At 39.3% G+C, this 57,671-nt stretch carries 55 protein-coding genes and 2 tRNA genes (2 of these 57 cut by a window edge); 47 read left to right on the forward strand and 10 right to left on the reverse strand.

The window, feature by feature from the left end; genetic code table 11:
• The 4 genes in view from PLZ15_08815 to ndhC are tightly spaced (at most 2 nt apart) and all read right to left on the reverse strand, a layout consistent with a single transcriptional unit that may run on beyond the window.
• Nucleotides 1–415, reverse strand: the 5' portion of a protein-coding gene (locus tag PLZ15_08815; protein HOI29844.1) for an NADH-quinone oxidoreductase subunit D. The gene continues 701 nt to the left of window position 1, outside the view; only the first 415 of its 1,116 coding nucleotides appear in the window; its start codon is at nucleotides 413–415; its stop codon lies beyond the left edge, outside the window.
• A gap of 1 nt (nucleotide 416) precedes the next feature.
• The gene (locus PLZ15_08820; GenBank protein HOI29845.1) at nucleotides 417–965 is read right to left on the reverse strand and encodes an NADH-quinone oxidoreductase subunit C; all 549 of its coding nucleotides are present in this window, start codon (nucleotides 963–965) and stop codon (nucleotides 417–419) included.
• Nucleotides 962–1,453 (reverse strand): NADH-quinone oxidoreductase subunit NuoB, encoded by a 492-nt coding sequence (gene nuoB, locus PLZ15_08825; protein HOI29846.1) that lies wholly within the window; start codon nucleotides 1,451–1,453, stop codon nucleotides 962–964. Before nuoB ends, PLZ15_08820 begins: the two co-directional genes overlap by 4 nt.
• 2 nt (nucleotides 1,454–1,455) lie before the next feature.
• Nucleotides 1,456–1,881, reverse strand: a complete 426-nt coding sequence (gene ndhC, locus PLZ15_08830) for an NADH-quinone oxidoreductase subunit A (protein ID HOI29847.1) — start codon at nucleotides 1,879–1,881, stop codon at nucleotides 1,456–1,458.
• A gap of 170 nt (nucleotides 1,882–2,051) precedes the next feature.
• On the opposite strand from ndhC, the gene PLZ15_08835 reads away from it, so the two are divergent.
• The 3 genes from PLZ15_08835 to PLZ15_08845 are packed head-to-tail and all read left to right on the forward strand — an operon-like array spanning nucleotide 2,052 to nucleotide 4,474.
• Complete coding sequence (locus tag PLZ15_08835; GenBank protein ID HOI29848.1) at nucleotides 2,052–2,993, forward strand: SPOR domain-containing protein; 942 nt, start codon at nucleotides 2,052–2,054, stop codon at nucleotides 2,991–2,993.
• A gap of 37 nt (nucleotides 2,994–3,030) precedes the next feature.
• Entirely contained in the window at nucleotides 3,031–3,561 is a 531-nt protein-coding gene (gene msrB / locus PLZ15_08840; GenBank protein HOI29849.1) for a peptide-methionine (R)-S-oxide reductase MsrB, read from the forward strand.
• Nucleotides 3,551–4,474, forward strand: a complete 924-nt coding sequence (locus PLZ15_08845) for a nuclear transport factor 2 family protein (protein ID HOI29850.1) — start codon at nucleotides 3,551–3,553, stop codon at nucleotides 4,472–4,474. Before msrB ends, PLZ15_08845 begins: the two co-directional genes overlap by 11 nt.
• A 38-nt stretch (nucleotides 4,475–4,512) precedes the next feature.
• Here PLZ15_08845 and PLZ15_08850 read toward each other — a convergent pair whose 3' ends face one another.
• Nucleotides 4,513–5,403: an EamA family transporter gene (locus PLZ15_08850; protein ID HOI29851.1), complete on the reverse strand. Its 891-nt coding sequence runs from the start codon at nucleotides 5,401–5,403 to the stop codon at nucleotides 4,513–4,515.
• A 50-nt stretch (nucleotides 5,404–5,453) separates the two neighbouring features.
• Nucleotides 5,454–6,770, reverse strand: a complete 1,317-nt coding sequence (locus tag PLZ15_08855; protein ID HOI29852.1) for an MATE family efflux transporter — start codon at nucleotides 6,768–6,770, stop codon at nucleotides 5,454–5,456.
• 99 nt (nucleotides 6,771–6,869) lie between these two features.
• Between PLZ15_08855 and PLZ15_08860 the strand changes: the two genes are divergently transcribed.
• The 39 genes from PLZ15_08860 to PLZ15_09050 all read left to right on the forward strand — a co-directional run bounded on the left by PLZ15_08860 (nucleotide 6,870) and on the right by PLZ15_09050 (nucleotide 49,366).
• On the forward strand, nucleotides 6,870–8,870 hold the full coding sequence (locus PLZ15_08860; protein HOI29853.1) for a hypothetical protein: 2,001 nt from the start codon (nucleotides 6,870–6,872) through the stop codon (nucleotides 8,868–8,870).
• 58 nt (nucleotides 8,871–8,928) lie between these two features.
• Nucleotides 8,929–9,096, forward strand: a complete 168-nt coding sequence (locus PLZ15_08865; GenBank protein HOI29854.1) for a twin-arginine translocase TatA/TatE family subunit — start codon at nucleotides 8,929–8,931, stop codon at nucleotides 9,094–9,096.
• A 122-nt stretch (nucleotides 9,097–9,218) separates the two neighbouring features.
• Complete coding sequence (locus PLZ15_08870; protein HOI29855.1) at nucleotides 9,219–10,970, forward strand: glycoside hydrolase family 2 TIM barrel-domain containing protein; 1,752 nt, start codon at nucleotides 9,219–9,221, stop codon at nucleotides 10,968–10,970.
• A gap of 54 nt (nucleotides 10,971–11,024) precedes the next feature.
• Nucleotides 11,025–12,932, forward strand: coding sequence for a molecular chaperone HtpG (htpG, locus tag PLZ15_08875; protein HOI29856.1), 1,908 nt, complete (start codon nucleotides 11,025–11,027; stop codon nucleotides 12,930–12,932).
• A gap of 16 nt (nucleotides 12,933–12,948) precedes the next feature.
• A complete protein-coding gene (locus PLZ15_08880; protein ID HOI29857.1) occupies nucleotides 12,949–14,049 on the forward strand; it encodes a galactokinase family protein in 1,101 nt (366 codons plus the stop codon).
• Entirely contained in the window at nucleotides 14,050–14,922 is an 873-nt protein-coding gene (locus PLZ15_08885) for a sugar phosphate nucleotidyltransferase (GenBank protein ID HOI29858.1), read from the forward strand.
• A 23-nt stretch (nucleotides 14,923–14,945) separates the two neighbouring features.
• Nucleotides 14,946–17,330, forward strand: coding sequence for a glucosamine-6-phosphate deaminase (locus PLZ15_08890; GenBank protein HOI29859.1), 2,385 nt, complete (start codon nucleotides 14,946–14,948; stop codon nucleotides 17,328–17,330).
• Entirely contained in the window at nucleotides 17,323–18,264 is a 942-nt protein-coding gene (locus tag PLZ15_08895) for an NAD-dependent epimerase/dehydratase family protein (GenBank protein HOI29860.1), read from the forward strand. The genes PLZ15_08890 and PLZ15_08895 overlap by 8 nt, the downstream gene beginning before the upstream one ends.
• A 53-nt stretch (nucleotides 18,265–18,317) precedes the next feature.
• Complete coding sequence (locus PLZ15_08900) at nucleotides 18,318–20,300, forward strand: M1 family metallopeptidase (protein ID HOI29861.1); 1,983 nt, start codon at nucleotides 18,318–18,320, stop codon at nucleotides 20,298–20,300.
• Nucleotides 20,297–21,190, forward strand: coding sequence for a hypothetical protein (locus PLZ15_08905; protein ID HOI29862.1), 894 nt, complete (start codon nucleotides 20,297–20,299; stop codon nucleotides 21,188–21,190). The genes PLZ15_08900 and PLZ15_08905 overlap by 4 nt, the downstream gene beginning before the upstream one ends.
• An 11-nt stretch (nucleotides 21,191–21,201) precedes the next feature.
• Nucleotides 21,202–21,747: a peptide deformylase gene (gene def / locus PLZ15_08910; GenBank protein HOI29863.1), complete on the forward strand. Its 546-nt coding sequence runs from the start codon at nucleotides 21,202–21,204 to the stop codon at nucleotides 21,745–21,747.
• A 39-nt stretch (nucleotides 21,748–21,786) separates the two neighbouring features.
• Nucleotides 21,787–22,758, forward strand: a complete 972-nt coding sequence (fmt, locus tag PLZ15_08915) for a methionyl-tRNA formyltransferase (protein HOI29864.1) — start codon at nucleotides 21,787–21,789, stop codon at nucleotides 22,756–22,758.
• A 9-nt stretch (nucleotides 22,759–22,767) separates the two neighbouring features.
• On the forward strand, nucleotides 22,768–23,745 hold the full coding sequence (locus tag PLZ15_08920) for a cysteine synthase family protein (protein HOI29865.1): 978 nt from the start codon (nucleotides 22,768–22,770) through the stop codon (nucleotides 23,743–23,745).
• 49 nt (nucleotides 23,746–23,794) lie between these two features.
• Entirely contained in the window at nucleotides 23,795–24,928 is a 1,134-nt protein-coding gene (locus PLZ15_08925; GenBank protein HOI29866.1) for a PLP-dependent aspartate aminotransferase family protein, read from the forward strand.
• A 126-nt stretch (nucleotides 24,929–25,054) separates the two neighbouring features.
• Entirely contained in the window at nucleotides 25,055–26,380 is a 1,326-nt protein-coding gene (locus PLZ15_08930; GenBank protein ID HOI29867.1) for an aminotransferase class I/II-fold pyridoxal phosphate-dependent enzyme, read from the forward strand.
• Between the two features lie 53 nt (nucleotides 26,381–26,433).
• On the forward strand, nucleotides 26,434–27,171 hold the full coding sequence (gene pgeF, locus PLZ15_08935; GenBank protein ID HOI29868.1) for a peptidoglycan editing factor PgeF: 738 nt from the start codon (nucleotides 26,434–26,436) through the stop codon (nucleotides 27,169–27,171).
• Nucleotides 27,168–28,091: an EamA family transporter gene (locus PLZ15_08940; protein ID HOI29869.1), complete on the forward strand. Its 924-nt coding sequence runs from the start codon at nucleotides 27,168–27,170 to the stop codon at nucleotides 28,089–28,091. Before pgeF ends, PLZ15_08940 begins: the two co-directional genes overlap by 4 nt.
• Nucleotides 28,088–28,456, forward strand: coding sequence for a dihydroneopterin aldolase (gene folB / locus PLZ15_08945; protein HOI29870.1), 369 nt, complete (start codon nucleotides 28,088–28,090; stop codon nucleotides 28,454–28,456). Before PLZ15_08940 ends, folB begins: the two co-directional genes overlap by 4 nt.
• Complete coding sequence (folK, locus tag PLZ15_08950) at nucleotides 28,446–28,949, forward strand: 2-amino-4-hydroxy-6-hydroxymethyldihydropteridine diphosphokinase (GenBank protein HOI29871.1); 504 nt, start codon at nucleotides 28,446–28,448, stop codon at nucleotides 28,947–28,949. The genes folB and folK overlap by 11 nt, the downstream gene beginning before the upstream one ends.
• Before the next feature lie 7 nt (nucleotides 28,950–28,956).
• Nucleotides 28,957–29,601, forward strand: coding sequence for a deoxynucleoside kinase (locus PLZ15_08955; protein ID HOI29872.1), 645 nt, complete (start codon nucleotides 28,957–28,959; stop codon nucleotides 29,599–29,601).
• Nucleotides 29,602–29,826, forward strand: a complete 225-nt coding sequence (locus PLZ15_08960) for a hypothetical protein (protein ID HOI29873.1) — start codon at nucleotides 29,602–29,604, stop codon at nucleotides 29,824–29,826. It begins immediately after the preceding gene.
• Complete coding sequence (locus PLZ15_08965) at nucleotides 29,826–30,905, forward strand: glycosyltransferase family 9 protein (protein ID HOI29874.1); 1,080 nt, start codon at nucleotides 29,826–29,828, stop codon at nucleotides 30,903–30,905. The genes PLZ15_08960 and PLZ15_08965 overlap by 1 nt, the downstream gene beginning before the upstream one ends.
• Entirely contained in the window at nucleotides 30,905–32,479 is a 1,575-nt protein-coding gene (locus PLZ15_08970) for a Ppx/GppA phosphatase family protein (protein ID HOI29875.1), read from the forward strand. The genes PLZ15_08965 and PLZ15_08970 overlap by 1 nt, the downstream gene beginning before the upstream one ends.
• 195 nt (nucleotides 32,480–32,674) lie before the next feature.
• Complete coding sequence (gene asnS / locus PLZ15_08975; protein ID HOI29876.1) at nucleotides 32,675–33,973, forward strand: asparagine--tRNA ligase; 1,299 nt, start codon at nucleotides 32,675–32,677, stop codon at nucleotides 33,971–33,973.
• Nucleotides 33,974–34,489 (forward strand): NADH-quinone oxidoreductase subunit J, encoded by a 516-nt coding sequence (locus PLZ15_08980; protein ID HOI29877.1) that lies wholly within the window; start codon nucleotides 33,974–33,976, stop codon nucleotides 34,487–34,489.
• Nucleotides 34,490–34,533: 44 nt separating this feature from the next.
• Complete coding sequence (nuoK, locus tag PLZ15_08985) at nucleotides 34,534–34,842, forward strand: NADH-quinone oxidoreductase subunit NuoK (GenBank protein HOI29878.1); 309 nt, start codon at nucleotides 34,534–34,536, stop codon at nucleotides 34,840–34,842.
• A 7-nt stretch (nucleotides 34,843–34,849) separates the two neighbouring features.
• A complete protein-coding gene (nuoL, locus tag PLZ15_08990) occupies nucleotides 34,850–36,790 on the forward strand; it encodes an NADH-quinone oxidoreductase subunit L (GenBank protein ID HOI29879.1) in 1,941 nt (646 codons plus the stop codon).
• Nucleotides 36,791–36,860: 70 nt separating this feature from the next.
• Nucleotides 36,861–38,387, forward strand: a complete 1,527-nt coding sequence (locus PLZ15_08995) for an NADH-quinone oxidoreductase subunit M (protein ID HOI29880.1) — start codon at nucleotides 36,861–36,863, stop codon at nucleotides 38,385–38,387.
• A gap of 11 nt (nucleotides 38,388–38,398) precedes the next feature.
• Nucleotides 38,399–39,787, forward strand: a complete 1,389-nt coding sequence (locus PLZ15_09000; GenBank protein HOI29881.1) for a sodium:proton antiporter — start codon at nucleotides 38,399–38,401, stop codon at nucleotides 39,785–39,787.
• Nucleotide 39,788: 1 nt separating this feature from the next.
• Nucleotides 39,789–40,154, forward strand: coding sequence for a hypothetical protein (locus tag PLZ15_09005; protein ID HOI29882.1), 366 nt, complete (start codon nucleotides 39,789–39,791; stop codon nucleotides 40,152–40,154).
• 2 nt (nucleotides 40,155–40,156) lie between these two features.
• Nucleotides 40,157–41,590 (forward strand): NADH-quinone oxidoreductase subunit N, encoded by a 1,434-nt coding sequence (locus PLZ15_09010; protein ID HOI29883.1) that lies wholly within the window; start codon nucleotides 40,157–40,159, stop codon nucleotides 41,588–41,590.
• A gap of 59 nt (nucleotides 41,591–41,649) precedes the next feature.
• Complete coding sequence (locus tag PLZ15_09015; protein HOI29884.1) at nucleotides 41,650–43,218, forward strand: NAD(P)H-hydrate dehydratase; 1,569 nt, start codon at nucleotides 41,650–41,652, stop codon at nucleotides 43,216–43,218.
• Nucleotides 43,181–43,606 (forward strand): VanZ family protein, encoded by a 426-nt coding sequence (locus PLZ15_09020; protein HOI29885.1) that lies wholly within the window; start codon nucleotides 43,181–43,183, stop codon nucleotides 43,604–43,606. Before PLZ15_09015 ends, PLZ15_09020 begins: the two co-directional genes overlap by 38 nt.
• Before the next feature lie 125 nt (nucleotides 43,607–43,731).
• Nucleotides 43,732–44,391, forward strand: coding sequence for an energy transducer TonB (locus PLZ15_09025; GenBank protein ID HOI29886.1), 660 nt, complete (start codon nucleotides 43,732–43,734; stop codon nucleotides 44,389–44,391).
• 109 nt (nucleotides 44,392–44,500) lie between these two features.
• Entirely contained in the window at nucleotides 44,501–45,310 is an 810-nt protein-coding gene (locus PLZ15_09030) for an ABC transporter ATP-binding protein (GenBank protein HOI29887.1), read from the forward strand.
• On the forward strand, nucleotides 45,307–46,335 hold the full coding sequence (locus PLZ15_09035; protein HOI29888.1) for a YdcF family protein: 1,029 nt from the start codon (nucleotides 45,307–45,309) through the stop codon (nucleotides 46,333–46,335). The genes PLZ15_09030 and PLZ15_09035 overlap by 4 nt, the downstream gene beginning before the upstream one ends.
• A 32-nt stretch (nucleotides 46,336–46,367) precedes the next feature.
• Nucleotides 46,368–47,480: a Glu/Leu/Phe/Val dehydrogenase gene (locus PLZ15_09040; GenBank protein HOI29889.1), complete on the forward strand. Its 1,113-nt coding sequence runs from the start codon at nucleotides 46,368–46,370 to the stop codon at nucleotides 47,478–47,480.
• A 124-nt stretch (nucleotides 47,481–47,604) separates the two neighbouring features.
• The gene (gene nusB, locus PLZ15_09045) at nucleotides 47,605–48,081 is read left to right on the forward strand and encodes a transcription antitermination factor NusB (protein HOI29890.1); all 477 of its coding nucleotides are present in this window, start codon (nucleotides 47,605–47,607) and stop codon (nucleotides 48,079–48,081) included.
• Nucleotides 48,050–49,366: an MFS transporter gene (locus PLZ15_09050; protein ID HOI29891.1), complete on the forward strand. Its 1,317-nt coding sequence runs from the start codon at nucleotides 48,050–48,052 to the stop codon at nucleotides 49,364–49,366. Before nusB ends, PLZ15_09050 begins: the two co-directional genes overlap by 32 nt.
• Here the strand turns inward: PLZ15_09050 and PLZ15_09055 are convergent, their stop codons facing one another.
• Nucleotides 49,367–50,047 (reverse strand): M50 family metallopeptidase, encoded by a 681-nt coding sequence (locus PLZ15_09055; protein HOI29892.1) that lies wholly within the window; start codon nucleotides 50,045–50,047, stop codon nucleotides 49,367–49,369.
• Nucleotides 50,048–50,167: 120 nt separating this feature from the next.
• Here PLZ15_09055 and PLZ15_09060 point away from each other — a divergent pair.
• Both PLZ15_09060 and PLZ15_09065 read left to right on the forward strand, forming a co-directional pair.
• Nucleotides 50,168–50,243 (forward strand) — tRNA-Gly (locus tag PLZ15_09060).
• A 77-nt stretch (nucleotides 50,244–50,320) separates the two neighbouring features.
• Nucleotides 50,321–50,395: transfer RNA gene (locus PLZ15_09065), tRNA-Val, on the forward strand.
• Between the two features lie 464 nt (nucleotides 50,396–50,859).
• On the opposite strand, the gene PLZ15_09070 is transcribed toward PLZ15_09065, so the two are convergent.
• Together PLZ15_09070 and dinB are read right to left on the reverse strand one after the other, a co-directional pair.
• Nucleotides 50,860–52,515 carry a PHP domain-containing protein gene (locus PLZ15_09070; GenBank protein ID HOI29893.1) on the reverse strand — a complete coding sequence of 552 codons (1,656 nt, stop codon included), beginning with the start codon at nucleotides 52,513–52,515 and terminating at the stop codon, nucleotides 50,860–50,862.
• Nucleotides 52,516–52,518: 3 nt separating this feature from the next.
• Nucleotides 52,519–53,670 (reverse strand): DNA polymerase IV, encoded by a 1,152-nt coding sequence (dinB, locus tag PLZ15_09075; protein HOI29894.1) that lies wholly within the window; start codon nucleotides 53,668–53,670, stop codon nucleotides 52,519–52,521.
• Between the two features lie 67 nt (nucleotides 53,671–53,737).
• Here dinB and PLZ15_09080 point away from each other — a divergent pair, with 67 nt between their 5' ends.
• Nucleotides 53,738–55,435 carry a hypothetical protein gene (locus tag PLZ15_09080; GenBank protein HOI29895.1) on the forward strand — a complete coding sequence of 566 codons (1,698 nt, stop codon included), beginning with the start codon at nucleotides 53,738–53,740 and terminating at the stop codon, nucleotides 55,433–55,435.
• Here PLZ15_09080 and PLZ15_09085 read toward each other — a convergent pair.
• Nucleotides 55,415–56,299: a DUF72 domain-containing protein gene (locus PLZ15_09085; GenBank protein ID HOI29896.1), complete on the reverse strand. Its 885-nt coding sequence runs from the start codon at nucleotides 56,297–56,299 to the stop codon at nucleotides 55,415–55,417. The genes PLZ15_09080 and PLZ15_09085 overlap by 21 nt on opposite strands.
• A 69-nt stretch (nucleotides 56,300–56,368) precedes the next feature.
• Here PLZ15_09085 and PLZ15_09090 point away from each other — a divergent pair, with 69 nt between their 5' ends.
• Both PLZ15_09090 and PLZ15_09095 read left to right on the forward strand, forming a co-directional pair.
• On the forward strand, nucleotides 56,369–56,971 hold the full coding sequence (locus tag PLZ15_09090) for an SOS response-associated peptidase (GenBank protein ID HOI29897.1): 603 nt from the start codon (nucleotides 56,369–56,371) through the stop codon (nucleotides 56,969–56,971).
• A 119-nt stretch (nucleotides 56,972–57,090) separates the two neighbouring features.
• Nucleotides 57,091–57,671, forward strand: the 5' end (the start) of a protein-coding gene (locus PLZ15_09095) for a PAS domain S-box protein (protein HOI29898.1). The gene runs 3,991 nt beyond the window's last position; the window shows 581 of its 4,572 coding nt (coding positions 1–581); its start codon is at nucleotides 57,091–57,093; the stop codon falls past the right edge of the window.

Below are 57,671 nucleotides of genomic sequence, written 5' to 3' on the forward strand. Positions count from 1 at the left end.
GAATATGTTCCCGGTCTCTGAATAAATAAAGGAATGGTGTTAAAGCTCCGATGTCGGCTCCGTTGGATCCGATTGCGACCAGATGAGATGCGATTCTCTGCAGCTCTGCCATTATAACCCTGATATATTCAACCCTCTCAGGAACCTGTATTCCCATCAGTTTTTCAACAGCGAGAGCATAACCGAAATTATTTCCGATTGCAGCAAGATAATCGAGCCGGTCTGTATATGGAACCACCTGGTTATATTGCATCGCCTCGGCGTGTTTTTCAAAACAGCGGTGTAGATATCCGAGGTGAGGGGTTACCTTTTTAACCAATTCACCTTCAATTTCCAATTCGAGCCGCAGTACTCCATGTGTAGAGGGGTGTTGCGGGCCCATATTGAGAACCATATGTTCGGTTTTAAGAGCCATTCTAATAAGGTACCTTCATTCCCTGATAAAATTCAGGATTCTTATAATCTTTTCTTAATGGATGTCTGCTGATTTCTTCAGTGAATTGATCCCAATCATAGGGCATCAGTATTCTTCTTAGATCAGGATGATTAAGGAATTTTATTCCGAGCAGGTCGAATGCTTCTCTTTCGTGCCAGTTCGCACTTTTCCAGACGTTTTCAACCGATTCAATCTCGGGATTATTTCGTTGTGTAACAGTTTTTAATGTAATCTTATGTTTATGCAATACCGAATGAAGATGATAATAAACGCTCATTGTTCCGCCTTCAAGTATTTCAGTACCTTCGGCATCTTTTACTTTAGTGCCATTTGCGTCGTCAACTCCGGAAAGGCACATTAAGCTATCGAAACTTAATTCAGGATTTTCGCGCAGGAATTTACCGACAATCTGAATTTTGAAAGGATCTACCGTTATTACCGGGTCAACAGGAGTCTCCTTATCCAAAGAAAGTACAGAATCACTGAATTCCTGTTTTAAGAGATTAAATATTTCGTCTGGAGATTTCATGCTGATTTTTTTCTTAATGATTCGTTTCTAATTTTTTCCTGGAGTTTAAGAAGACCTTCGAGTAATGCTTCCGGTCTTGGAGGGCAGCCCGGTACATAAACATCAACCGGGATCACGCGATCAATCCCCTTTAGAACGTGATATCCATGCTCCCAGTAAGGGCCGCCGCAATTGGCGCAGCTTCCCATTGAAATAATATACTTTGGATCGGGCATCTGTTCATATAGTCTTTTAATACGGAGGGCCATCTTTAAAGTCACTGTACCCGAAATAATAATTGCATCGGCCTGACGCGGTGTATTTCTTGGAATCACTCCGAATCGGTCGAAATCGTAATGGGACATAGAGGTTGCCATCATTTCAATAGCGCAGCATGCGAGGCCGAATCCTAACTGCCAGACTGAGGAAAGGCGTGCCCAATTAAACAAATCATCTACTTTTGCTATTACTATGTTACCGTCGGAGAATTCTTTATCGAGTAAACCCATATTTAATTCTGGTTTTGGTTATCGGATTTGGATTTTAATAATTCGTCTAGCTGAGGTGCTTTTGGTTCGGGACGTGCCCATTCGAGGTCACCCTTTCTCCATTCGTAAGCCATTCCAAGACCAAGAATTAAAAGGAAAATCAGACCGACAATAAATCCGTAAACACCGAATTCTTTATATGTTAGAGCCCATGGAAAGAGGAGTACGACTTCAACGTCGAATATCAGGAAGATGAGTGCAACAACATAAAACCGGATATTGAATTTTACCCATGGAGAGCCTTCAGGATTCTCGCCGCATTCATAGACTTTCTGTTTTTCGTATGTAGGCCTGTTTGGTCTTACAAGTTTGTTGATAAAAAGGGTAATAATTACAAATACTATTGCTAGTATTATAAATATTAGAATTTTTCCGAATTCTGTAAGCATGACCTTTCAAAAAAGTTGCGGTCAAAATAATACTTCCAAGTACGATTGTCAAGAATTCTTCTTTTAACCGGCTAATTTTTTCGACTACTTTTAAAAAAATCGAATGATAAAAATTTTTTTAATGCATTTAAGAATTCAATCCCTTTTAGTAAATTGTTTTCAGGAAAAAAATGCTAAAAATGAATCTTAAATATTTGATAATCATTTTATTAATTGTCCCGATTGCTACTTACAGCCAGGCGCCAAATAATAACTGGGAAAAGGTCCTCGAATTGCCGGAACAGTTTGTATTTGTCGATACATCCAACATAAAGCAGATTGAAAAGCAGATCTCCGCACTCGGCTTGTCTATCTACAAATCTCCTCAATATTTTGAACAGCTTAAAAAGGAAGCATCCTCCGTCAAGACTCAGTTGGTTTTTGATGCAGAGACCAGAAAGTATACCGTTATAGGAACTTTATACTATGATAAGCAATGGAAAATTCTGGGAGAATCTTCGTCACCCGGCCGCTCAATCAATACAGCCCTTTTTGGGATGCCGATTGATTCAAGTAATGTGATTAGTTCGATTTTTAATAAGTGTACAGAAGTTGTATCAAGAAAGCAGGTAGCCGCGGCAGCTGAAAATGCTTCGAACAAAAAAGAAAAACCCTATTCAAAAACAAAATCAGATCAGTCCGAAAAACCTAAAACACCTGAAGTTAAAAATGAATCTGAGAACGATAACAGGCCGCAAAGAGAGATTCTCACAGACAAATTCATTGATAAGAAATTGTCCGAAGAATCCAATCCTGCCGGAGTAACAAAAGCAAATCAAACAGTAAGACAGAAAGAACCCGAACCGAAAAATGATGGGACTTATAATCCTGCTAACGAAAAAGTTTATCGCGGTACAATATTTACTGACGGGTCAAAATACTGTTTCCAGGTTTCATCGTGGAGGAATAAGCAGCAAGCGGAAACTGAAGTTAAGCGTCTCTCGAATGCCGGCCATAATGCTTTCATTGCAGAAGCCTATATTGCCAACCGGGGCGGTACATGGTACCGGGTCCGAATCGGCTATTTTTCTTCGGCTGAGGAAGCTGAAAAATATCAGAGAAGCTTGAGATAAGTTCAAAATCGGAAAATTTATTTCAGATATTCCCATTATGAAAAAAATAATTGACACGCAAAAATTCATTTTATTCGTTCTCATTGTTTCGTTTTTTATGTATGAAATTCAGGCTGCTCAATCTATTAAAAATCAACAAAGTCATAAGAAGGGAAGTGATAAAAAAGTGAAGATTAATAAATCGGAAAAAGATTGGAAAGATTCTCTTACACGTGAGGAATTCCATGTATTAAGAGAAAAAGGAACCGAGAGGCCCTTCACTGGTAAATACTGGGATTTTAATGGAAAGGGAAAATACAGCTGTGCCGGATGCGGTCAGGAACTTTTCAGCTCGGAGACCAAGTTCGATGCCGGGTGCGGATGGCCGAGTTTTAATGATGTTGTAAATAATGAAAATATTATTCTTAAAGACGATTTCAGTTTTGCCATGCACCGGACCGAAGTAATGTGCAGTAAATGCGGAGGTCATCTCGGTCATCTTTTTGATGACGGTCCAAGGCCCACAGGACAACGTTATTGTATTAATTCAGTTTCTATAAAGTTCGAAAAAAGTGCTGATGATAAATAATAATGGTGTTTACAAAAATTTGAAAACATTAATTAACTGTTTGAAGATGAATTTGCTGGCTCTTTTTATAATGATATTTGCAATATCAGAAATCGAGGCTCAAAAAAAATACGCAGACAGGTTGAGTCAGATGATCAGAACGGAATATGAATTTGCATCCACGGCTGCAGAATCCGGTACACGGGATGCATTTTTATCGTTCATTGCAGATGACGGGATTTTATTCCGTCCAGCGCCGGTAAACGGTAAGAGATTTCTGCTTAATCAGAAAAAGAGTGAAGGATTATTAAGCTGGTATCCTTCTTATGCATTCATTTCGAAATCCGGTGATATCGGTTGCACTACCGGTCCGGCAGATTTCAGACGGGATAAGAATTCTGAACCTGTCTGGTACGGAAATTTTGCGACTGTCTGGAAATTACAGGATGACGGGAAATGGAGATTCCTGATTGATGCCGGTAATTCAAACGGTAAACCGGAAAGCATCGAAAACAAACTGGAACCCGTAAAAAGTGAATTTACCGGAGCTGACACCCTGAGCACAGGTGTAACTGTTAAAGAGGTCATTTTCGGAATTGATAGGGAGTTTAATTTTATTCTGCAGAATTCAGAAGCAATAGAAGTATACCGAGATTATGTTGATGACGATACTCGGCTCTTAAGAGATGGTATTATTCCTGTGATCGGATTAAAGAATATTACTGATTATCTGAAAAACGAAAACGAAAAATTCTCTTTTGAGCAAAATGATGGTAATATTTCTTCCGCAGGCGATTTTGGCTATGTTTATGGATTAATGCAAACTGCTGAGACTGCCGGCGAGAAAATAAAAAAATACAATTACTTTAGAATCTGGAGGAATACTTCCGGTAAATGGAAAATTTTAATTGAGGTTATCAGCCCCTTGCCTTAATCTCTTCTCAGCTATTTAAAACATTCAGATATTCAAAATTATTTTATGGATGAGACTTTTATAATACTAAAAATCAGAATTACAACACCTAACCACTGAACAGGGTCCAGTATATTCCCGTAAATAAAATATTCCAGAATCACGGCTGTTAATGGGAATGCAAGTTCGCATATCGTTGCTACCGAAGCAGTCACTTTTTTCAGGCCGTAATAGTAGAGAAAGATGGCAGCGCCTCCTGTGGTAAATGCGATAAGTAAAAAGATAAGCCATTGCGAACCTGATATGGTAGTAATCTCTGAAATTCCGCCGAATAGTGAAGCAACAACAAGCATTATTATTGCTGAAAAAAGAAATCTGAGATATGTCCCCAGTTCAAATCCGACATTCCTGAGGGCTCTCTTGCTGAATACGGTAGATGAACCGAAACTGAATGCAGCTATTAATGAAAGTCCGGCAGCAATTACTGTTTTATCCCCTGTGCTAAGATTCGGCACTGTTAATCCGAAAGTCATTAAATACGCTCCTCCTATTGCAAATCCGGCCCATATAAAAAATTCTTTCGGCAGCTTTTCTCTTAAAATTATGGAAGCAAGTATTAGGGCAAATACCGGCTGGAGTTTCTGAATCAAAATCACTACTGAGAGGTTCACAAAATTTACATAGAAGAGGGCTTTTGTTATAGACATTGTTCCTATAGCTCCGCCAAACAGAGCAACAAGAAAAAATGAAAAGAGATCCTTCCTGTCGAGTAAGCCGATTTTTGAAAATTGATTTTTGAATACCGGTGTAAGCAGAAGTGCGACAATTGCGCTCTCAACCAGAACTACCAGCGGAACGGGCAGGTTATATAGAGAAGGACGTAAAACAATTCCGTCTACACCCCACAAGCTTGCTGCAATAATAATGAATAACGGTGCTAATCTTCCCATAAAGTTTCTTTCATAAAATAATTTTAAGAGCGACCTAAAATAATCGTTTTCTAATTTAATTTATCGGACAAATTAATTTTTCTCGTTTTAAAATTGAATCTGAATAATAAAAACAGCCCGAGACACGTAAGCCCGGTGAATGATCCGATCCAGACACCGATTGCACCGTATCCCAATACAAATCCGAACAGGTACCCTGTCGGAATCCCGAGAAGCCAGTAAGATGCGAAGCTTACATAGAGAGGTACTTTTACGTCTGTTATTCCGCGTAAAACACCTATGCCTGTGGCCTGCAATCCATCCGAAACCTGGAAAAGCGCTGCAATGATTAATAACCCCGATGCTATTTCTATAACCTCTTTCTCTTTTATATAAAGTTGCGGAATGAGTCCTCTGAATAGTATAAAGATCACTCCGGATGTGAACATTATTGCGGAAGCAAATCCGATTGCCGAGAATCCGGCTCTCCGTACTCCTTCGCTGCTTCGCGCTCCGAATTCTTCTCCTACTCTTACAGTCCCGGCGAATGAAATGCCCAGGATGACCATATAAGAAATTGACGCCAGGTTCAAAGCAATCTGGTTGGCAGCTAAAGGAATTTTACCGAGCCATCCGACCATAATAGTTGCGAATGAAAATGCTGCAACCTCAAGAAAATACTGAAGCCCGCTCGGCAGACCGATGCTCATTATCTTCCTGATCAGTTTATCATCAAGATTCCTGAAATCCGGGACGGGATTATAAATTTTTAACCGGCTGCTTTTTATTACGACAAAAAAGAGGGCCACCGTCATTACCCATCTCGTAAGTGTTGTTGCGTATCCGGCACCGTCTAGCCCCATAGATGTAAAACCGAGATTGCCGTAAATAAAAACCCAGTTCAAAAATGCATTTAATATGTTAGCAGCAATGGCAATTATCATTGGCGGATTAGGAATTGATAACCCTTCTAAAAACTGTCTGTAGCATGCAAAAAGTACGAAGGGAATTATTGATAATGAAAGTATCTGTAAATAGGACTTTGCCAGAACCGTTACATCATCAGGCTGATTCAATACGGGGATTAAATAACTCAATAGAAAAACAAGTATCATCAGAATTATTGAAAAAATCGAATTCACAAATAGGCCGTGATTCAGAATTACACCGCAACGAGCGAGATTCTTTTCGCCTTTCGAAATAGCTATAAGAGGCGCTATTGCAAAAGTCATCCCGAATCCCAGTACCAGAATTAAAAAGAAGAGTCCGTTTACAAGAGATGCGGCCGCTAATGGCGCAGAACCGATTTTACCCACCATTAGACTGTCGACTACTCCCATCATAATATGGCCAAGCTGCCCCAATGAAATTGGAAGAGCAAGCTTCATGGTTTCTTTTATATGCCGGCCGTAGGTTTTCACAAAAAATAAATATATTGAATAATCAATTGGCAAAATTTACACTACTGTAAACGAAATTCATAATTAATGAATACCAAATGGACTAAAATATTTTCTCTTCTTCTGCTTCTGCTGATCACAATTCTATTTTATTCAAGAATGAGCAATACAGAATTCATTCAGGATGATGCATTTATTACGCTTAGATATGTAGAAAATTTTCTGGACGGAAAGGGATTGGTTTTTAATGATGGTGAAAAGGTTGAGGGCTATACAAATTTTTTATGGCTGTTGTTAATTGCAAAACTGAAGTATATCTCTAACCTCGTTTCTTTTGAAGTAACCCTGGTCACACTTACTCAGTTACTTTCAATTATTTTCTCATTTATTGTCCTGATCTATACCTTCTTATTCACAAAATCACTGATGAAAAGATATTTACCGGAAAGCGGCAACTCTATATATAGAAACATTTATTCTCTCATTCCTGCTTTTTTACTTTCTCAATCAACTCCAATGATCTATTGGGGTGTAAGCGGAATGGAAACTTCTTTGTTCGTTCTTCTAACGATGGTTTCTTTGCATCGTTTCCTTACGGGTAATAATGAAACAGCCGATCCTGTCTTTGTAATCGTATCTGTGCTGAATTCTCTAACACGTCCGGAAGGATTCCTGATTTTTTTACTGATCATGTCTTTTTCTGTAATGAGGAAAATTCCTTATAGTCCAACCGATAAAAAATTGTTGTCCCGTCTTATAAACTCCAAGTCCGGTAAGGTGATACTTCTTTATTCTTTCCCGGTACTTATCTATTTGATTTTCAGGATCACTTATTACGGCTATCTTTTCCCGAATACTTTTTACGCCAAAACAGGTTTTACTGGAGAATATTTAAGCAGGGGAGTAGACTATGTTGTATCGGGTATTGGCAATACTTTTTTCTACGGGATACTTTTAATCCTTCCCGCACTTAACTTTTTGAAACAAAATCTTTCGTCGGTTACAAAATTCTATCTCTACTTTATATTTATGCATTTCGTTTTTATTGCACTAATAGGTGGTGATGTATTGCCGGTTGACAGATTCATACTGCCAGTCATTCCGGTTGTGTTTATTTTCGCAACTATTACATTATACCGAATCGGCGGAACGATCAGAAACGGATTTCTTAAGAATACCCTGATGATTCTCTTTATTATGTTTTTATTATTGACCGGTATTCTGAACTTTAAAAGAAACAAAACAGAAATGGAGACAAAGCGTTCGTATGAAGTAGGCCTGGTAAGGAAAATGAGTGTTTATGCTGAATGGTTGAAAAAAGTTGAATATGAAAGGGGGACAAAACCCGGCGGTATTGCAGTTGCACTTTCTACTATCGGTGCTTTATCATTCTATTCGGGGGCAACTATTATTGATATTGTCGGCCTAACCGATCGGTATATTGCACATAATCCACTGGAAGTAAAAGGTATTGATGACGAGCTGCCGGTACTCTGGAAAGAAAGAAGATACAATGCAGAATACGTTTTAAAACGGAAACCCGACTACATAATTTTCCCTGCAGGTGCCAAGCCGACAGCATTTGCCGAGTGTGCGCTTTTTGTACAGCCCGGGTTTTATACCAATTATTATGTGCAGCTTTTTTACTCAGGTGAAATGAATCAGCTCCTGCCGGTTTTTACACGGAGAGATACACCTTTACTGATCGATAATTCCGTGTGCAATGTGAAATTTGTAAAACCTTACATCGAGGCATATACACTATTTCTTGAAATGGTTGAAAACAGAAATTTCGAACTTGCAAAACAGGTACTGGATAAATGCGATGAAGCCGAGTTGCTTTGTCCGGTGCGTATTTCTGACCTGGATGCTGTTAGAGGATTAACTTTTTATCATTCGGGTGACCTGGGAAATAGTCTGCGTTTATTTGAATCTTCAGTCTCTAAGGATCCATTGAATATCATCGCCCGTTTTTATATGATGAGGATATACGGCATTAGAGGTAATGAAAAATTATTCCTCGAGCAGAAAAGGATTATCAATAAATACTCAAAAGATGCGGTGCCGGCATCATATATTGATAATTAAAATGGAATCCGATTAACCGGAAATTTGTATATTTGTGCAACAAAAAAGGAATTAATCTGTGGGAAACTTTGGCGCAACTGAAATAATTTTAATAGTACTTGTTTTAATTCTCCTCTTCGGCGGTAAAAAAATTCCTGAATTGATGAAAGGTATTGGTCAGGGAGTAAAACAATTCAAGAAAGGATTGCGCGGCGAAGATAATAATGAGGAGAAAGAGAAAGAATAAATTAAGTTTTTGTCCCGGCTTTCAATATCTGCATTAATAAATTTCCGCCTGAGGCAGTCATGCAACCTTTTTATAAAACTGGTTTAGTATTTTTTTTTATTGTTCTTTTTTTCTCACCGTTAATGAGTCAGAATTGGAAACCGGCAAAGAATCCGATCATCACACAATGGGGAGAAAAATTAAATCCTGAATCACCGCTGCCCGAATATCCGCGCCCGCAAATGGAAAGAAGCGAATGGAAAAATCTAAACGGTCTGTGGGATTATACCATCCGCTCAAAACATCTTATTTTACCTGAATTATTTGATTCGAAAATTCTTGTACCGTTCCCGATTGAATCAGCTTTGTCAGGCGTAAAAAAAACTGTCGGTAAGGAGAATCTACTCTGGTACAGAAAAATTTTCGATATTCCTGATAGCTGGAAGGGGAAACGGATTATTCTTCACTTCGGCGCTGTCGATTGGGAAACAGAAATCTATATAAATAAAAAGTTTGTAGGCTCTCATCGCGGTGGATACGATTCATTCAGTTTCGACATTACTGATTTTCTAACCGGAAACAGCGGACAGGAGATAATTCTTTCAGTCTGGGATCCATCTAACGACGGATTTCAACCGAGAGGCAAACAGGTAAACAAACCGGGTGGAATCTGGTATACTTCGGTTACCGGGATCTGGCAGACAGTTTGGATTGAACCGGTTAACACCACATATATAAGAAGCCTGAAACTGATTCCTGATATCGATGAAAAAATTCTCTGGGTAAATTTAATTTATGAAGGGATTCAGGATAATGACGAGGTTGAACTTATAGCCGTTAACGGCGCAAAGGAGATCTTCCGCGAGAAATTCTATTTCAGCGATTTGATGACCCTGCAAATTGAAAATCCAAAACTCTGGTCGCCGGATAATCCGTTTCTCTATAAACTAAAAATCAGTCTTATGAGGAATGGGAATACAATCGATCAGGTCGATTCTTATTTCGCTATGAGGAAAATATCTGTAACAAAAGATCCGCAGGGAATTCCCCGTCTCTATCTTAACAATAAATTTTTATTTCAGTTCGGTACTCTTGATCAGGGATGGTGGCCGGACGGGCTCTATACAGCTCCTACCGACGAGGCTCTTTTTTACGACATTGAAAAGCTTAAGCAATACGGATTCAATCTGATCCGTAAACATGTTAAGGTTGAACCTGAAAGATATTATTATCATTGCGACCGGCTTGGAATGCTGGTTTGGCAGGATATGCCAAGCGGTGATTCTTATGCTTCTTCCGGTGATAATAATGAGATCAAACGTATCGCTCAATCTGAATACCAGTTTGAAAAAGAATTGAAATCAATGATCGACCAATTATACAATTATCCATCAATTATTGTCTGGGTTCCTTTCAATGAGGGGTGGGGACAATTCAATACAATTTCGGTAATCAACTGGATAAAGCACTTCGATCCTTACCGATTATTGGACGGACCGAGCGGGTGGAGCGATTTCTACGGTGCAGGCGATATTCAGGATAAGCACGATTATCCAGGGCCATCAATGCCGGAAGATAAAAAAGATAACAGAGCGCTTGCCCTTGGAGAATTCGGCGGGCTTGGCCTTCCGGTAGAAAATCATACTTGGAGGGATAAGGATAATTGGGGTTACAGAAGTTTTAATAATAGTGATGATTTAAGAAATTCTTTCATTTCTCTTATCGATCGGTTCCCTGAATTAATCAGGAAGGGATTATCCGCTGCAATTTATACTCAGACCACCGACGTAGAGATTGAAGTGAACGGACTTCTTACTTACGATCGCAAAGTAGATAAAATGGGTGCCGGAACTGTAAGAGATGCAATCCGGAAACTTTATGAAGTTGTCAAATAACATTTTCTTTTTTTAACTCTTTGATGAATATCATAAATGATCAATGGAGGCAATATGTCGGATAACATTCACTCAACAAAATATGAATTCAAAGCGGAAGTAAAAAAGCTTTTAGATATACTCGTTCATTCACTTTATACCAGCCGGGAAATATTTCTGCGCGAATTGATCTCGAACGGATCAGACGCACTCGATAAACTCAGGTTCGAATCGAACAGGGGTACTCAGATTATCGATAGCGATCTTCCAATGGAAATCAGAATCGATTTCGATGAGAAGAATAAAAAGATTATTATTTCCGATACAGGTATCGGAATGACAAGAGACGAAGTAATCGCAAACATCGGAACGATTGCTAAATCGGGAACCGAGGAATTTATTCGTCTCGTCGCGGAAACCAAAACTGATGCGAACAATATTATCGGGAAATTCGGAGTCGGCTTCTATTCAGTTTTTATGGTTGCAAAAGAAGTTGTTCTTAAAACAAAATCATTTAAAAATGACGAACCCGCTGTTATATGGAAGTCGGATGGACTCGGCGATTATGAAATCTCCGGAACTGATGAAACCGTTAAGAGGGGGACACAAATTGAGATTGAATTAAAAGAGGATGCCGCCGAATATGCAGGTAAATGGAAACTGGAACAGATAATAAAAAAACATTCTAGTTTTATTTCTTTCCCGGTATTTCTGGGCGGTGAAAAAATAAATACCATTTCTGCGCTCTGGCGTGAACCGAAATCCTCTGTTACCAAAGATCAATACAAGGAATTCTATAAATTCCTAACTTATGATAACGAAGAACCGATGGATACAATCCACAAATCGGTTGATGCGCCCATTCAGTTCAACGCTCTCTTGTTTATTCCTTCTAAAAGCTTTGAATTCTTCTGGATGGACCGGGAGAATTACGGACTCGATCTCTATGTCCGGCGAGTTCTTATTCAGCATAAGAATAAGGATCTTCTTCCGGAGTATTTAAGTTTTATAAAAGGTGTTGTCGATTCCGAGGATCTTCCGCTGAATATATCAAGGGAAACTTTACAGGAGAATATTGTCTTCTCAAAAATCTCTTCGAGTGTAACATCAACCGTGCTAGGTTTCCTCATCGACAAAGCTAAAAACGACAGGGAAGGATACATCAAATTCTGGAAAGAACATGGCAGGATTTTTAAACTCGGTTATACAGACTTTGCAAATCACGAAAAGTATAATGAGCTGATCCGTTTCAATTCGTCTTCGTCTGCCGGCAAAGAGGATTTAACTTCGCTAGAAGAGTATGTCTCAAGGATGAAACAGGATCAGAAGGAAATTTATTATATAAGTGGTACTAACCGCGAGGCTATCTTAATTGATCCCCATTTCGAAATATTCAAGAAGAAAGGTCTGGAGGTTCTTTTTATGTTCGATCCTGTTGACGAGTTTGTTGTCTCATCGATAAGGAAGTATAAAGAATATGATTTTAAATCAGTCGTTAATGCAGACCTTCAAAAACTTGAAAAGTTCGAGAATAAAACCGGGGATGCTGATAATTTCGAAAAATTGTCCGGCGATGACACAAAACATTTCAGCAGTCTCTTATCAAAAATGAAATTGATTCTCGGTGATAAAGTGGTTGAAGTAAGAGAATCCAAACGACTTGTCGATAGCGCCGCATGTTTGATATCGGGTGAGGACGACATTTCAGCAGCAATGCACAAGATAATGAAAATGGCAAATCAGAATGTTGGTTCACAGAAAAAAATAATGGAAATAAATCCCAATCATAAACTCGTGCGGAATCTTCTTAAAGTGTATAAAACAAGCGCTGATGATGAATATTTGAATAAGGTAACAGAACATCTTTACGAATCATCTCTTCTGCAGGAAGGGAATCTGGATGATCCTCATGAACTTATACGTAGAATGAATCTTCTGCTCGAAGAATCGAGCGAATGGTATTGTAAAGTAAAAAATATTTGATGAGGCACCGATAATTTTGGAAGGTCCCGACAGCATAATAAAAATCTCGACTCCCGGTAGGATCTGCCTGTTCGGAGAACACCAGGATTATCTAAAGCTTCCTGTAATTGCTGCTGCGATCTCAAAGAGAGTTGCAGTCGAAGGCAAACGCATTAATGAAGACCTGGTCCGCATCCAACTGCCCGATATTAATGAAGAGGACCGGTTTCAAATTATTCCGGAAATTCCCTACTTAAAAGAAAGAGATTACCTTCGGAGTGCTCTGAATATTCTGCAACGTGCAGGTTTTACTTTCACCGGCGGAATTAATTGCACGGTTAAAGGGGAAATCCCTATTAATACCGGTACATCTAGTTCCTCTGCTCTGATTGTCGCCTGGATAAATTTTCTTTCTCGAATAAGCGATCAGAAACAGATTCTTCCGGCCGAAAAAATTGCTGAGCTGGCATACAAATCGGAAGTGCTCGAATTCTCTGAACCGGGCGGAATGATGGATCACTATTCAACCGCCATAGGCGGGATAATCCATTTAAGTTCAGACCCCTTTATCAGGATTGAAAAAATTAAACCTCTTGATAGCGCGTTTATACTTGGGAATTCTGAAGAACCGAAAGACACTACCGGAATTCTTGCCCGTGTTAAACAGGGTGTAATTAGAATTATTTCCGGTCTGAAAGAAAGGTATCCTGAATTTGACCTAAGGAATATCAGCCCGGAGGATTTGAGTATATACGAAAAAGATCTTACTCACGATGAAATGAATCTTCTTAATGGGACGATTACTAACAGAGTTATTACAGAACAGGCATTTAAGGTTCTTAAATCAGAGAGTATCGATCATTCGCTTCTCGGAAAATTGTTAAACAGGCATCAGGCAGTCTTAAGAAACGATTTAAAAATTTCTACTGAAAAAATTGACAGAATGATAAACACCGCACTGGACGCCGGTGCTTTAGGATGTAAGATAAACGGATCGGGCGGAGGCGGATGTATGTTTGCTTATGCGCCTTTTAATCCTGAAAAGGTTTTAGAAGCTGTTAGAATAATAGCGCCTGATTCTTATATTGTTTATGTTGATGAAGGAACGCGTTCAGAAAATATTACAGGAATTTTGTAAATGCCAAGAATTGTGATACTTGCAGGCGGAATTTCCTCCCGGATGAAAAATCCTCCCTCCGGAGTATTGGATATTGATAAAAATCTTCTCAGTGATTCCGACAATAAGTCAAAATCGATGATCAGGTTAGGTTCGGGTAATAAACCGTTTCTCGACTTTTTACTAATGAATATCTCCAGATCAGGTTACAATGATGTTGTTATAGTTGTTAATGAGAAGGATACATCGATCATTAATTATTACAAGGATCCAGAATCCCGTTATGAATTTCCGGAAATAAATATCAGTTTTGCTTATCAGCCAATTCCTCCGGGTAGGGAGAAGCCGATGGGAACAGCCGATGCACTCTATCATGCATGCTTGTCAAGACCCGACTGGAAAGGGAAAAAATTTACAATGTGCAACAGCGACAATCTTTATTCGGTTGAGTCGTTCAAAATACTTCTAAATTCTCCATATACGAATTCAATGATCGATTATGAAAGTGAAGGACTTGGTTTCGATAAAGAACGAATCGGGAAGTTTGCAATTACATTGAAGGACGATGATAATTTCCTTACCGGGATAATTGAAAAACCACCGGCAGATTTGTTTGAATCGGTTTTAAGAAAGGACGGGTTTGTAGGCGTTAGCATGAATATTTTCCGATTCGACTATGATATGATTCTTCCGTTCTTAATTAATACGCCGGTCAATCCGGAAAGAAATGAAAAAGAGATCCCAACGGCTATCAGATTGCTCATAGAAAAATTCCCCGGATCGTTTTATGCTTACAGGAGAAGGGAGTATGTGCCGGATCTCTCAAGCAAGAATGATATACCGGTTGTCAAGAAATTTTTAGAAGATCAATTCGGAAAAAATCTAACTAAATAAAAACTATTTCCTCCGGTTTAACTATGTATCATAAACTTAACATTGATTACATCTCTCCCGTAGAAAATTATTTTCTTAAACTTTCTGGTAAGGAATTTATCTACGAACCGACCGAAAAAATCCCGGTAATCCAGACACAGAACTTTTACGAACTTGGAAGATTAACGGCATTACGTTTTATTGAATGGATTCAGAAGAATCCCGGCGGAGTAATTTCGCTCCCTACCGGTAAAACGCCAGAGCATTTCATCTCGATGGTCGGTTATTATCTGAAGAACTGGGATCAGCCGGGTGTAAAAGCCGAATTGAAAAAATCCGGAGTAGATACTTCCGTGAGACCCGACATGAAGGGTCTTCATTTTGTTCAGATAGATGAATTCTACCCGATCGATTCGCATCAGCATAACAGCTTCTATTTTTTCCTTCAGAAATTTTATTTCGAGAATCTCGGACTCGATCAATCCAAAGCACTCCTGATAAATGTGAATGAAATCGGGACTGCTGATAATCTTCCTCTTGATAAAATATTCCCCGATAAAAAAGTAGACCTCGGACTCCGCACAAGATGGGCCAGTTCACGTCAGGAGAGACTTCAAAAAAGAACAATTGAGATAGTGGACGAATTCTGCACGGATTATGAGCGGCGGATTAGAGAACTTGGGGGCATCGGATTCTTCCTGGGTGGTATCGGCCCCGACGGGCATATCGGTTTTAATATTCAGGGGAGCGATCATTTCTCTACTACGCGATTTACACAAACAAATTACGAAACACAGGCTGCTTCTTCCGTAGATCTAGGCGGTATGGAGATTGCCCGGTCAATTCATACAATTACCATCGGACTCGATACAATTACTTACAATGAAGAAGCTACAGCCATAATAATCGCTGCGGGTGAAGCGAAATCCAATATTGTAAGAGACTCTGTAGAAAATTCATTTACTAACAAATATCCGGCAACTGTTTTACAAAAATTAAAGAATGCCCGTTTTTACATAACAAACGGAGCTGCCCTCCGTTTGCGTGAAAGAAGGTTTGCAGATTTTGCCAAAGAATCTCCTCTTTCAAATCGCTCGATTGAAAGGGCGGTTATTAATCTCGCAGTTGATAAACAGAAAGAAGTGAAAGACCTTTCGGATGAAGATTACAGGAACGATAAATTCGGCGGATTGATTCTGAACAGCAGATACAAAAATTCTGAAGAAACTAACAGAATGATATTTGAAAATTCGCTCGAGAAATTTAATAAGGGAATCTCGGGTATTGAAAATGAAACTATTCTTCATACGGCGCCCCATCACGATGATATAATGCTTGGATATCTGCCTTATATAATTCATCTTGTAAGAAATGCATCGAACCGTCATCACTTTACAACTCTAACCAGCGGTTTTACGGCGGTTACTAATTCATACATGTTAAAAATGGTTGAGGCCCTTAAGGAATACGTTGACAGCGATGGTATTGAGAAATTATTTAATATGAATTATTTCGATCCGGCAAACAGATACGGCTCGGACAAGGATGTTAATCTCTATCTCGACGGACTTGCGGCTCACAGCAGAACTATGAAGACAGAGGCATCCAGCAGAAGATTGTTAAGAAATGTTATTGAAGTATACGGTCAGGCTAACCTGAATGTAATTAAAGTAAGAATTGATGAACTGATCGATTATTTTAGAACTCAATATCCTGGTAAAAAAGATATTCCGGCCGTACAGAAATTAAAAGGAATGCTGCGCGAGTTTGAAGAGGAAATTGTATGGGCTTATTTCGGTTTCAGCAGCGAGAGCGTATCGCATCTGCGCCTTGGATTTTATCAGGGTGAAATATTTACCGAGAATCCTGAAATAGAACGGGATATTATGCCTTTCGTAAATCTTTTAAGAAAAGTAAAACCGACAATATTGACAGTTGCCCTCGATCCTGAAGGAAGCGGCCCCGATACTCACTACAAAGTACTTCAGACTATTACTGAAGCTTTAAAAGTTTATGGGAATGAAACCGATATTTCACAACTTAAAATCTGGTGCTACAGAAATGTATGGAACCGGTTCCATCCGGCAGAAGCTAATATGTTTATACCAGTTAGTCTCAATTCTTTCGCAATTCTTGAAAATATTTTTATGAACAGTTACGGCTCTCAACGCGATGCAAGCTTCCCGAGTTTTGAATACGACGGACCTTTCAGCCGGCTCGTTCAAAAAATTCAGTCGGAACAGTATCAGACTGTCCGGCTCTGTCTTGGAAAGGATTTCTTTATGAATCATCCGGTTCCAAGAGTTCGTGCTGCCCACGGAATGATCTATCTCCTGGAGCTTCCCTTAAACGAGTTCTATACAAAATCGATAGAACTGAAAAAACTTACCGAGATCAATAATTACAAACGGGATCTGATAGATGGCTGATACTAAAGTTGTTGTTACAGGCGGCGCGGGATTTATTGGAAGTCATATAGTCGAATACTGGCTCGGTGCGGGCGCGGAGGTTCATATTATAGATAATTTAAGAACCGGATTCCTTTCGAATGTTCAACTATTCCCCGATGCCGTTTTTCATAAAGGAAGTATTACGGACCGGAAGCTTGTCTTTGATGTATTAAGGAATGCGGATTATGTTCATCATCTGGCCGCTTTCGTTTCCGTTCCTGAATCGATCGAAAAACCGGAGGAATGCTACGACATAAATATTAACGGCCTTTTGAATGTACTCGACGGATCCAAGGAATTTGGTATTAAGAAAATTGTTTTCAGCAGTTCAGCTGCAGTTTACGGTGATAATCCTGAATCTCCAAAAAGAATCTCAACTAAAACCGGACCTAAGTCTCCATACGGTTCAACAAAACTGGAAGGGGAAGAGCATCTTAAAAGTTTCCACGACCTTCATGGACTCGGTGCAGTTTCACTCAGGTATTTTAACGTATTCGGTCCGAGGCAGGATCCTAAAAGTCAGTATGCGGCAGCGGTTCCGATCTTTATAAGCCGGGCATTAAAAAATGAACCGGTAATTATTTACGGCGACGGAACCCAGACCCGGGATTTTATTTTTGTGAAGGATGTTGTTAACGCTAATGTAATTGCAGCAACTAATAAGAATGTGAACGGTGTTTTCAACGTTGCGTCCGGTTGTGCTGTTTCAATTCTTCAAATTGCCGATACAATAATTAGAATCACAGGAAGCAGTAGCGAAATTGAATTCCGGGATGAAAGAGCCGGAGATATAAAACACAGTCTTGCTTCGATTGATGAGACTAAAATGGACTTAGGTTTCTCTCCGCAATCTGATCTTGCAGATGGATTAGGAAAAACTATTGAATATTATATTAATAAAAGGGGGCAGTAATCAGATCGCTTCGAGAAATTGCGATATGCTTTCATATTTCATAACTTAAAATCATGAAAAAGCTCTTAATCGTTTCTCTGCTAATTCTACTTTCACTTTTTATTTACATCTCGCAGGGTGAAAGTGTCCTAGTATCTACATCATTAACCGACCAGAAAAATTTATATAAAAACGGACTGTTAAACTCACAAGCCTCTTTTATTAATTCAGTTGCCGATTACGATTTTGATATTGTTTATGACGAGATTAATAAGAAGATACATGTTAAAGAAAAAATAATCTGGAGAAATAACACTCAAACTCCTGCGGGGGAAATTCAATTCCATCTCTATCCCAACGCTTATAAAAGTGAAGGGACTCATTTTGCCGGTGGATATAATTTAAGTTCACCTGATTCCAGAACTGAAATTGCAATAGATCTTTTTACAATTAACGATTCAAAAGCTGATCTGGAATTCATTCATCCGGAAATTGAAAATAAAAACGACAGTACTGTAGCCAGAACAATTCTAAAAGACCCTGTTCAACCGGGGGATTCATGCCTCATCTATTTCGAATATTCGCTTAAGATTCCGCATGCTGTTAAAAGATTCGGATATGCCCGTGGAAGAAATTTCTCTTTTGTCTCTCAATGGTTTCCTAAAGTCGGAGTCTTCGAAAAAGGGAAATGGGTCTGTAGCCCTTATTATCCTTACCTTAATTTCTATTCGGATTTCGGAAATTATTCGGCCAGAATCAATGTGCCTGCTTCTTATAAAGTAGCATCCACGGGTGTCGAGACTGGAAAGACTGACAAGAACGGAAGGATAGAATATAAATTTGTTCAGAATGGGGTTCACGACTTTGTATGGCTTGCAACAGACGACATACTTCAGCGGAATTCAATCTATGTTAGAAAAGACGGATCGGAATTACTAGTTCAGGCGTTTGTTCAACCTGAGAGGGAAAAATATTTTGAGCGATATATTGACGCCGTTAAGAACTGTTTGTCATTCTTTGAGGAGAATATTGGACCATATCCTTATAAGAATATCACACTTGTTGATGTTCCCAGATCCGGGAACTCCGGCGGAATGGAGTACCCAACGCTCTTTACAGTTAGTGCCGAATTATTTTCTCCGCGTGCTACCGGATGGCCGGAATACCTCGTAGCTCATGAATTCTCTCATCAGTACTTTCAAGGTATATTAGCTAATAACGAAGTCTATGAGGCCTGGCTGGATGAAGGATTCGCTTCCTACTTTGCTACCAAAATCATATTTAAATTTTATCCGGAAATTTTAAATACTTTCAAATTAGCATCTTACATACCCGTGTACGGAATTGAATTCTTTGCATACAAAGAAATACCGATCATTTATACTCTTGCTGAAATCCCGGTACCCGAAGGGACTCAAAGTCTTATCTCTTACTATAGAAATCTTACTCTCGGTGCAATAACCGATACTTCCTACAAGCAGCCTTCGCGCATTTCATATGCGGTTAATTCTTACAGCAAGCCGGAACTGGTTCTTCATACTCTCGAAAGGTATCTCGGTTACGACAGGATGATGAAAATTATTAGACATTATTATGAACGTTTTAAGTTCCGTCATCCTGCTACAAATGATTTTTTTAACTCGGTACGTGAGATTTCCGGCGAAGAGATCGAATGGTTTTTTGATGAACTTTTTAATTCGTCGAAAGTTTTCGATTACCGTGTGACATCGGTTGAAAAAAAATCTGATAACGAATATGATGTGCTTGTAGAGAGATTGTGCGACGGAGTATTTAAAAACGATATCTACGTATATACCGATAAAGAAACACTAAAAGTTAAATGGGACGGCCGCGAACGCTGGAAAGTATTCCGGTTTAAGACAAATCATAATGTGATTGCCGCAGAAATCGATCCGCTAAGAAAAAACCTGCTCGATATAAACTTTGCAAATAATTCATATACGGTTGATTCCCGTGTATGGGCTTCTTGGTCGCTTGCTTTAAGAGTCTTTTTCTGGGTGCAGAATGCTCTAATGATTCTCGGAAGTATAGGATGATTGGGTATATAAAAAATATTATAGTGCTCGGCTCCAGGTCCGTATTTCATAATTCGGTTCTGGTGCTGCTTATCTGGGTCTTCAATGCTTTGTCCGCTATTGTTCTTACCGTACCGATATTGAATATTCTGATGGATAATCTGGGCAGGTCGCTTCTGAGCGATAAACTCGCCCTTCAATTCGATTATATGTGGTTTATTCAGTTCCAGAATATTTACAGAATAAATTTTGACCAGCTTCCTTTAAGCATCTATACAGTAGTCGGAATCTATACGATGCTTCAGACTTTCTTTCTAGGCGGAATGATTTCCATATTTCATATCCCCGAAAAAAATCATATCGTCGATTTCTTCTACGGCGGCGTTAAGTATTTTTTCAGATTCTTAAAAGTTACACTCGTTTCCTTAGCTTTCTATGTCTTTGCATTTGTTGCAATCGATTACCTCGGACAATTGATTCATCTTGTCTTCAGGAATTCGGAGAATATTCGTCTTGAATTCGTCTTCTTCGGATTAAGATATGTTCTGCTGGTATTTTTTATAGGAGTTGTTGCAATAATCTCGGATTATTCTAAAGTAGCGCTGGCGGTTAACGACAGGACAAAAATACTGATGGAAATGTATAACGCAATTAAATTTATTAAAAAGAATTTTACAGTAGTTTTTATATCGTTTTTAATTGTTTCGGTTATTGGTGCCGTCGGTGTTGCTGTTTATAACATTCTCGGAAAGGCAATACCGAGAACTCCTTATTATATGCTTCTGCTTTCCTTTCTTCTTCAGCAAATGTTGATTATTTTTCGGTTGCTTGTTAGAATGCTCTTCTCTGCAACAGAAGTTTATCTTTTTAAAGATCTTAGTGCAGTTATAATTGACGCTGAAACTCATTAAGGAATTAATTGATGGCAATACTACCTATTACAGTATACGGAGACAAAATATTAAAACAGAAAACTCAGCCTGTTCGTGCGGTAACTGATGATCTGATTGTCCAGATAAAAAATATGCTGGAAACTATGAAGAATGCAAGGGGAGTGGGACTCGCAGCCAATCAGGTTGGAATTAATAATTCTGTCTTCATAGTCGATTTAAAAGGTGTTGAAGGGTATGAAAAATTCAAGCCGGTCGTTTTTATAAATCCTGAAATTCTTCTCTATTCGGATGAAAAAGTTGTTATTGAAGAGGGATGCCTCAGTCTGCCGAACTTGAGAGCGGATGTTGAAAGACCCGAAAAGATTAAAGTCCGATATCTGAATACGGATGAAGAGGAAGTTGAAATTGAGGCCGATGATTTCTTTGCCCGTGTTATACTTCACGAGTATGACCACCTGATAGGTAAGATGATACCCGACCGTGTTTCAGAAGAAATAAAATCCCGGCTTCAGGATGAGCTGAAACTAATAAAGAGCAGGGAAGTGGAAATTGATTACCCGATCACCCGACTTTAATAAGCACGTCATTCCCTTTTTAAAAGGTCCGGAGTAATTGTGAAAATTATTTTTATGGGTACGCCGGATTTTGCTATCCCCTCGCTTCAGATATTGTTAGAAAGCAATCATTCTGTCCTTGCTGTTGTCTCTGCACCTGATAAAGAGCGCGGAAGAGGAAGAGATATCTCTTCAACTCCGCTGAAAAAATTTGCTCTGTCCAGTAATTTGAAAGTTTATACGCCCGTTCGCCTTAATGACGAGGATTTCCTGACCGAAATGAGAAATCTTAAACCCGACCTCTTTGTGGTTGTTGCGTTTAGGATTCTTCCCAAAGAACTTTATACAATTCCGGAATACGGTTCGATAAATCTGCACGGATCATTGCTGCCGAAATACCGTGGCGCTGCGCCTATTCAGTGGTCTATTATTCAGGGTGATAAAGAAACCGGACTTACAACTTTTTTTCTTGAGGACAAAGTTGATACCGGAAATATTCTTCTTCAGAAATCGGTACCGATTGAAGACAATGACGATTTCGGAACTCTCCACGATAAAATGATGATTACCGGCGCCGACCTGTTGCTTAAAACTGTAAATCTGATTGAATCCGGAGAAGTTGTAACCAGAAAGCAGGAGAACGAAATTTCAACTCCTGCACCTAAAATTGTAAAGGAGACTTGCGAAATCCAATGGAATAAAAGCGGAATTGAAATTCATAATCTTGTTAGAGGATTATCTCCTTTACCCGGTGCGTTTTTTATTCATAACGGTTCGATCATTAAAATATTTAAAACCGGACTGGTTGCTGATACTTCCGGAATCGAAAAAGAAAATACTATTTCTATAAGTGTAAGCAGCCTTCAGGGTGATAATTCGGAGATCATAGTATATCAGACAAAAAAAGAAATTTATTTTGAAACGGGCAGTGGAATTATTCAGGTACTCGAACTTCAGCCGGAAGGACGTAAACGGATGACCGCAGAAGAATTCCTGAGAGGATACCGATTCCCGCTGCCGATAAAAACATAAGGATATAAAATGAGAAAAATCCGTTACGACAGTATTGTTGATGCGATCGGCCAAACACCTCTTGTTAAACTGGGTAATATTTCCAAAGGTCTTAAAGCAACTATCTGGGCCAAAATGGAATTTATGAATCCAGGCGGAAGTATCAAGGACCGTATTGCAAGGTATATGATTGAAAAAGGGGAACGGGAAGGGAAACTTAAACCCGGCGATACGATACTTGAGAATTCTTCAGGTAATACTGCAATGGGTCTGGCGATTGTCTGCCGTCAGAAAGGATACAAATTGAAAATTGTTATAAGAGATTCTACAAGCAAAGAGAAAATTAAAATGCTGGAAGTCCTCGGTGTCGATGTTATTAAAGTTGATTCAACTCTTCCACCTGAACATCCGGATTCTTATAACAATTATGCGGAAAATCTTGCTAAGAGCGATCCCAAACTCTACTATATAGATCAGCATAATAATCTAGACAACAACGAATCCCATTACATGACAACCGGGCCGGAAATATGGGAACAGATGGATGGCAAAATCGATTATTTTGTGGTTGGTGTTGGTACTGGCGGAACCCTTTTCGGTGCCGGTAAATATCTGAAAGAGAAAGACCCTCGGATAAAATTGATTGGTGTTGATCCGGTTGGTTCAGTTTTTTACGATTGGTTCAAACATAAGAAAATGGTAAAAGCTTCACGCTATCTTATTGAAGGGATCGGCGATGAGTTCCTGATCAAAACCGCTCAACTCGCCCTGATGGATGATATGCTGAAAGTAACTGATAAAAAAGCAATTGGATGGACAAAGAAACTCGCGTTCGAAGAAGGCATTTTAGCTGGCGGCTCGAGCGGCGCTAATATCTGGGCTTCGATGCAGATTGCCAAAGAAATTGACAGGGAAGCAAACATTGTAACTTTAATCTGCGATTCGGGTTATAAATACTTTTCAACAATTTATAACGACGAGTGGATTATGAAAAATGATCTTTTGTAAGACAGTATTCTGTTCCCAAAAAATATTTTAATTAAATAGAGGTTGTTATATGGGTTTTAAAACTGACGCTATTCACGCAGGACAAATTCCTGATCCGACTACTGGAGCTGTCTCAACTCCTATTTATCAGACTTCAACATATGCTCAGGAAGCTTTGGGACAGAATAAAGGATTTACATACGGCAGGACACACAACTTTACCCGTCAGGCCCTTGAGAAAAATATTGCGGCATTGGAGAAAGGGAAACATGGAGTTGCTTTTTCATCTGGTTTAGCTTCTGTTCAGGCAATTCTCGGACTTGTAAAATCTGGTGATCATCTGATTGTGTCGCATAATGTGTATGGCGGAGTCTACAGAATGATGGAATTGATCATGAAAGATTTCGGACTCGAGTTCTCGTGGGTAGATACTGCTGATGTTTCTAATATTGAGAAGGCGATTAAAAAGAATACAAAAATTGTCTATATAGAGACTCCAACAAATCCGATGCTTAATCTTACCGATATTGAGGCTACTTCCAAAATTTGCAGGTCGCACAACCTGATTCTTGTCGTCGATAATACGTTTATGACTCCATACTTCCAGAACCCTCTTTTGATTGGAGCCGATGTAGTATTGCACAGTACAACAAAATATCTTAACGGCCATTGCGATGTGGTCGGTGGAATCCTGTTAACAAACAGCGATAAGCTTCACGAACGTTTCCGTTATCTTCAGAATTCTTTCGGTGCAATACCATCTCCATTCGATTGCTGGCTTACATTACGTTCCACTAAGACACTTGCACTCCGTATGGAACAGCACAATTCAAACGCGATAGAGATTGCACGGTATCTTGCAGGTAAAACATACGCAAAAAGAGTAATCTATCCCGGTCTTACGGATCATCCGCAGCATAAGCTTGCCGTTAAGCAGGCAAGAGGATTTGGCGGAATGATATCAGTCGATTTCGGCGATTTCCGAATTGCCGAAAAAGTCCTTAATAATGTTAAGATATTTGCTCTCGCCGAAAGTCTGGGAGGGGTGGAGAGTCTGATCTGTCATCCTGCTACTATGACTCATGGCGCAGTTCCAAAGGAGGAGAGGGAAAAGTTCGGTTTGACCGATAGCCTTGTAAGGTTTTCGATCGGAATTGAAGATGTTGAGGATTTAATTGCCGATATTGAACAGGCGCTCAAATAATTCATTCAGTCCTTTTTCTGTTTGACCATTCTATCAGATTCAATTTTTATTCTTCGTACGAAGTTTTCCATTTTCTACGTTCCAATTAATCTGTAATTTTCATATGCAAAATTCGGGAGGTATACTATGTCAGAAAAAAAGAATGAAAAATCACCGGTGAATATGGTTGATGATACCAGGTATTCGATGGATACTCACCTAATCTACGGAAAGAATGTGAGTGACAAATGGGATTATTCGCATCACGTTACTGCACCTATTTCTTCTTCAACAACATTCAGACTCGATTCTGTTGATAGAGGAGCGCAGGGATTTATTCAATTTGCCAACGTTGAAAAGTTCGGCGGTGCTGCTCCGATTTTCATATACGACCGGCTCGGAGAACCGAATAAGGATATGCTCGAGGAGAATCTTGCATACATCGAAAAAGGCGAGATGGCAGTCAGTTTTGCCAGCGGAATGGGAGCTATTTCTGCTGCGCTTGGTGTTCTCACAATCTCTGGTGATGAAATAATTACGCATAAAACTCTTTACGGCTGCACATTCTCTCTTCTAAAAAACTGGTATCCGAGATATAATATCAAATGGAGTCCGATCGATTTAACCGATATTAATCTAGTCCGGAATTCAATTACTGAGAAGACAAAAGTTATTTATTTCGAAACACCGGCAAATCCAAACATGGGTATTATCGATATTAATGCTGTTCGAACGGTTGTTGATCAATTTAATAAGAACAGAAAAGAAAATGATCAGATCTATATTGTAATCGATAATACTTTTGCCACGCCTTTCTGTCAGCGGCCGATTGAATTTGGAGCTGACTTTGTTATTCACTCTCTTACAAAAGGGATCGGCGGTTTCGGAACCGATATGGGTGGAATAGTAATCGGGAAGAAAAAATTCCAGGACATGATTCAGCTTTACAGAAAAGATTTCGGTGCGGTTCTCAGCGCAAAAAATGCCTGGTCCATTTTAACTTACGGTTTGCCGAGCCTTGCAGTTAGACAGCGTCATCAGATTAATAGCGCAACACGTATTGCTGAATTTTTAAATTCACATCCTAAAGTTGATTTTGTTAATTATCCCGGCCTGCCCGGCTTTAAATATCATGAAATCGCAAAGAAGCAGATGATCGATTTCAACGGGAATTTTGCACCAGGAAGTATGATCTATTTTGTTCTAAAAGGAAATAATCCGATCGAAACAAGAGAGATTGGAAAAAGATTTATGGATTATGTGGCGGATAAGGCATACACGATGACTCTTGCTGTTTCTCTCGGGCACACAAGAACATTAATTGAACATCCTGCATCAATGACACATTCGGTCGTTCCGCCTGAAGAACTGGAAATTCGCGGAATCGATCCGGGAGGAATAAGACTTGCTATCGGCCTCGAAAATCCCGATGATATTCTGTTCGATCTAGACGAATCTCTTAAAAACATCTGATATATTCTAATCCCTCCCAATTCGGGAGGGAATTTTTTTTAGAAAGTATTTCAATGAAAATAATTGTCAGTAATCTCTTTAAACAATTCAAAGAAATTATTTTTGGTTTCTCAACTAAAATTGGCCCCGATTCAGTTCCACCGTTTTTTTTCAACCTCTCTTTAACGGTTGGAGATGATCCAGAAAAAGTAAAACAAAACCGTGAATATTTTTTCAACCGGCTCGGACTTTCAACATCTCAAATAGCTTTCCAGCGGCAGGTTCACAGCGATATTATCAAATTTGTTGAGAAACCCGGATTGCTTGGCGAAAGCGATGCACTTATAACTCGTTATTACGGAATAGGACTTGCAATCTCTGCCGCAGACTGTACCCCAATTTTCATTTATGATAAGGAGAATAAGATAATTGCCGGTGTTCATTCAGGTTGGAAGGGAACTCAAAAAAGAATCTTAAAAAAAGTTTTGAGTAACCTCAGTTTTCACTTTAAAAGTAAACCGAAAAATCTCTATGTATTTTTAGGGCCATCAATTTCTCAGGAGAATTATGAAGTAGGTAAAGATGTTGCACTTCTCTTCGATCAGAAATATCTTCTATTTAAGGATGGCAGGATTTACCTGGATGTCCCGCTGGCAAACTTTGATATGTTATTGACTCATGGCATACCTCCTGAAAATATTGAAATGTCCCGGCTTTGTACTTTTAAGGAAAAAGTTCTTTTGCATTCCTACAGAAGAGATGGAAATAATTCGGGAAGAATGTTTGGTGTTATTGCATTGAAGGAGAAATGATTTTGTCAGAAAAATATAAAATTGCTTCCGGTTTTATTCTCATATGTTTGCTCTGGGGCTCTACATGGTTAGCAATTCGGATAGGACTGGAATCTCTTACTCCTGTAATTTCAGCCGGAATACGATTTCTAATTGCTTCCTTTTTAGTATTTGTACTTATGAAATTCAGAAATGCAGAATTGCAGAAGGATAAACGATCGGTTGTTCTTTACTTAGTAATGGGCTTCTTTTCGTTCATTATTCCATTCGGACTTGTATATTGGGCAGAGCAGTTTATTCCATCGGGATTAGCGTCAATAATATTTGCGGTAATGCCGTTTGGTGTATTAATCTTTTCCAGAATTGCCATTCCTGATAATAAAATAACCTTTAACCAGATTGCTGGGGTTCTTCTCGGTTTCGGCGGAATTATTGTAATCTTCTCGGAAGGATTAAATATAGATCTTTCCAATAATTTTCTTGGTATGCTCGCTGTTCTGATAAGCGCAACTATGCAGGCCGGAATTGCGGTTACAATAAAAAAATGGGGAAGCCACTTAAATCCGCTGTCGATGAATTTCGTGCCGCTCCTTATTGCAGGAATTATTATGATCTTCACGGCTTTTCTATTCGAGGATATCTCCACCTGGAGATTCGACCGGATGGCGATCGGTTCAGTCCTCTATCTCGCGTTTTTCGGAACCCTTCTTACATTTACAACATATTACTGGCTGCTTAAGAGAATGAACCTGGTAATTTTATCCTTGTCTACATTTATTACTCCGATTGTAGCAGTTATTCTTGGCTGGCTCGTACTCAATGAAAAATTTACGCTTCAGACACTTGCCGGAAGCACAATGGTGCTTATCGGAATTTTATTTGCTAATTTACACGGGCTTATTAATTTTTTTAAATCAGGAAAGAGATTGTTTAAGTCATGATAAACATCATCAGAATAAAAAATGCGACTTTTTATGCATATCACGGTGCTCTCGAGGAGGAACAGACAATCGGCGGCGTTTTCGAAGCGGATTTAGATATTTATACAGACTTTTCAAAAGCAGCTGAAAAGGACGACCTCAAACTGACTATAAACTATGATGAAGTGTATAAATACATAAATAAAATAGTTCATGGGAAAAAATATTATCTGATTGAGACACTTGCTACTGTAATTGCGGACGGATTACTTGGTAAGTATAAAACAATTTCTAAAATTGCCGTTCGAGTACGTAAACATCATGTACCTGTGGGTGGTGTACTGGATTATGTTGAAGCAGAAGTTGTAAAAGAAAATGGAAAATAGGATCTATCTCGGTCTTGGTTCCAATAAAGGTGACCGTCTCGGTTTTCTTATAAAGGCAATTGATAAGATTAACGACTCACCTAATTGTAATGTTATTAAAGTGTCGGCTGTATATGAATCGAGTCCGTTGGGAAATGTTGAGCAGCCGGATTTTCTTAACGCGGCTATTGAGATTAGCACCGGGTACAGTCCGGAGGAATTATTCGGATTTCTTAAAATGATCGAGACCGGACTTGGCAGGAAGGTGGCCGATAAAAAATGGGGGCCTCGCGAGATTGATATTGATATTCTTTTCTATAATCAGTTAATTTATGATAAAAAGAATCTGGTTATTCCGCATACTGAAATATTAAAAAGAGATTTTGTTATTCTCCCGTTAATTGAGATTGCACCCGGTTTTAGTCACCCGGTGATTAATAAGAGATTAATGGAAATTAATCTTGAGCAGATTGAAAAACACGTTTTCGCAAAATTCGATTTCAAATTAATTTAATAAAAGAATGCCGGAAATAAGATATATAGCAATTGAAGGGGTTATCGGGGCGGGAAAAACAACACTAGCCCAAAAACTTTCTGATAAACTCGGGTCAAACCTTATCCTTGAAGAGTTTGAAGAGAATCCGTTCCTGGAAAAATTTTATGACGACAGGAAGCGCTATGCATTCCAAACTCAGATGTTCTTCCTTATCAACAGATACAAACAGCAGCAGCAGCTGAATCAGCAGGAACTCTTCTCAAAGTATATTGTTTCCGATTATATTTTCGAAAAGGATAAGATCTTCGCATACCTTAACCTTTCTGGTGAGGAAATAAAACTCTATGAAAGTATTTTCCCTCTTCTCGAACGCGATATTCCTAAACCCGATCTTGTGATTTTTCTTCAATCTAGTATCGACAGACTGGTTTCCAATGTTAAGAGCAGAGGCAGGAAGATAGAAAAAAATCTTACCAGGGGTTACCTGGCAGAGCTTTCGGAGTCGTATAATAATTTCTTCTTTAAGTACAATAACACTCCGCTTCTTATTGTAAATACAACTGAGATCGATTTTGTAAACCGCGAGGAGGATTTCGAGGAATTGTATATGCAGATTTTCAGGGAGGACAGGGGATTTATTGAGTATTTCAACCCGGAGGTAAAAGTTTAGATGGGATTGCTAAGGATAATATTATGGGGACTTCTTTTTTATCTTGTAATCCGTACGGCAAAGAATATTCTGAGTCTGGTTACCGGAAGCAAGACAAAGGAGAAACCGCGCTCAACATTTAAAGCATACAAATCGAAGTATAATATTAAAAAAGAAGATGTAATCGATGCCGAGTACGAAGACATAACAAATTCCGAGGCGGATAATTTTAAGAATAGATCCTGATGTCATTTCAAAAGAAAATCAAAAACAGAATCAGTTCATTCCTAGAGAAATTATTATCAGCCGAAGAACTTCACTATTGGCAGCAGGAATCACCCGCAAAATTTCTTGTAGTAAGACAGCATAATCAGTTTGGTGATATGCTCGCAAGTGTCTCGCTATTCAGAGCAATAAAAGAGACTTACCCTTCAAGTACAATTACACTTATTGCCAGCCCTGAAAACTATTTTGCACTCACAAAAAATCCTCTGATTGATGATCTCTTTGTCTATAATAAAAGTAAACTCTATAATCCGTTTTACCTATTTCAGCTCTATAAAAAATTACGCAATAGTTACGACCTGGCTATTGTTCCTGCTACTGTAGCAATTTCTACAACAAGTTGCCTTCTGGCAGGACTCTCCAGATCAAGGATAAAAGTTGGACCCAGGTCGCTCGACGGCGCTATGAACCAGATGAGTTATGTTTTTAATTACAGAATTGATCTTAACTGGAAAAAAAATCCCGATGCTCACGTATCGGATTTTATACTTGATATTATACGTCCTGCCGGAATAAGGACCAGGAATTATCAGTCTCAAATCTCGTTTGATGAAAAGGATAAATATTTTGCAGCGGATTTCATCAAAAAAATCGGGGGTGAAGGAAAAATCCTGATCGGAATTCATCCGGGTGCGGGTAAACCTCAGAACAGATGGCCTCTTGAAAATTTCATTGAATTAATAAAGAGGGGAACGTCAGAATTGAATTCTGTATTTTATATTACAGGAAGCAGGGCTGATAAAGAAATTCTGGAATATTTTCGTATAAACCTTCCCAAAACTAATTTTTTTACAGACAGGCCAATTTCACAACTTGCTGCGCTGGTTGCCTCAAGCACATTATTCATTACTAACGATACAGGTGTTATGCATGTAGCAGGTGCTACCGCTACTCCTCAGATCTCTCTTTTCGGACCAACGAATCCATTCAACTGGGCTCCTTTCGGCAACAATAAATTCTTTATCAGAAAGTCCGAACTTATGAATGATATTTCAGTTGATGAAGTTTTTCAGATGACAAAAAATATACTCGGGAAATAATGGTCTTGCAGAAGAATTATCCTAATATGGCAGCAATAGATGTTGGTACGAATTCCTTCCATCTGATTGTTGTAAAAGTTAAGGACGATGGGAATTTCGAGATAATAGATCGTGAAAAGGAGATGATCCGGTTAGGTGAAGGAAGCATTGGGGATATAAAGCTGATTAAACCGGAAGCGTTGGATAGGGCAATCACAACACTAAAACGATTTAAAGGAATTGCCGATTCTCACAATGCTCCTGTACGTGCTGTTGCAACAAGTGCTGTCCGGGAGTCACATAATAAAAATGAGTTTCTCAGCAGAATATATAAAGAAACAAATATTGAAATCGAAGTAATAAGCGGATATGAAGAGGCCCGGTTGATCTATCTTGGTATCCTGAAGGCAGTTCCGTTATTTAATAAGAAGGCAATGGTCTTTGATATCGGCGGAGGCAGTACTGAGTTCGTAGTCGGTTTCAGAGGTAAAACAATTGAGACTGTAAGCCTTAAAATCGGTGCTGTCAGACTGGCTCAGAAATTCTTTCCTGATTATGAACTGACAAATAAAGGAATTAAGAATTGCAGAAAGTGGGTGGAAGGGGAGATTTACCACGTGTCCGAATTAATTAAGAAGGAAGGATTCAATATTTGTGCTGGTTCTTCCGGAACGATAATGGCGGCAGGTCTGATGATTCAGGCTATGAGAAAGGGTTCGGCTTCGTCCCAGGTAATACTGAATAATTTTGAGTTCAGTGCAGCTGAATTGAAAGAGATTGAGAGGAAAATTCTTTCCAGTAAATCGGTTGAAAGCAGAAAGAAAATTCCAGGGCTTGATGAAAAACGGGCCGATATAATACCCGCGGGAATTATTATTCTCTCAACTATCTTCGATCTATTCGAAATAAAAAAAATGACAATTTCCGGTTATGCGCTCCGCGAAGGAATAATTATCGATTCGCTACAGAAAAAACATATTAACGGATCTACAAAACCTAACCTGGCCGATATCCGGAGAGAGAGTGTTAAGCAGATTGCGGAATCGTGCCGGTATGATGTGGACCATTGCAGGTATATCTCAAAATTTGCTTTAAAAATTTTTGACGCATTAAAATCGGTGCACGGACTTGAAGATTATTGCCGAGAATATCTTGAAGCCTCATCAATTCTGCACGATATCGGTTATCATATTGCCCATACTAATCATCATCATCACAGCTACTATATTATTCGCAACAGCGAGCTTCTTGGCTTCAATGATAATGAAATCAGTATTATAGCTCATACTTCCAGATATCATCGTAAAAGTCATCCTAAGAAGAGTCACGATGAATTTGCTTCGCTTCCGGAGCGGACTCAGACAATAATCAGGAAACTTTCGGCAATCCTAAGAGTCGCCGATTCATTCGACCGGACTCATAATAGAATTGTTAGGGATATTAAATGCATTGTAAAAGGTAATAGAGTTGAAATGAATCTGAAAGTCGAAAAGAATAAAAATCCTGAAATTGAATTGTGGAGCCTCGAGAGAAGAAAGGGACTTTTTGAGGAAGTTTTCGGTAAACGACTTCTGATTAATACCTCCGGATTTTAATGCTTTCACACCTAGTCTGAACCAACCTTTTTTTAATAATAAAATCAGATCAGAACTTTTCATTAGTAGTCTTGCTCTTTAATTATTAATTGAATCTGACCGGCATTGGTTAAAAGAGGAATCAATCTGCTTCTTTGCATTTATAACCTGCTGATAACTATATTTGCCCTACATTTTTCACAAAAAAATCAGATCATGAAACCTACAGTTTATATCAAAGATCTCTCCAAACATGTTGGAGAAGAAGTAACTCTAAAAGGATGGCTTTACAATAAAAGGTCGAGCGGGAAAATCAAATTTTTAATTCTCCGCGACGGTACCGGTTATGTACAATCTGTTGTTTTTAAAGGGAATGTAAGCGACGAAATATTCGATTCCGCAGATAAAATCACGCAGGAATCGAGTTTCGAGGTTACAGGTAAAATTCGTGAAGAGAAGCGTGCCGTCGGCGGATTTGAACTCGATGCTACTGATCTTAAGATTATCGGACTTGCTCATGAATACCCGATAACACCAAAAGAACATGGAATCGAATTCCTGATCGATAACCGTCATCTCTGGGTTAGATCCAAACGCCAGGTGGCTGTACTTAAGATACGTGCACGTGTTGTAAAAGCGATCCGCGACTTTTTTGATGAAAGAGGATTCACACTTTTCGATCCGCCTATCATTACACCAAGTGCATGTGAAGGGACTTCAACTCTTTTCGAGATGGAATATTTCGATTTAGGAAAAGCTTATTTAACACAGAGCGGACAACTCTATGCCGAAAGCGGCGCAATGGCGCTCGGTAAAGTATATACATTCGGACCGACTTTCAGGGCGGAAAAATCTAAGACACGCAGACATCTTACAGAATTCTGGATGGTTGAACCTGAAATGGCTTTTTATGATTTGAACGACAATATGGATCTTGCAGAAGAATTTATTGAATATATAGTTCAGACAGTACTTAAGGAAAGAGCTGAAGAATTGAAAGATCTTGAACGAGATACGACTAAACTCGAAAAAGTCCTGAGGCCGTTCCCAAGAATTTCATATGATGAAGCAGTTGAAATTCTGAGAAGAAAAGGAGTTGATTTCCAGTGGGGGAACGATCTCGGCGGAACCGATGAAACTCTGATAGGAGAGGATTTCGACCGCCCGGTAATGATTCACAGATATCCTTCGGAAGTAAAAGCTTTTTATATGAAACGTGATCCTGAAAATCCCAAGGTTGCACTTGCAGTTGATGTAATTGCACCGGAAGGATACGGTGAAATTATCGGCGGCAGCCAGAGGGAGGATAATCTAGATTACCTTCTTGAGAGAATTAAAGAACATGATCTGCCTCAGCAGTTTTTTGAATGGTACCTTGATCTCAGACGATATGGTACTGTCCCGCATTCCGGATTCGGATTGGGGCTGGAAAGAACAGTCAGCTGGATTTGCGGACTTGAGCATTTGCGTGAGGCGATCCCGTTCCCAAGAATGATTTACAGGAATACACCTTAAATGAATGTTGAAATAATTCTTTTTGCCGTCTTGGCGCTGATAGCAGCAGTTTCATCAGTTATGATGATTACTCGGTCCAATCCGGTAATTAGTGCTGTATTTCTTGTCCTGAATTTTTTCGCCCTTGCAGGTTTATATCTTTTGTTAAACGCCCAATTTATTTCGGTTGTACAGATTATTGTTTATGCCGGCGCAATTATGGTTCTATTTCTATTTGTTCTTATGCTTCTGAGAACCGAAAACGAACCGAAAATATTTTTAGATAAAAGGCCTATTAAATTATTCGCACTCCTAATCGCGGTCTTTGTATTTCTTCAGATAGCATATTTAATCTTAGCCGGTTCGCCTTCAGATAATCTGACTCCCGATCAACTGAAGAGTATTGAATCCGGTACAATTGAGACGATTGGACGCGAGCTTTATACGAACTATATAATCCCGTTCGAAGTCGCCGGATTTTTATTACTTTCGGCAACGATCGGGGCGATGGTATTAGCTAAAAAGAAATTTGAATGATCTTTTTTTAGTATTAAGGTCCAGTGTGAGAGACCGGAGAAAAAATGTCTTCAATACCAATTGAATACTATTTAATTCTAAGCGCATTCATGTTTATTGTTGGCGTTACAGGAGTTCTTATCCGCCGCAATGCGATTGTAGTATTTATGTCCATCGAACTGATGCTTAATTCTGCTAATCTTACATTGGTCACATTCTCATCTTATTTAGGGAATCCGGTCGGACAGATTTTTGTATTCTTTGTAATGACGGTTGCCGCTGCAGAAGCTGCAGTAGGACTTGCGATTATAATAGCAGTATTCAGAAATAAAATGACCGTCAACATTGATGAGATAAATATTTTTAAATGGTAACTGCCGGATGATCAATCTAATATACTTAACTGTTCTGTTTCCTTTAATCGGATTCCTGTTCAACGGGCTTTTCGGTTCGAAAATTAAAAACGAAAAGGTAATCGGTATTATCGGAAGCTCAACTGTTGGAATCGCATTTGTAATAACCTTACTTGCTTTTCTGGAAACACTGAACCTGCCTGTTGAAAACAGAAGTAACACGGTAGAACTTTTTACATGGCTTAATGTCGGCGGATTAAACATAAAATTTGCTTATCTGGTTGATCAACTCTCTCTCACAATGTCTCTCGTTGTAACAGGAGTCGGTTTCCTTATCCATGTCTATTCGATCGGATATATGCATGGAGATAAGGGATTCTGGAGATTCTTTTCGTATATGAATCTTTTCATTTTTGCAATGATGAATCTTGTTCTTGGTGATAATTTTGTTGTTCTGTTTTTGGGCTGGGAAGGTGTAGGTCTCTGCTCTTATCTGCTTATAGGATTCTGGTACGATCGGAAATTTGAAAAAGGGACAGTATCGGAAGCAGCTAAAAAAGCTTTTATAGTTAACAGGATTGGCGATTTCGGATTTCTCCTCGGAATGTTTCTTATCTATTTTACATTCGACACCCTCAATTTCACGGAGGTCTTTAAGAAAGCCGCCTCCTTTTCAGTTCCGGAATCTACTTTCGGATTGATTGCCATCTTTCTCTTTATCGGAGCTACCGGGAAATCGGCACAGATACCACTCTTTGTATGGCTTCCGGATGCAATGGCGGGCCCGACACCCGTTTCCGCTCTTATTCATGCAGCTACAATGGTTACAGCCGGTGTCTATATGGTTTCCAGAGCTTCAATAATTTTTGTTTCGGCTCCGACTGTTATGATGATTGTGGCAGTTGTCGGTTTATTAACCGCTCTCATGGCGGCTACAATCGGATTGGTTCAAAACGATATTAAAAAGGTACTTGCATATTCTACCGTTAGTCAGCTCGGCTATATGTTTCTTGCCGCCGGAGTAGGTGCTTTCAGTGCTTCCATATTTCATGTAATGACACACGCATTTTTCAAAGCTTTATTATTCCTCGGCGCCGGTTCGGTAATACACGGCATGCACGAGGAACAGAATATCCAGAAGTACGGCGGGCTGAAAAAATATATGCCACGTACTTATGCAACATTTCTTATTGCATCACTGGCAATTGCCGGGATTCCCGGTTTATCAGGTTTCTTCAGCAAAGATGAAATTCTCTGGTACTCGTATTCTAACGGCGGATTTCTTTTCTGGCTGATCGGTGTATTAACTGCAATGATGACGGCTTTCTATATGTTCCGGCTTTTATCGCTTACATTTTACGGAAAAGAAAGATTCGATCATCACCATATACATCCGCATGAATCGCCTTCTGTAATGACAGTACCGTTGATGATTCTCGCATTCCTTTCTGTAGTGGGAGGTTATATAGGAATACCTGAAGTATTCTCCGGAGTTCATGGAAATCTTTTTCACAACTGGCTGGAGCCGGTTTATTCACCTGCGATGGAGAAATTAAATCAGTTCGGATCCCATACTCATTTTGAAGAAATTCTTTTAATGGTCTTATCGGTAGCTGCAGCCCTTACTGCTGTTTATATGGCGTTTCAGATTTATACAAAGAAACCGTTCATTGCAGATAATATTTCAGTCCGGTTCAAATCGGTCTATAATATTTTGTTCAACAAATATTTTGTAGATGAAATTTACGAATCCACTGTAGTCAAACCGATTCAGAAGGGATCTGAAAAGATATTGTGGAAATTTACAGACAATCTGGTAATTGATGGAGCAGTTAACGGTATCGCGAAGTTAGTTGATGCCGGTTCTGGAGTTATACGGAAAATTCAGAATGGAATTGCGCAGTTTTATGCAATAATTATGATGCTCGGTATTGCGCTCGTATTGTTCTGGGTTATATTGAGTTTGTGATTTTTAATGGCGTCTATTGTCAGTTTAGATCTGTTAATTATTTGACTGTCGCAAAAGAGAAAAAGTATTTATGGAACAGAATTTACTATTAACATACCTTCTCCTCACCCCGATACTCGGCAGCATCCTGGTCCTGTTTCTAAAGAGGGAACAGGTCGCTCTTATCAGGTGGTCCGGTATAATTATTTCCCTTATAGCATTCATTATATCATTGATAGTGTATTTCAACTTTGATAAAGCAAATCCGGAATTTCAGTTTGTTCACCGGGTGTTATGGATCAGCAGTCTTAACATAAGTTATCATATAGGTGCGGATGGAATCTCGCTTCTGTTAATTCTGCTTACAACATTTTTAACACCGCTAACATTTCTTTCTACATGGAAATCGATTGAAAAAAATGTAAAGATGTTTACGTTCTCCCTTCTTTTCCTTGAAGCTGGAATGCTCGGAGTATTTATTTCGCTTGATCTCTTTCTGTTCTACATTTTCTGGGAAGCAATGCTGATCCCGATGTACTTTATAATCGGAATCTGGGGAGGGGAGAGACGCATTTATGCTTCCATAAAATTCTTTATTTATACTATGGTCGGAAGTTTGCTGATGCTTGTTGCAATAATCTGGCTTGCTGTTTATGCTTCAGATCTTACCGGCAGCTTCACGACCAATCTTCTGGAATTGTACAAGGTTGGTCCCACAATCCCTCAGCAGGTGCAGGGATGGATGTTCGGAGCATTTTTCCTCAGTTTTGCTATTAAGGTTCCCATATTTCCACTGCATACTTGGCTTCCGGATGCTCATGTTGAAGCGCCGACTGCAGGTTCAGTAATTCTTGCCGGGGTACTACTTAAAATGGGCACATACGGAATATTGAGATTCTGTCTCCCGTTGTTTCCTCAGTCAGCTGTTGAATTCGCGCCGCTGATCTCTGTACTTGCAATAATCGGAATTATTTACGGTGCGCTTGTTTCTATGGTTCAGACAGATATAAAAAAACTCGTTGCTTATTCTTCGGTATCCCATCTCGGATTTGTTGTGCTCGGTACTTTTGCAATGACTCTGGAATCCGTGCAGGGGGCCGTTATTCAGATGATTAATCACGGCTTATCTACCGGGGCACTCTTCCTCTTAGTAGGAATTATCTATGAAAGAACTCACAGACGGGATATTGCTTATTACGGTGGAATCGCGAGACTGGTTCCTCTTTATTCAACGGCACTAATGATTGCCTCGCTTTCATCCGTAGGTCTCCCCGGACTAAATGGTTTTATTGGAGAATTTTTAATTCTTATAGGTGCTTTTAAATCACAGGTTCTCAATAGTTTCTGGTACACTGTTTTTGCAGCCAGCGGAGTTATTTTTGCCGCAGTATATCTGCTCTGGATGTATCAGAGAGTTGTTTTCGGTGAGGTAAAAAATCCTGAATTGTCTAAACAATTATCCGACCTGAATATTCGGGAACTAATTGTTCTGATTCCTGTTTTCATTTTTATTATTTGGATTGGAATCTACCCTGGTACATTTTTAGGTCTTACCGAAGAATCGTCCAGATCAATTTTACATCATGTAAGTACTTTTACGTTTGATTTTCTAAAATAGAATGGGATAATATGAAAAGACTATTAACTAAAATATTGTTTGGTATGTTATTCTTTTTTAATTCCGTAAATATTTATGCTGCTGGTCCTGAAGTTATTGAGCATTCGCTCCCAGAACCATTAATGGTACTTCCCTTTGTAATCCTTCTTTTGATGATTGCAACCGGACCGTTATTCTATCATCATTTCTGGGAAAGAAACTATCCCAAGGTCTCAATTTTCTTAGGTTCAATAACCGTTCTGTATTACCTCCTGATTCTTAATGATTCCCATAGCCTTTTGCACACAGCACACGAGTATATTTCTTTTATTGCCCTTCTAGCATCCCTGTTTGTTGCAACCGGAGGAATTCTCATTAAAGTAGATAAAAAAGCAACTCCGCTGCTTAATGTTGTCATACTTTTATTCGGTTCGGTAATCGCAAATGTAATCGGAACAACAGGTGCTTCGATGCTGCTGATCCGGCCCTTTATTAAGATTAATAAGGACAGGATAAAACCTTATCATGTAATATTTTTTATTTTCTCGGTTAGTAATATCGGCGGGGCATTAACTCCAATAGGTGATCCGCCTTTGTTTCTCGGATTCCTGAGAGGCATCGATTTCTTCTGGTTCTTCGGACATATCTGGTATATATGGCTGCCGACGCTTATTGCTGTTCTTGCAATTTTCTATGTAATTGATTCATTTAATAAAGAGGGAGCCGGGGATACGGCCATTTATTCCGGCAGAATTGAATTCAGAGGCGGGAAAAATCTGATTTACCTTTTAATAATTCTGATCTCAGTTTTTCTGGATCCCGGGATTTTAAGCTGGGTACCGAGTTTTGCGCCTCTTCCGTTCGGAATAAGAGAAATTATTATGTTCTCGGTTGTCTATTTCTCATACAAAACAGCCGACCGGAAAATCCTTGAGTCGAACGAATTTAATTTTGAGCCGATAAGGGAAGTTGCGTTTCTATTTATAGGGATCTTTGCGACGATGATTCCCGCACTTCAATTGATAGCTTATGAAGCAAAATTATACGGTCAGCAGCTTACACCGGGAATTTTTTACTGGGCAACAGGAATTTTATCTGCCTTTCTTGATAATGCCCCTACATTCCTGAATTTCCTGAGTGCTTCCTTAGGTAAATACGCTTACGATGTCAATTTGAAATCGCAGGTTCATGATTTCTCTCAACTCTATCCGTTCTACTTACAGGCAATCTCAATTGCGGCTGTTTTCTTCGGAGCGATGACATATATCGGTAACGGACCTAATTTTATGGTAAAATCAATTTGTGAACGTGCCGGTATAAAAATGCCGAGCTTCTTCGGTTATCTTATTAAGTATTCTATCCCGATTCTTCTGCCGCTCTTTATAATTCTCTGGTTCATTGTTTATTATGGGAAGGTGTAAAATGAAAACATTGAATGAAGTGATCAACAATAAAACCGGCGGACTCCATTACGGAAACCGTATACTTTTACCGTTCGAGGCCGAGATTCTAAAAGCCGTAATCGAAAATGAAATTATTACGGATTTCAGTTCTACTGATAAGGGAGCTTGTTATAAAATCCACGACGGAATTACGGAGATTTATTTCCACGATTATAAAATTCTGTCCGAAGTGGTTTCTGAATTTGAAAAGATCAAACTGGTAGTTGTTGAAAAGGGGAAAGACATTTTCGATTTTGTCAATCACAGAAAAATTGCTCTTCAGATTGAAGAAAAACATAAATTAATTATTTCCGAACTTAACGAAGATACATTGTTCATAGAGTAAATATGCCGGCATCTAATATTGAATACTACCAGTTATTGCCTTTTCTAATTATCGGGACAGGAATAGTCCTTTCCGTTATTCTGGAAATTTCTTCGAAGAAGGGGAAAGAGATTCTGCCCTGGTTTTCCGTTATCCTATTTTTTACTGTGGGAATAATCTCAATAACCGGGATTTACAATCGTGCTATTCTCTTCGGCGAGATGATAGAGGTAGGCGGGAGACCGGCAATTTTTAATTTTATTTTTAATATCGGCGCGATGCTTATTGTAATGAGTTCCGTCGGTTATTTGAAGAAGTACGGCAGTAATTTCGGCGAATATTATATTCTGCTTCAATCGTCCGTTCTTGGAATGATGATTATGGCCGGATCAAAAAATATTCTGATGGTATTTCTGGGACTGGAACTGATGTCGATCTGTTTTTATGTGCTGGCTGGATTCAACCGCAGAAAATCATCTGCTAATGAAGCGTCGATGAAGTATTTTCTGCTTGGATCTTTTGCAACCGGATTTATTGTCTACGGAATAGCTCTTATTTACGGAAGCGCGGGTAATCTGAGTATCTCTTACATTACTCAGAATTTTTCAGCCTTATCATCCGACTTATTGTTTATAACAGGATTCATTTTATTTCTAATCGGTTTCAGTTTTAAGATAGCGGCATTTCCGTTTCACATGTGGGTGCCTGATGTTTACCAGGGCTCTGCTACTACTGTAACTGGGCTTATGTCCACAACCGGCAAGACAGCTGCTTTTAGTGTTCTTATCATTTCCTTGGCGGCCGTCTTCACTATGAACGCACCAAATGTATTCCGTCCCTATTTTTCGGCAATAGCATTGTTATCGATGTTGTTTGGAAGTATCGTCGCAATCTCACAGAATAATCTTAAGAGGATGCTTGCATACTCATCGATTTCTCATGCCGGCTATATGGCAATAGGATTAGCTGCCGCAAATAAGGAGAGTATTGCGGGAATAATATTTTATCTGGCCGCTTATGTCTTTATGAATATCGGTGCTTTTACAATCCTTTCGATAATCGAAGGTGAAAACGATTCCAGAAATGAAATCAATTCATTCGCAGGATTGAATTCCAAGAGTCCGGTGCTTGCCGCTTTGATGTCCCTCTTCATGTTTGCACTTGCTGGTATTCCACCATTAGCAGGTTTTTTCGGAAAGTATTATGTGTTTCTCGGTGCTATCGAAAACGGTTTAACTTGGCTGGCAATTGCAGGTGTTATATCGAGTATGATTAGTGTCTATTTCTATTTAAGAGTAGTTGTTTATATCTATTTCAGGGATTCAGTCGAGGATTTTCAACCTGAAATAACTTCAACCGGTTTATCAGCCGTCGTCATTTCCGGAGCACTCGTTTTAATATTCGGGATTTTCCCTGATATCCTTCTGAATGTCATTAATTCGGTAATCAATCTCTAATTTTAATTGACCGATTTCTTTATTATTTTCCTTTCAGGATAACAAACTGCAAGAAGAATATGATACCATTATATTCTGCACAACAGGTAAGAGATGCTGATAGCTTTGCTATCAACACACTTGCAATCCCGAGTATAATTTTAATGGAGAATGCTGCAAGAAGTATTTTTGAAACTATCCTCGGGAATACAAACACAGATTCCGGTTTCAGAAACGTCGGAATTGTCTGCGGAAAAGGGAATAACGGCGGAGATGGATTTGCTCTCGCAAGACATTTTCTTAACAATGAATTCACAGTAAAATTAATATCCCTTGGGGCTGAAGAGGAATTAAAAGGGGATGCCCTTATTAATTTCCGAATCACAAAAAACCTTTTGAATCTTTATCCCCAGTCAAAACTGATAGTCTTCGAAAACATTAAAGATCTATCACTTCTTGAGGATTGTAATATTATTATTGATGCAATGCTTGGCACAGGCTCGCGAGGAGAGCTTACTGAACCTTATAGGGAAATTGTTGCCAAACTTAACCAGCTGAATGCTTTTAAGGTTGCAGTCGATCTGCCAACCGGACTGGACCTTAACAATTCGGCGGGTGAGCTGATCTTCAGCGCCGATTTAACCGTAACGCTTTCCGAATACAAATCCGGACTCTTCTACGGAAAGGGATACTCATCCTGCGGAAACATAATTAAGGGAGATATCGGAATAGGTGAGGAGTACTATAGAAACCTGCCGGTTACCGAATACCTGATTGAACCCGAGGATGCATTTTATGGAATCCCAACAAAGGAACTTGATATTAATAAGTATTCTGCCGGAAAGGTTCTGGTTATTGCCGGTTCGTCCGGAATGCCCGGAGCTTCTTTTTTTACATCCAATACTGTTCTAAAAACAGGGGCCGGTTCTTCCTTCCTTGCCGTTCCGTGCTCTATAAAACAACTTGCACAACAGAAGCTGGATGCTTCTATCGTAATTGATTACAACGATGATAATAACGGGTATTTTTCGTTAAACAATCTTCAGGAACTAGAGGAAAAACTGAACTGGGCTGATGTTATTGCCGTCGGACCAGGATTAGGTAGAAATCCCGATACAAAAGACGCCGTAATTGAATTGTTGAAATCCTATAAAAATAAAAAGTTTGTAATTGATGCCGACGCAATAATTGCTCTTGCCGGGGAAAACTATAAAAAAGTAAATCTCAAAGGGAAAATACTAACACCTCACCATAAAGAGTTTGCTGATCTTATCTCAGTTGACTTAGCCGATTTGAGAAAAGACCTGCTCAATATAGGGAGGAATTTTGCGGCAGAGAATAATTGCTTCCTTCTGCTGAAAGGTGCTCCTTCAATAATTTTTAATCCTTCCGGCGAAGCATTTATTAATTCAGCTGGAAATCCCGGAATGGCAAAGTTCGGAACAGGCGATGTACTTACCGGATTTATTGCTGGGTTCATTTCCCAGACTAATGAAATTGAGGAATCATTAATATCTGCTCTTTATTTACACAGCCTGGCAGCCGATCTTCTGCTTGACGAAAAAAGTGAATTCGGCTATACAGCCTCAGACCTAATGGAAAAAATTCCTTATGCAATTAAATTCGTTATTGATTCATTTATACAGTAAAATAAAAACTAATCCGTTTTACTTTATTCATTTGCCTTTATTTGTTTACTGGCTTTTCCTTTTAACGGTTACATCAATCCCGATTGCAATCCGTCCCAAACTGTTTAATGCACAGGATAAGTTTGAACATTTTACTGCCTATTTTATTCTGGCATTTTTATTAAGACTTAGTTTTCAATTTCAGAAGAAATTTCGTTTAAAAACGGGGTCTGTTCAATTAATAACTTCTGTAATTGTTCTATTATATGCTGCATTTGATGAATTGCATCAGCTTCTCATACCCGGCAGGTATTGTGATCTATACGATTGGCTGTTCGATATTGGCGGTGGGTTTGCAGGTCTTTTACTCTCTTCTTTTATGATAAAGAAGATTGATGGCAGTGCATAAAAATCTACCACATTTTATGGGAAACTTTATTCAAAAAAGAATGTAAAATTTTTTGTAGTAATTGACATTTCACCTATCATTTTTTAAGTTAGCCATCGCCTTTAGGTGATAAAAGGAGGATAAAAGTGGCACTTAAGAAAAACCCAAAAGCAGATTTAAAACGGAAATACCAGAGGATTTTTGAGATAAGCATCATAATCTCTTTAGTACTTATTATCAGTGCTTTTAAGTTCTTTCCACAGTTTGAAAAAGAGACACTCAAACTGGAAGGTCCTCAGGAATTGGTAAATGTTGAAGATGTTGTTAAAACAAAGCAGGAGAGCGCTCCTCCACCTCCGCCTAAACCGCCAATTCCTATTGAAGCACCCTCAGATGACGTACTTGAAGATATTGCAATCGGCAGTACAGAAATTGATATTAATGAACAGGTTTCAGCTCCTCCTCCGCCACCAAAACAGGAAGTAAAAGAAGAGGATGATGAAGCTGTATTCTTCGTAGCCGTTGAAGAACAACCTGAACCGATCGGTGGAATTGAAGCAATTCAGAAGAAAATTGTTTATCCTGAAATCGCTAAACGTGCCGGTGTTCAGGGACGTGTATTTATTAAAGCTTTCGTAAATGAAGTTGGCGACGTTGTTAAAGCTGAAATTATAAAAGGTATCGGTGCCGGCTGCGATGAAGCTGCAGTTCAGGCTGTAATGCAGACAAAATTCAAACCTGGTAAACAGCGCGGTAAATCAGTTCGAGTTCAGGTCTCAATTCCAGTGGTTTTCAAACTTCAATAATAAAAAGCGCCGAAAGGCGCTTTTTTGTTATCCACCCTCTTATGGTATTTTTTTGGAAGTTTTTCATTCAACTAATTATTAATATCTTTACCCAAAAAAAATATCGGAATTGTCACTTTTAGAAATAAAAAACCTTAAATACTCCTACAATAACATCGGTAATGATCTTTCTTTTAATCTTGATGTGAATAATTGGATTGTGAATGAGAGGGAGTTCGTAAGCCTTATTGGTCCCAATGGCTGCGGAAAATCAACGCTTCTTAAACTAATTGCAAGACTTATCAATCCGGCTGAGGGCCGTATTCAATTCTCAAGCATCGATATTGGTGAAATCCCGCGCACTGAATATGCTAAACTGGTGGCTTATGTACCGCAAACTACATTTACCCTTTTCCCGTTTTCCGTTTATGAAATTGTTATGATGGGACGAACTCCATATCTGGGTGCACTTGGTTTTGAAACTGAAAAGGACAGAGAAATTGTGAATGATGCTCTTGAAATGATGGAAATCTCCGGACTTAAGTGGAAGGGGATTAATGAAATTTCAGGGGGTGAGGCTCAAAGGGCATTTATTGCAAGGGCTTTGGTTCAGAAACCAAAACTGCTTCTTCTTGATGAACCGAATGCCCATCTCGATATAGAGCACCAGATTTCTATTTTTGAATTAATCATAAAGCTTAGAAGTGAATTGAATCTGACTGCAATTTCGGTTACGCATGATCTAAATCTCGTTGGAATCTATTCGGATAAGGTAGCATTCATGGAGGATGGCAAGATCTCGCTTTATGGATCGAGGAAAGAGGTCCTGTCGGAATCGAACATCAGGAGAATTTTTAATGTTGAGTCTTCAGTCATTTATTCTGAAGATAATGACCGCGCCAATATATTGATCAAACCTTTAAATCAGAAAACAAATTGAAAAGAAAATTTCAATATACCGGTATAATTCTATTTGTATTGCTGATAAGTATTGTTACATTTTTATTCTTATCATTTATTAAATATAAGCTGAATGGTCTTTCTGTAAGTGAGTACAGAATGGATTATATCGGTAATATCCTTAATCTTATTGTTCCTATTTTACTGGTTGCAGGATTAGTCGCCATAATTTTTACTAAACGGCAGATCGATAAAAAAAGAATTAATCTGCTACTTGTAATCCAGATCCTTTCATTTATATCACTCTTCGTATCATTTATTCTTTTCGATTTCATAAAGCTGGCATCGAACGAATTTATTTTCAATTTTCCGGTAAAGAAGGTTTATACGGGATTTTTAATGATTGTCACTCTCTTCCTCCAGATCTATTCGCTGATTTATGTATGGGGATTCATATTGCTTGGTATAGAGAACTATTTTGAAATCAGGACAATAATCAGATCCATTTTAGCAATCCTTCTTTTATTGTTATTCTCTATGTTCTATGTCTGGAATATAAACGGATATTCGATCGAGCCCGATTCGAAAGAAAAATATCAGTATGCACTAATTCCGGGGGCTGCTGTATGGCAGAAGCATAAACCGAGCCCTATTTTTGAAGGAAGAATTAGAAAAGGATTGAACCTCTACCGTAGTAAGTTGGTCGATAAACTGATTTTAACCGGGGGTAATGCGCCGGGTGAATTAAGTGAAGCAGAGGTGGCTTATAAGTTTCTTACAAATCTCGGGGTCGATTTTAAAGATCTGATTGTTGAACAATCGACTTCAACTACTAATGAGCAGATCAAGTTTTTAAAATCCGATAAATCGATTAACAAGAGCAGTACAAAAGTATTAATTGTATCAGACGATTTTCACTTAGCTAGGACCTTACAAATATGCCGATTTTTCAATGTTGAAGCAGACGGAATTTCTACCGATTATAAATTAACCTTTGAAAAAACTCTTTTTTACAGAACAAGAGAGAGCATTGCTTTACTTTTATTTTGGTTTTTTGCTATATAGCATCTGTTAATTTCCAATTAATAAGGAGAAATATGCAAAAATTTGAGGATATGGAAAAGTACGGACATGAACAGGTTGTCTTTTGTACAAATAAGGAATCAGGACTACGTGCTATAATTGCGATTCACGATACTACTCTAGGTCCGGCTCTGGGCGGCACAAGAATGTGGAATTACAAATCTTTTGACGAAGCTTTGAATGATGTTCTAAGATTATCCAGAGGTATGACTTATAAAGCAGCGGTTGCAGGACTAAATCTTGGCGGCGGAAAGGCAGTAATTATAGGTGACTCGGCAACTCAGAAAAATGAACTCCTTTTCAGAACATTCGGAAAATTTATTGACGGATTAGGCGGTAGGTATATTACTGCAGAGGATGTTGGTACAAATGTGAAAGATATGGAATATGTAAGAATGGAAACCAGGTATGTTACCGGCATTTCGAAAGCTCTGGGAGGTTCAGGCGATCCTTCTCCGGTTACCGCATACGGTGTTTATGTTGGAATCAAAGCATGCGCCCATGAAAGATGGGGAAATGATTCCCTGCGCGGAAGGAAAATTGCCGTACAGGGAGCCGGGCAGGTTGCGAGATTTCTCTGCGAGCATCTCTACAGTGAAGGTGCTGAAATTTATATTACCGATATTGTAGATGAAAAAGTAAAGCGGGTGCTGGAAACTATTAAAGCTCACGTAGTTAAACCCGATGAAATCTATGATATAAACGCCGATATCTTTTCTCCAAATGCGCTGGGAGCCATTATAAACGATAAGTCTATTTCCAGGATTAAAGCGGAAATAATTGCCGGAGGAGCAAATAATCAACTTGAAGATGAAGATAAACATGGTAAAATGCTGGTTGATAAAGGGATTCTGTACGCACCGGATTATGTGATTAATGCAGGCGGATTGATAAATGTTGCTAATGAACTTGAAGGCTACCGGCAGGATAGAGCTATGAAACAGGCCGAAGGAATTTATGATATTGTTAAAACTGTATTAAAAATTGCCGGCGAACAGAAGATTCCTTCGCATGCAGCCTCTAACCACCTTGCAGAAGAGAGGCTGAAAAAAATCGGCGGCATCCGGAAAATCTTTTCCTCCCATTCCGGTACTTACGGCAGAATCGGCGATTTAATGAAACAATAAGATATTTATGAATAATGGGGCCCTCCAGGCCCCGTTTTATTTCAATTTTTTTTTTAATCCAGTTTGTTTTTAATTATCAACGTTTTAGATTTGTGCCGCAAGTTTTACAGGGTTCTTAAAGAAAATGACAAAGAAGTCAAATAGACGTTTACTCCGCGAAAAAGCACTTCAGGTTCTTTATGCTTATGAATTGAATGGTGAAGGATTAACAAACCTTACTAATGGTATTCTATCCGATCTATTTGTGCAGGCAGATATTGAGTTCGCAAAGAATTTAATTGATACTGTTGTTGCCAATACAAAACAGCTCGATACTTTTATTCAGGAAAAGGTCTCTAACTGGGAAATGGACAGGATTGCATTAATAGACAGGATCCTGCTAAGAATCGGTATCTCAGAACTGATGAATTTCCCGGATATCCCACCTAAAGTTACAATAAATGAAGTTATTGAAATTGCAAAGGACTACTCTACATCCAACAGCAACAAATTTATCAATGGTATACTGGATGCGGTTCTATCGGACCTGAAGCAAAACGGAAAACTTAATAAGACCGGAAGAGGACTTATTGACCAATCCCTCACTAAAAAGAACAATTGATCCGCGAGCAAAAGAAAAATTCAGAATTTTCATCTGGACACTTTTCGATTTTGCAAACACATCATATTCCATAGTTGTTGTTACATTTCTCTTTGCTGTTTATTTCAAACAGACTGTTGTCTCCGGCAAACCGATAGGAGATTTTTACTGGAGTATTGGAACAAGCGTTTCAATGCTGATCACTGCTATTGTATCCCCGATCCTTGGTGCAATTGCAGATTACTCTGCCGGTAAAAAAAGATTTCTTCTTTTTTTTACTCTTCTCTGCATCATAAGCACTGCACTTCTTTTTTTTATGGAAGAAGGGACCGTCTTTACAGCTCTTCTTTTATTCATAACAGCGAATATCGGATTTGAAGCAGGCCTGGTTTTTTACGACTCATTCCTTCCAGAAATAACGGCCCCTAAAAATTACGGTAGGGTAAGCGGATACGGATTTGCTATGGGTTATCTCGGTTCGTTAACAACTCTTGCTGTCGTATTCCCGTTTATTAAAAATAATCTTATTAAAGAATCGTTCCCGGTAGCTGCTTTGATATTCCTGATCTTTGCTATACCGATTTTTATATTTTTAAAAGATACCCGCAAGGAAGTTGCAAGAACCCAGTCCTACTTACGAATCGGTTTCGATCGGGTCCTTAGTACAATCACTCATCTAAGGAATTATAAAAATCTTGCAATATTTCTCCTGGCATATTTTTTCTTTATCGAAGGTGTTAACACAGTCATCTATTTCTCCGGTAATTATGCCAGTACGACACTGAAGTTCTCTATGGAGGAACTGATAATTTTCTTTATAATAGTTCAGACTACAGCTATAATCGGGTCGCTGATTTTCGGAGTAATTGCAGACGAGTACGGACAGAAAAAGGCCCTGATACTCTCCCTCGCAATCTGGATTTTTACAATTATTATCGCCTACGTAACAAGTGATCCGAAAGGATTGCTGATAGAAACATTGTCCGGCAGTTTTTCAGTTGGAACTGAAGAACTTACCAGATACAGTTTTTATTTTGTAGGGCTTTTAGCCGGCGGTGTTATGGGAGCTACTCAATCTACAAGCAGAAGCCTTATGTCCCGGCTGACTCCATTTGACAAAAAGACCGAATTTTTTGGTTTCTATTCCTTCTTTGGTAAAAGTTCTGCAATTGCAGGGCCGCTTGTTTTCGGAACAGTCAGTTATTTTACAGGTGAGCAGAGAATCGCAATACTTACAATCTGTATCTTCTTTATTATAGGTCTTGCCATATTAAGTTTTGTGAAAGAGCCGGTAGCGGAGTCGTAATTATTTAGTTGAACCTGTTTTAAAAGCATAAGTAAAAAGCAAATAAATCCCCACAAAACAAATTGCTAACCAGATAATGCCCCAGACTGTTGAATCGATTCCTGTCAACCCGGAAAGTATCGCTGCGTCGGAGAGAGAAGAACTATCTGAGAAAATATCCTCCTTAATATCAACAACCACATATAAACAGCTTATTAGACCCACGGATTTCAATAAATAATTAGAAAAAATATCCGGCGAGAATTTAATTATAAAAAACAGAATCAAAACAAGAAGAGCTGTTAGAACAGGCAATATCTGTCCGGTCCCTTTATTAATTGTAAATAGAATCAGGATCGCGGCAAGAAACGAAAGCGCAAAATTCCTGAAACGACTGTTATAGGCCGAATAGAATAGAATTACGCCGGCAATAAAACTGCCGAGATAACCCGATGAAGCAATTAAAAACGGATTTCCTTCCGAAATTAGGCACTCTCCGCTTAAGTCGGCACCTATTTCGAGCGAGATTGCTTCACCGCCGGAAAGTATCGCTGCAAACCCATGACTAATTTCATGAAAAAGAACTACAAGAAGTTTAACCGGATATACTGCGAATGTATCCCATAGGAGAATTGCAGCAATAGAGATTGCAATTAAAATAATTAATTCAAAAGCCCGATTTTTTTTTATTTTGGGATTCATTAAGGACGAAAAATATTTGCAGGACAAGATAAAGAAAAAAGTTGAATTCGAGCTGAAGCATTGATAATTTTACCTGTGATCGTTATGTAAGTCGGTCATTTGTTTTATAAATTGTAATGTGCGGGCGTAGCTCAGCTGGTAGAGCATTAGCTTCCCAAGCTAAGGGTCGCGGGTCCGAATCCCGTCGCCCGCTCCAAATAATTTGATTTTCGGTTTGTAAATTTTGTGTAATTGTTCTATAATTGTGTCACAAAATTTTGATCTTTTTATAATGGGAGCTTAGCTCAGCTGGTTCAGAGCATCTGCCTTACAAGCAGAGGGTCATTGGTTCGAATCCATTAGCTCCCACAAAAACCCGGTATTTATTATCGGGTTTTTTGATGTCCATAGTGATCTCTGTTGTTAAAGATTAAAAGCTTATTTAGTATTATTTCTTTTTCCGGCTCTTTGGTTTTCGGATTATAAATTTCCGGCACTCAAGATGTTCTTTTACGGTTTTCCAGCCATGATTTTGTAAGACAACTTCTGGTTCCAATGCTTCATATCACATTTTCTGCACTTATCGTTTTTTACATTCACATGTAGTAATGTTTCTGTTTTTCTCGTTAGAAGTGTTTTTTGATTCTTCTTATTAAGTTTAATCATTTCTATCGGGGGCAATGTAGTAATACGTTTTTGTCTTTTTCAGAACATTTGTTTTTTTGTGAAGGTGTAGTAGTCACACCTTCCGGGCAAAAGGGTATGGTTGCTAACCCCTCTGCGATCATACCCGGATGCTTTCTAACTCTTCCCGGATTAATTCCAGTTTTAGCTTATTCTGATATGCGGAATATTTTATTCCGGGAGTCATCCGTTGTATTTTCGCTGTTGATTTTCCGCATGGTCTCTTTAAGAACGCCGAGCGAACGCTGACTTAACAGATCAATCTTTATAAGTCCAAGATCTTCAATCGGGTACATATCCGGCTGCGTGATTATGAGTCCCAATCCTTTATTCCTGGCGTATTCGAGTGCAACATAATTTGTAATCGGTTGCCGTGTAATTACAATGCCCGAGGGATGAATACTCAGGTGCCGCGGGAATCCCGATAGTCTCGAAGCGATCCCGATAATAGTTTTCCACGGCTCGCTCTGGAAATTGAGAGACCGGGTTTCCGGAAATTTTTCGGCAATGTTTACCAGGTTTTTTGCGCTCGTCCATGGAATGAACTTGCTGTACTTGGAGATTTCTCCTTCAGAAATACCGAATACCTTTGCCACTTCGCGGAAAGCCGAACGGGCTCTGAATGTAACGGTAGTAGAGATCATTGCAACTTTATCGTAGCCGTATTTTTCATAGACATACCTGATGATCTCATCGCGTTCCTTCCAGGAGAAATCGAGGTCCACATCCGGAGGCGATAGGCGGCCGCGATTGAGAAATCTTTCGAAGTAGAGTTTGTATTTAAGCGGATCAACTTCCGTGAATCCGAGGCAATAGGAGACAAGACTGTTCGCGGCCGAGCCCCTGCCTATATGCATCATACCGCGGCTCCTGGCTTCACGTATTATATCCCAGACTATCAGGAAGTAATCGCAGAAGCCCATCTCGTCAATTACCTCCAGTTCGTATTGAAGGCGTTTTACAGCCGTATCGGTTATCGGCTTGTAACGTTCCTGTAACCCGTTGAATACGATCTTCCATAGAAATGAGAAAGCCGATTCTTCAGTAGGAAGGGGAAAGAGAGGAAATTTGTAACGGCCGATATCGAGATCAACATTGCACGCCTGGGCAATCCTCTCGGCGTTCCAGACCGCCTCCGGAAGTGCACGCCATTCTTTAATCAGTTCGTCGCGGGTCTTTAAATGGTATTCCTCATCAGCCGTCATTCCGCCGGTCAGGTTCTCAAGTGTTGAATTGAGTTTAATTGCCGTTACTACTTTGTGGAGAAGATAGTCGTCCGGTTTTATAAAATATGCGGGATGAACAGCGGCAATTTTCAGGTTGTTGGTTTTCGAAAATTCGTAAAGCTCGCGTGTCCTTCTCTTACTCTTCTCAGTCAGGGTAAGCTCAAGAAACAGATTCTGCCGGAGTGCTAAATCAATATTAATCTGCCTTAACAGATCCATTGAAGATGTGAGTACAAATAAATTATGAATCGGTTGAACGAATAAATCTGTAATTGCAAAATTTTCTTTCAGTTTCCGTGTAGTTATGAACTTGCAGAGCTGCGAGTACCCTTCGTTGTTCTTTGCGATGAAAACGGCACTCAGGTTTTTATTGCGCGGGTCGTCTATAAATGCGCCGAGCAACGGCTTGATGTTGCTCTCCTTTGCGATCTTATAAAACTGTATAAGCCCGTACATCGCATTTGTATCGGTAAGTGCAACAAACTGGCTTCCGGATTTTTTGGCGAATGTTACAAGTTCGTCGACCGGGATTGTTCCTTCCAGCAGTGAATAGTTCGAGTGTGCCCGGAGTGTAAACATGATTTAGCCGTTTTCTGTTTTGCCGATCCGTATTGAATCGAATCCGTATTTATCTCTTATTTTCATTACAGCCCTCAGCATTCTCTTCCGGATCGTTTCATTATCTTCAAATAAAATACATTGTTCTGTATAGTGGTTTAATTTACTCAGATGAATCCCGATCAGCCTTATCCCGACCCTGCGTGTAAAAGACTTTTCGAACAGATCCTTTGCTATTTCAAATACTAGTTTATCGTCGTCGGTCGGCTCGGTCGTTTTTGCGCGTGTAAGAGTAACAAAATCCGTGTACCGGAGTTTTATGGATACAGTTGAAGTCTGCCAGTTTTCATTACGGAGGAGCTGACATGCTTTGCTTACAAGTTCAAAAAGGATCTCTTCAATTTTAGTTCTGCTTACCAGGTCTTTATCGAAAGTGGTTTCTTTGGAAATACTTTTACGTTCGTGTTCAGTAACGAGTATATCGTTCCCTCTGCCGTTAGCTTTCTCCCATAGCTCTGTCCCGAACTTTCCCAGGAGGGCCGATAGATAATCGGGGGATCCGTTAGCAATGTCGCCGGTAACTTTGAATCCTCTGGAGCGGAGTATCGGGAAAGTAGCTTTTCCTATACCGGGTATCTTTTCAATAGGCAGGGGGGCTAAAAAATCTTTCTCACCGCCGGGAGGCACATATGTAATCCCTCTCGGCTTCTTGAAGTCCGAGGCGATCTTTGCGATTGTTTTATTGGATGCTATGCCTATAGAGCTTGGCAGGTGAAATTTATCCCATATTTCTTTCTGGAGTCTTTCGGCAAATTGAACCGGCGGGCCGTAGATTTTCCCGCATCCTGTGAAATCGAGGTAGAATTCATCAATAGAAGCCTGCTGAACAACGGGGAAGTAGCTTTCGAGCAGACGTTTTACGGCTCTGGAGAATCTTCCGTATTCCCTGCCATGTCCGTGTAAATAAACACCTTGCGGACATAATCTGAAAGCCGTTCTAATCGGCATGGCCGAATGCAGCCCGAACCGGCGTGCCTCGTAGCTGCATGCGGCTACAACACCCCGTCCGTGCGGATCACCCCCAACAATAACCGGTTTTCCTTCCAGGGAGGGGTCTAATATCCTTTCTACGGAGACGAAGAACGCATCCATGTCGAGGTGAAAAATGGTCTTCATATAAATCCTGTCTCATACTTATTTGGCACTTGACTTTCATTTTGCCAAATTATAATATAGTGCACAAATGTTCACTATTAATATGAAAAATTCTCCGTTAACAAGCAATACGGTTCTTCTGGATATGTCGGCTTACCAGTTGCCTAATTCAAAAGAGCAGGCCCGGATCTTTGATACCGTTCCGCGGATTGTAAAGGAAACCGGCTTCAATATATTCGATTACTATAAAGTATTTGAGGACGAAGAGACCAAGCGGATAATAAGAGAAGGGGAAACAATCGGGTGCTTCTATATCGAGAGTCCCGGAATGCGTTCCCTGCTGCGCAGAACCGACTGCGATACTTTCGAAATGCTTACGGCTGTTTCGTCTGTGATTCGTCCCGGTGTTGCCGAATCCGGCATGATGAGGGAATTCGTTGAGAGGCATAAGGACCCCGGGCGGAGAAAATATCTTGTACCCGAAATGGAAAAATATCTCGGGGAAACATACGGTGTGATGGTCTATCAGGAGGATGTTATAAAAGTCGCCCACCATATTGTCGGCTTAACTCTCGAGGAATCCGATCTGCTCCGCAGGGCAATGAGCGGAAAGATGCGCTCGCATAAAGCAATGAACATGATAGTAGATAAATTCTTCGCCTGCTGCCGAGAGAAAGGATATTCCGAAGAGGTATCGCAGAAATTGTGGAAGCAGATCGAATCATTTGCAGGTTATGCGTTCTGTAAAGCTCACAGCGCTTCATTTGCGCTTCTATCGTTCCAGGTTGCCTATCTTAAGGCCCATTACCCGGCGGAATTTATGGCTGCTGTGCTTAGTAACCAGGGGGGATACTATTCGGCAGCGGTTTATATATCCGAGGCACAACGGCTTGGAATAAAAATTTTACTCCCTTCTGTTAATAAGAGCGTTTATGAGTATGCGGGAAACGGAAGGGAGATAAGAATCGGTCTGATGGCCGTTAAAAATCTTGAGAAGAGTACGACCGATAAAATTATTCAGGAGAGGGAACAGAGAGGAACCTATTTATCTCTTGCGGATTTTTTAAGACGGACCATGCTTACTTACGAGCAGACGGAGATACTCGTAAAGTGCGGTGCAATGGATTGCTTCGAACAGACGCGCCCCACTCTGCTTCGTCTTATAGATCTCTATTTCAGCCACAGAAAACTGATTCTTGGTAGCGGATCGGATCTGTTCGAGAATGAAACCGTTAAGCTCGAAAAGGAAGTTGTTACCCGGCGCCAGTTCACCTCCGATGAAATGTGCCTTCATGAATACAAAGCATTCGGATATATGGTAACCAAACACCCGCTCGAATTCTTTGCCGAAGAGATCGGCTCCCCCGGAATAGTCAAAGCATCCGGAATGACTAAGCATCATAACCGAACAGTCAAAATGATCGGATGGTATATGACTTCTAAAAGAATTAAAACAAGTAAAGGGGAGATAATGAAGTTCCTTTCGCTCGAGGACCTGTCGGGCACATTTGAAGCCGTGATCTTTCCTAAAGCGTATCAGAAGTATGCAGAGCTTACGCTTTCTATGGGGCCTTATCTCGTAGAAGGACGCGTAGATGCTTTGAACGGCAATAACATAATTGTGGAAAATCTTTCCGTGCTGGCAGCCGAGAAAGCGCGGTCGGTAACACAGAAAGACCGTACCTCAACCGATTTCTTCGGCGATGTTGAAAAGCCTCTCGACTTCGATGAGGTTTACCTTGTTAATTCTCTCGACAGGGAGAAGTTAGTTCAGGCTTATCTTTGAAAGGCGGGGATATGCTTTGAGCGTTGTTTCAGGGATATTCACTTTGATTCTCTCGTTCAGAAGATGGATCAATTCGAGAGCATTTGCAACAGCATTCCCTTTTGGATGATTATTCAGTATTACAAAGACTTTTTTGACGGTATCGAGCACTTCTTTTATTTTCTGTTCAATCTCAACAAGTTCACCCGGAGAGTAAAGATAATTGTACCGTTCATTCTGCTCTTCATAGGTCTTCTCTTTGCTATAATTGCCGAGTGAGGATTTCCATGCTTTAGTATTCCGGCCGTGGAAACGGATATAAAGATTTTCACCTGCCTTAAGTGGCTTGAACTCAACGGCTTCGCCGATTGACGGCTGATCGATTGTACAGAGAGAACTTCTATTCTTCCCCAGGAAATCAAAAAAACGCTGGATGAACCACGACTTATGTCTTACCTCGATATATTTTTCATATTCGGGGAAAATATCGATAAGGTTTTTGACATGGTTAGCGTTCTCTTTATCGAGGGTGAATGAGTATGGGAACTGAATGAGCAAACCACCGAAGCGGCCGGCATTTGTTAATTTGTCCAGATTATATTTTACGGCTTTTATCTGCTCTGAAGTGAATCTTCTTTTATGTGTAAAGTCCTGATGCAGCTTGATAGTGAATAGAAAATCATCCTTATCTTCAACTTTATTGATCCATCCTTCAACTATACCGGGATTTATATACGTATAATAACTGGAATTTACCTCTACGACATTAAAAAAGCTCGAATAATATTCTAGCCAGTCGAATTGCGACGTTTGGGCTTTCGGATAGAATGAAGGGACCCAATCCTTATAAGACCATCCGGCTGTCCCGATATATAATTTTTCCATTCGGATTTTAGAATTATGAAATTCTAATTGCTATATTAAAGAGAGACAATCAAAAAAGAAAGAAATAAAATGTGCGGAAGATTCGAAAATAAAGTGAATGAAAATCAGTTCGTTCAACTCTTCAAAGAAATGCAAATAGATATTCTAGTTGATGAGTCAATCAAAAAAAACAAAAATGAAAACATTGCCCCGACAGATAAGATATTCGCAATCCGAAGACTAAATGAAAACTATCAGCTCTCGCTCCTTAACTGGGGAATAAAATTCAAAGAGGATTCACCTCTTATATTCAACAGCCGAATCGAGACGATCAAAGAAAAAAAATACTGGTTCACTTTGTTCGACAGAAACAGGTGCATTGTACCTATGAGCGGATTCTATGAATGGAAAAAGGAAGGAAGTAAAAAAATCCCCCACAAAATTTATCTGCCGGATAAAGAGATATTCTTTGTACCTGCACTCTATTATACAGACAGCAAGAAAAACATTTATACTTCACTTATTACAACAGTACCGAATAAATTCATTAAACAGATCCATCACCGGATGCCGGTAATTCTGGACCTTAAAACGGCCATCGACTATCTCGGCAATGATGCAGGCAGAAACCTTGACCTCTGCGTCCCTTACAGCGATTTAAGCGAAATGAAATCTCAACAAATTAAACTTTAGCAGTAGGAAATTTGTTCTATCTGTTTGAAATTAGCTTTCACAACTGCCTTGAAACAAGCTGATTAATTTCTATCTTTTATCAGCAATATTCTTCCTGCGATGGAAGAAAAGGAAATAATATGGATAATAAAAAGCTATCCGGAATCTTTAAAGGTAGTCCTCTAGGTTACGCTCTCCATGAAATTAAGCTTGATAAAAAAAAGAGGCCAGTTGATTATGTCTTTCTGGACGCCAACAGTTCTTTCGAAAAAATTACAGGCTTGAAAAAATCACGTATAATCGGCAGAAGTGTGCTTTCCTTAATGCCTCAACTGGAAAGGAAATGGATCACTACCTATAGTAAAGTTGCAATAAATGGAATCAATGTCGAATTTGAAGATTATGCGGCACCATTAAAAAGATTCTACAAGGTTTATGCTTTCTCGCCGGAAAAGGGAAAGTTCGTTACTCTGCTTACTGATATAACGGGAATTAAAATTGAAGAACAGAATGCCCAAAAAAAAAAAAGTCTCTATTCCGCGTTAAGCCAGGTAAATCAGCTGATAATCAGAGAGAAGAAGATCCCAAGACTATTTAAAGAAGTTTGTAATCTGATAGCAGATTTCGCCGGATTCGAAAAAGTTTGTTTGTATAAATATCAGCCTGAGAAAAAAGACTTAACATTAATTGCTTCAAGTAGCTCCGGAAATAGTTTTAAGCA

The organism is Melioribacteraceae bacterium (assembly GCA_035362835.1).
In the GTDB taxonomy this organism is placed as follows: Bacteria; Bacteroidota; Ignavibacteria; order Ignavibacteriales; family Melioribacteraceae; genus DSXH01.

Excerpts from the sequence above, each read along its gene's own strand:
- PLZ15_08890 (HOI29859.1), top strand. The coding sequence starts at position 14,946 with ATGTATCATAAACTTAACATTGATTACATCTCTCCCGTAGAAAATTAT.
- PLZ15_08970 (HOI29875.1), top strand. The coding sequence starts at position 30,905 with ATGGTCTTGCAGAAGAATTATCCTAATATGGCAGCAATAGATGTTGGT.
- PLZ15_09090 (HOI29897.1), top strand. The coding sequence starts at position 56,369 with ATGTGCGGAAGATTCGAAAATAAAGTGAATGAAAATCAGTTCGTTCAA.
- nusB (HOI29890.1), top strand. The coding sequence starts at position 47,605 with ATGACAAAGAAGTCAAATAGACGTTTACTCCGCGAAAAAGCACTTCAG.
- PLZ15_08960 (HOI29873.1), top strand. The coding sequence starts at position 29,602 with ATGGGATTGCTAAGGATAATATTATGGGGACTTCTTTTTTATCTTGTA.
- nuoL (HOI29879.1), top strand. The coding sequence starts at position 34,850 with ATGATCAATCTAATATACTTAACTGTTCTGTTTCCTTTAATCGGATTC.
- folB (HOI29870.1), top strand. The coding sequence starts at position 28,088 with ATGATAAACATCATCAGAATAAAAAATGCGACTTTTTATGCATATCAC.
- dinB (HOI29894.1), bottom strand. The coding sequence starts at position 53,670 with ATGAAGACCATTTTTCACCTCGACATGGATGCGTTCTTCGTCTCCGTA.
- PLZ15_09005 (HOI29882.1), top strand. The coding sequence starts at position 39,789 with ATGAAAACATTGAATGAAGTGATCAACAATAAAACCGGCGGACTCCAT.
- PLZ15_09010 (HOI29883.1), top strand. The coding sequence starts at position 40,157 with ATGCCGGCATCTAATATTGAATACTACCAGTTATTGCCTTTTCTAATT.
- PLZ15_09080 (HOI29895.1), top strand. The coding sequence starts at position 53,738 with ATGTTCACTATTAATATGAAAAATTCTCCGTTAACAAGCAATACGGTT.
- PLZ15_08965 (HOI29874.1), top strand. The coding sequence starts at position 29,826 with ATGTCATTTCAAAAGAAAATCAAAAACAGAATCAGTTCATTCCTAGAG.
- nuoK (HOI29878.1), top strand. The coding sequence starts at position 34,534 with ATGTCTTCAATACCAATTGAATACTATTTAATTCTAAGCGCATTCATG.
- PLZ15_08955 (HOI29872.1), top strand. The coding sequence starts at position 28,957 with ATGCCGGAAATAAGATATATAGCAATTGAAGGGGTTATCGGGGCGGGA.
- def (HOI29863.1), top strand. The coding sequence starts at position 21,202 with ATGGCAATACTACCTATTACAGTATACGGAGACAAAATATTAAAACAG.
- PLZ15_09040 (HOI29889.1), top strand. The coding sequence starts at position 46,368 with ATGCAAAAATTTGAGGATATGGAAAAGTACGGACATGAACAGGTTGTC.
- msrB (HOI29849.1), top strand. The coding sequence starts at position 3,031 with ATGAAAAAAATAATTGACACGCAAAAATTCATTTTATTCGTTCTCATT.
- folK (HOI29871.1), top strand. The coding sequence starts at position 28,446 with ATGGAAAATAGGATCTATCTCGGTCTTGGTTCCAATAAAGGTGACCGT.
- PLZ15_08980 (HOI29877.1), top strand. The coding sequence starts at position 33,974 with ATGAATGTTGAAATAATTCTTTTTGCCGTCTTGGCGCTGATAGCAGCA.
- PLZ15_09020 (HOI29885.1), top strand. The coding sequence starts at position 43,181 with ATGCAATTAAATTCGTTATTGATTCATTTATACAGTAAAATAAAAACT.
- PLZ15_09055 (HOI29892.1), bottom strand. The coding sequence starts at position 50,047 with ATGAATCCCAAAATAAAAAAAAATCGGGCTTTTGAATTAATTATTTTA.
- PLZ15_09000 (HOI29881.1), top strand. The coding sequence starts at position 38,399 with ATGAAAAGACTATTAACTAAAATATTGTTTGGTATGTTATTCTTTTTT.
- PLZ15_08940 (HOI29869.1), top strand. The coding sequence starts at position 27,168 with ATGATTTTGTCAGAAAAATATAAAATTGCTTCCGGTTTTATTCTCATA.
- htpG (HOI29856.1), top strand. The coding sequence starts at position 11,025 with ATGTCGGATAACATTCACTCAACAAAATATGAATTCAAAGCGGAAGTA.
- PLZ15_09085 (HOI29896.1), bottom strand. The coding sequence starts at position 56,299 with ATGGAAAAATTATATATCGGGACAGCCGGATGGTCTTATAAGGATTGG.
- PLZ15_08930 (HOI29867.1), top strand. The coding sequence starts at position 25,055 with ATGTCAGAAAAAAAGAATGAAAAATCACCGGTGAATATGGTTGATGAT.
- pgeF (HOI29868.1), top strand. The coding sequence starts at position 26,434 with ATGAAAATAATTGTCAGTAATCTCTTTAAACAATTCAAAGAAATTATT.
- PLZ15_08850 (HOI29851.1), bottom strand. The coding sequence starts at position 5,403 with ATGGGAAGATTAGCACCGTTATTCATTATTATTGCAGCAAGCTTGTGG.
- ndhC (HOI29847.1), bottom strand. The coding sequence starts at position 1,881 with ATGCTTACAGAATTCGGAAAAATTCTAATATTTATAATACTAGCAATA.
- PLZ15_08855 (HOI29852.1), bottom strand. The coding sequence starts at position 6,770 with ATGAAGCTTGCTCTTCCAATTTCATTGGGGCAGCTTGGCCATATTATG.
- PLZ15_08845 (HOI29850.1), top strand. The coding sequence starts at position 3,551 with ATGATAAATAATAATGGTGTTTACAAAAATTTGAAAACATTAATTAAC.
- asnS (HOI29876.1), top strand. The coding sequence starts at position 32,675 with ATGAAACCTACAGTTTATATCAAAGATCTCTCCAAACATGTTGGAGAA.
- PLZ15_08995 (HOI29880.1), top strand. The coding sequence starts at position 36,861 with ATGGAACAGAATTTACTATTAACATACCTTCTCCTCACCCCGATACTC.
- PLZ15_08835 (HOI29848.1), top strand. The coding sequence starts at position 2,052 with ATGCTAAAAATGAATCTTAAATATTTGATAATCATTTTATTAATTGTC.
- PLZ15_08860 (HOI29853.1), top strand. The coding sequence starts at position 6,870 with ATGAATACCAAATGGACTAAAATATTTTCTCTTCTTCTGCTTCTGCTG.
- PLZ15_08920 (HOI29865.1), top strand. The coding sequence starts at position 22,768 with ATGAGAAAAATCCGTTACGACAGTATTGTTGATGCGATCGGCCAAACA.
- PLZ15_08900 (HOI29861.1), top strand. The coding sequence starts at position 18,318 with ATGAAAAAGCTCTTAATCGTTTCTCTGCTAATTCTACTTTCACTTTTT.
- PLZ15_08820 (HOI29845.1), bottom strand. The coding sequence starts at position 965 with ATGAAATCTCCAGACGAAATATTTAATCTCTTAAAACAGGAATTCAGT.
- PLZ15_08925 (HOI29866.1), top strand. The coding sequence starts at position 23,795 with ATGGGTTTTAAAACTGACGCTATTCACGCAGGACAAATTCCTGATCCG.
- PLZ15_09015 (HOI29884.1), top strand. The coding sequence starts at position 41,650 with ATGATACCATTATATTCTGCACAACAGGTAAGAGATGCTGATAGCTTT.
- PLZ15_08885 (HOI29858.1), top strand. The coding sequence starts at position 14,050 with ATGCCAAGAATTGTGATACTTGCAGGCGGAATTTCCTCCCGGATGAAA.
- PLZ15_08895 (HOI29860.1), top strand. The coding sequence starts at position 17,323 with ATGGCTGATACTAAAGTTGTTGTTACAGGCGGCGCGGGATTTATTGGA.
- PLZ15_08905 (HOI29862.1), top strand. The coding sequence starts at position 20,297 with ATGATTGGGTATATAAAAAATATTATAGTGCTCGGCTCCAGGTCCGTA.
- PLZ15_09070 (HOI29893.1), bottom strand. The coding sequence starts at position 52,515 with ATGTTTACACTCCGGGCACACTCGAACTATTCACTGCTGGAAGGAACA.
- PLZ15_08870 (HOI29855.1), top strand. The coding sequence starts at position 9,219 with ATGAGTCAGAATTGGAAACCGGCAAAGAATCCGATCATCACACAATGG.
- nuoB (HOI29846.1), bottom strand. The coding sequence starts at position 1,453 with ATGGGTTTACTCGATAAAGAATTCTCCGACGGTAACATAGTAATAGCA.